The 55,102-nt window shown below is 68.2% G+C and carries 53 protein-coding genes and 2 pseudogenes; 36 read left to right on the top strand and 19 right to left on the bottom strand.

The window, feature by feature from the left end; translation table 11 throughout:
- The first annotated feature begins 287 nt into the window (after nt 1-287).
- Nucleotides 288-2,486, top strand: a complete 2,199-nt coding sequence (locus AC3DEZ_RS18295) for an amylo-alpha-1,6-glucosidase (RefSeq protein WP_488389508.1) — start codon at nt 288-290, stop codon at nt 2,484-2,486.
- Nucleotides 2,487-2,588: 102 nt separating this feature from the next.
- Here the strand turns inward: AC3DEZ_RS18295 and AC3DEZ_RS18290 are convergent, their stop codons facing one another.
- Nucleotides 2,589-2,945 (bottom strand): DUF1428 domain-containing protein, encoded by a 357-nt coding sequence (locus AC3DEZ_RS18290; protein ID WP_488389575.1) that lies wholly within the window; start codon nt 2,943-2,945, stop codon nt 2,589-2,591.
- A gap of 280 nt (nt 2,946-3,225) precedes the next feature.
- Here AC3DEZ_RS18290 and AC3DEZ_RS18285 point away from each other — a divergent pair, with 280 nt between their 5' ends.
- The 7 genes from AC3DEZ_RS18285 (at nt 3,226) to AC3DEZ_RS18255 (ending at nt 8,342) form a co-directional block, all read left to right on the top strand.
- A complete protein-coding gene (locus AC3DEZ_RS18285; protein WP_488389507.1) occupies nt 3,226-3,933 on the top strand; it encodes a GNAT family N-acetyltransferase in 708 nt (235 codons plus the stop codon).
- Between the two features lie 88 nt (nt 3,934-4,021).
- Nucleotides 4,022-4,642 (top strand): glutathione S-transferase family protein, encoded by a 621-nt coding sequence (locus AC3DEZ_RS18280; protein ID WP_488389506.1) that lies wholly within the window; start codon nt 4,022-4,024, stop codon nt 4,640-4,642.
- 67 nt (nt 4,643-4,709) lie between these two features.
- Nucleotides 4,710-5,249: a hypothetical protein gene (locus tag AC3DEZ_RS18275; RefSeq protein WP_488389505.1), complete on the top strand. Its 540-nt coding sequence runs from the start codon at nt 4,710-4,712 to the stop codon at nt 5,247-5,249.
- An 80-nt stretch (nt 5,250-5,329) separates the two neighbouring features.
- Nucleotides 5,330-5,722: a SpoIIAA family protein gene (locus tag AC3DEZ_RS18270; RefSeq protein ID WP_488389504.1), complete on the top strand. Its 393-nt coding sequence runs from the start codon at nt 5,330-5,332 to the stop codon at nt 5,720-5,722.
- Between the two features lie 249 nt (nt 5,723-5,971).
- The gene (locus AC3DEZ_RS18265; RefSeq protein ID WP_488389503.1) at nt 5,972-6,796 is read left to right on the top strand and encodes an AraC family ligand binding domain-containing protein; all 825 of its coding nucleotides are present in this window, start codon (nt 5,972-5,974) and stop codon (nt 6,794-6,796) included.
- 77 nt (nt 6,797-6,873) lie between these two features.
- A complete protein-coding gene (locus AC3DEZ_RS18260) occupies nt 6,874-7,848 on the top strand; it encodes a DMT family transporter (protein ID WP_447103024.1) in 975 nt (324 codons plus the stop codon).
- Nucleotides 7,849-7,886: 38 nt separating this feature from the next.
- Nucleotides 7,887-8,342, top strand: coding sequence for a nuclear transport factor 2 family protein (locus tag AC3DEZ_RS18255; protein ID WP_447103023.1), 456 nt, complete (start codon nt 7,887-7,889; stop codon nt 8,340-8,342).
- Nucleotides 8,343-8,355: 13 nt separating this feature from the next.
- On the opposite strand, the gene AC3DEZ_RS18250 is transcribed toward AC3DEZ_RS18255, so the two are convergent.
- Together AC3DEZ_RS18250 and AC3DEZ_RS18245 are read right to left on the bottom strand one after the other, a co-directional pair.
- Nucleotides 8,356-8,991: a cation efflux transmembrane domain-containing protein gene (locus AC3DEZ_RS18250; RefSeq protein ID WP_488389502.1), complete on the bottom strand. Its 636-nt coding sequence runs from the start codon at nt 8,989-8,991 to the stop codon at nt 8,356-8,358.
- Nucleotides 8,992-9,048: 57 nt separating this feature from the next.
- Complete coding sequence (locus AC3DEZ_RS18245; protein WP_488389501.1) at nt 9,049-11,745, bottom strand: bifunctional diguanylate cyclase/phosphodiesterase; 2,697 nt, start codon at nt 11,743-11,745, stop codon at nt 9,049-9,051.
- Nucleotides 11,746-12,145: 400 nt separating this feature from the next.
- Here AC3DEZ_RS18245 and AC3DEZ_RS18240 point away from each other — a divergent pair, with 400 nt between their 5' ends.
- The 5 genes from AC3DEZ_RS18240 to AC3DEZ_RS18220 all read left to right on the top strand — a co-directional run bounded on the left by AC3DEZ_RS18240 (nt 12,146) and on the right by AC3DEZ_RS18220 (nt 15,741).
- On the top strand, nt 12,146-12,745 hold the full coding sequence (locus tag AC3DEZ_RS18240) for an OmpA family protein (protein ID WP_488389500.1): 600 nt from the start codon (nt 12,146-12,148) through the stop codon (nt 12,743-12,745).
- A gap of 95 nt (nt 12,746-12,840) precedes the next feature.
- Nucleotides 12,841-13,134 (top strand): MoaD/ThiS family protein, encoded by a 294-nt coding sequence (locus AC3DEZ_RS18235; RefSeq protein ID WP_488389499.1) that lies wholly within the window; start codon nt 12,841-12,843, stop codon nt 13,132-13,134.
- A 1-nt stretch (nt 13,135) separates the two neighbouring features.
- Complete coding sequence (locus tag AC3DEZ_RS18230) at nt 13,136-14,245, top strand: WD40/YVTN/BNR-like repeat-containing protein (protein ID WP_488389498.1); 1,110 nt, start codon at nt 13,136-13,138, stop codon at nt 14,243-14,245.
- Nucleotides 14,246-14,417: 172 nt separating this feature from the next.
- The gene (locus tag AC3DEZ_RS18225; protein ID WP_488389497.1) at nt 14,418-15,479 is read left to right on the top strand and encodes a COG3904 family protein; all 1,062 of its coding nucleotides are present in this window, start codon (nt 14,418-14,420) and stop codon (nt 15,477-15,479) included.
- A gap of 31 nt (nt 15,480-15,510) precedes the next feature.
- The gene (locus tag AC3DEZ_RS18220) at nt 15,511-15,741 is read left to right on the top strand and encodes a DUF6500 family protein (protein ID WP_488389496.1); all 231 of its coding nucleotides are present in this window, start codon (nt 15,511-15,513) and stop codon (nt 15,739-15,741) included.
- Between the two features lie 78 nt (nt 15,742-15,819).
- Here the strand turns inward: AC3DEZ_RS18220 and AC3DEZ_RS18215 are convergent, their stop codons facing one another.
- From AC3DEZ_RS18215 to AC3DEZ_RS18205, 3 genes are read right to left on the bottom strand one after another with little or no spacing between them, the layout of a single operon-like run.
- Nucleotides 15,820-16,038 (bottom strand): RNA-binding S4 domain-containing protein, encoded by a 219-nt coding sequence (locus AC3DEZ_RS18215; RefSeq protein ID WP_488389495.1) that lies wholly within the window; start codon nt 16,036-16,038, stop codon nt 15,820-15,822.
- 35 nt (nt 16,039-16,073) lie between these two features.
- The gene (locus AC3DEZ_RS18210; RefSeq protein ID WP_488389494.1) at nt 16,074-16,736 is read right to left on the bottom strand and encodes a serine/threonine protein kinase; all 663 of its coding nucleotides are present in this window, start codon (nt 16,734-16,736) and stop codon (nt 16,074-16,076) included.
- Between the two features lie 6 nt (nt 16,737-16,742).
- Nucleotides 16,743-17,237 carry an RNA polymerase sigma factor gene (locus tag AC3DEZ_RS18205; RefSeq protein ID WP_488389574.1) on the bottom strand — a complete coding sequence of 165 codons (495 nt, stop codon included), beginning with the start codon at nt 17,235-17,237 and terminating at the stop codon, nt 16,743-16,745.
- Between the two features lie 242 nt (nt 17,238-17,479).
- On the opposite strand from AC3DEZ_RS18205, the pseudogene AC3DEZ_RS18200 reads away from it, so the two are divergent.
- A pseudogene (locus tag AC3DEZ_RS18200) lies at nt 17,480-19,238 on the top strand (DEAD/DEAH box helicase); the annotation flags it as partial.
- Between the two features lie 195 nt (nt 19,239-19,433).
- On the opposite strand, the gene AC3DEZ_RS18195 reads toward AC3DEZ_RS18200, so the two are convergent.
- The gene (locus AC3DEZ_RS18195; protein WP_488389493.1) at nt 19,434-19,826 is read right to left on the bottom strand and encodes a hypothetical protein; all 393 of its coding nucleotides are present in this window, start codon (nt 19,824-19,826) and stop codon (nt 19,434-19,436) included.
- 191 nt (nt 19,827-20,017) lie between these two features.
- Between AC3DEZ_RS18195 and ku the strand changes: the two genes are divergently transcribed.
- Nucleotides 20,018-20,938 (top strand): non-homologous end joining protein Ku, encoded by a 921-nt coding sequence (gene ku / locus AC3DEZ_RS18190; protein ID WP_488389492.1) that lies wholly within the window; start codon nt 20,018-20,020, stop codon nt 20,936-20,938.
- Nucleotides 20,939-20,979: 41 nt separating this feature from the next.
- Here the strand turns inward: ku and AC3DEZ_RS18185 are convergent, their stop codons facing one another.
- Nucleotides 20,980-21,180 carry a hypothetical protein gene (locus tag AC3DEZ_RS18185; RefSeq protein ID WP_488389491.1) on the bottom strand — a complete coding sequence of 67 codons (201 nt, stop codon included), beginning with the start codon at nt 21,178-21,180 and terminating at the stop codon, nt 20,980-20,982.
- A 64-nt stretch (nt 21,181-21,244) separates the two neighbouring features.
- Between AC3DEZ_RS18185 and ligD the strand changes: the two genes are divergently transcribed.
- A complete protein-coding gene (gene ligD / locus AC3DEZ_RS18180) occupies nt 21,245-23,842 on the top strand; it encodes a DNA ligase D (RefSeq protein ID WP_488389490.1) in 2,598 nt (865 codons plus the stop codon).
- A 40-nt stretch (nt 23,843-23,882) separates the two neighbouring features.
- On the opposite strand, the gene AC3DEZ_RS18175 is transcribed toward ligD, so the two are convergent.
- The 5 genes from AC3DEZ_RS18175 to AC3DEZ_RS18155 all read right to left on the bottom strand — a co-directional run bounded on the left by AC3DEZ_RS18175 (nt 23,883) and on the right by AC3DEZ_RS18155 (nt 28,969).
- Complete coding sequence (locus AC3DEZ_RS18175) at nt 23,883-24,407, bottom strand: acetamidase/formamidase family protein (protein WP_488389573.1); 525 nt, start codon at nt 24,405-24,407, stop codon at nt 23,883-23,885.
- 371 nt (nt 24,408-24,778) lie between these two features.
- Nucleotides 24,779-26,356, bottom strand: a complete 1,578-nt coding sequence (locus AC3DEZ_RS18170; RefSeq protein WP_488389489.1) for a serine hydrolase domain-containing protein — start codon at nt 26,354-26,356, stop codon at nt 24,779-24,781.
- A gap of 117 nt (nt 26,357-26,473) precedes the next feature.
- Nucleotides 26,474-27,238, bottom strand: coding sequence for a LytR/AlgR family response regulator transcription factor (locus tag AC3DEZ_RS18165; protein ID WP_488389572.1), 765 nt, complete (start codon nt 27,236-27,238; stop codon nt 26,474-26,476).
- Complete coding sequence (locus tag AC3DEZ_RS18160) at nt 27,238-28,326, bottom strand: sensor histidine kinase (protein ID WP_488389488.1); 1,089 nt, start codon at nt 28,324-28,326, stop codon at nt 27,238-27,240. Before AC3DEZ_RS18160 ends, AC3DEZ_RS18165 begins: the two co-directional genes overlap by 1 nt.
- Nucleotides 28,327-28,402: 76 nt before the next feature.
- Complete coding sequence (locus AC3DEZ_RS18155; protein ID WP_488389487.1) at nt 28,403-28,969, bottom strand: YybH family protein; 567 nt, start codon at nt 28,967-28,969, stop codon at nt 28,403-28,405.
- 261 nt (nt 28,970-29,230) lie between these two features.
- On the opposite strand from AC3DEZ_RS18155, the gene AC3DEZ_RS18150 reads away from it, so the two are divergent.
- The 6 genes from AC3DEZ_RS18150 to AC3DEZ_RS18125 all read left to right on the top strand — a co-directional run bounded on the left by AC3DEZ_RS18150 (nt 29,231) and on the right by AC3DEZ_RS18125 (nt 35,463).
- Complete coding sequence (locus tag AC3DEZ_RS18150) at nt 29,231-29,899, top strand: hypothetical protein (RefSeq protein ID WP_488389486.1); 669 nt, start codon at nt 29,231-29,233, stop codon at nt 29,897-29,899.
- A gap of 69 nt (nt 29,900-29,968) precedes the next feature.
- Nucleotides 29,969-30,382, top strand: a complete 414-nt coding sequence (locus AC3DEZ_RS18145) for an MliC family protein (protein ID WP_488389485.1) — start codon at nt 29,969-29,971, stop codon at nt 30,380-30,382.
- 217 nt (nt 30,383-30,599) lie between these two features.
- Nucleotides 30,600-33,017, top strand: coding sequence for a putative bifunctional diguanylate cyclase/phosphodiesterase (locus tag AC3DEZ_RS18140; RefSeq protein WP_488389484.1), 2,418 nt, complete (start codon nt 30,600-30,602; stop codon nt 33,015-33,017).
- A 39-nt stretch (nt 33,018-33,056) separates the two neighbouring features.
- Nucleotides 33,057-33,776, top strand: coding sequence for a pseudouridine synthase (locus tag AC3DEZ_RS18135; RefSeq protein ID WP_488389483.1), 720 nt, complete (start codon nt 33,057-33,059; stop codon nt 33,774-33,776).
- 4 nt (nt 33,777-33,780) lie between these two features.
- A complete protein-coding gene (locus AC3DEZ_RS18130) occupies nt 33,781-34,941 on the top strand; it encodes an AAA family ATPase (RefSeq protein ID WP_488389482.1) in 1,161 nt (386 codons plus the stop codon).
- 99 nt (nt 34,942-35,040) lie between these two features.
- Nucleotides 35,041-35,463, top strand: a complete 423-nt coding sequence (locus AC3DEZ_RS18125) for a universal stress protein (protein ID WP_488389481.1) — start codon at nt 35,041-35,043, stop codon at nt 35,461-35,463.
- Between the two features lie 198 nt (nt 35,464-35,661).
- Here AC3DEZ_RS18125 and AC3DEZ_RS18120 read toward each other — a convergent pair whose 3' ends face one another.
- A complete protein-coding gene (locus AC3DEZ_RS18120; protein WP_488389480.1) occupies nt 35,662-36,741 on the bottom strand; it encodes a DUF1176 domain-containing protein in 1,080 nt (359 codons plus the stop codon).
- Between the two features lie 143 nt (nt 36,742-36,884).
- Nucleotides 36,885-37,841, bottom strand: coding sequence for a DMT family transporter (locus AC3DEZ_RS18115; protein WP_488389479.1), 957 nt, complete (start codon nt 37,839-37,841; stop codon nt 36,885-36,887).
- Nucleotides 37,842-37,901: 60 nt separating this feature from the next.
- Here AC3DEZ_RS18115 and AC3DEZ_RS18110 point away from each other — a divergent pair, with 60 nt between their 5' ends.
- From AC3DEZ_RS18110 to AC3DEZ_RS18100, 3 genes are all read left to right on the top strand, one after another.
- Nucleotides 37,902-38,243 (top strand): TfoX/Sxy family protein, encoded by a 342-nt coding sequence (locus AC3DEZ_RS18110; protein WP_488389478.1) that lies wholly within the window; start codon nt 37,902-37,904, stop codon nt 38,241-38,243.
- A gap of 285 nt (nt 38,244-38,528) precedes the next feature.
- Nucleotides 38,529-39,158 carry a Pr6Pr family membrane protein gene (locus AC3DEZ_RS18105; RefSeq protein ID WP_488389477.1) on the top strand — a complete coding sequence of 210 codons (630 nt, stop codon included), beginning with the start codon at nt 38,529-38,531 and terminating at the stop codon, nt 39,156-39,158.
- Nucleotides 39,159-39,480: 322 nt separating this feature from the next.
- Nucleotides 39,481-40,764 (top strand): MFS transporter, encoded by a 1,284-nt coding sequence (locus AC3DEZ_RS18100; RefSeq protein WP_488389476.1) that lies wholly within the window; start codon nt 39,481-39,483, stop codon nt 40,762-40,764.
- Between the two features lie 35 nt (nt 40,765-40,799).
- Here AC3DEZ_RS18100 and AC3DEZ_RS18095 read toward each other — a convergent pair whose 3' ends face one another.
- On the bottom strand, nt 40,800-41,648 hold the full coding sequence (locus AC3DEZ_RS18095) for a DUF72 domain-containing protein (protein ID WP_488389475.1): 849 nt from the start codon (nt 41,646-41,648) through the stop codon (nt 40,800-40,802).
- Between the two features lie 17 nt (nt 41,649-41,665).
- On the bottom strand, nt 41,666-42,091 hold the full coding sequence (locus AC3DEZ_RS18090; protein ID WP_488389474.1) for a VOC family protein: 426 nt from the start codon (nt 42,089-42,091) through the stop codon (nt 41,666-41,668).
- A 143-nt stretch (nt 42,092-42,234) separates the two neighbouring features.
- Between AC3DEZ_RS18090 and AC3DEZ_RS18085 the strand changes: the two genes are divergently transcribed.
- Both AC3DEZ_RS18085 and rraA read left to right on the top strand, forming a co-directional pair.
- Nucleotides 42,235-43,269, top strand: a complete 1,035-nt coding sequence (locus AC3DEZ_RS18085; RefSeq protein ID WP_488389473.1) for a lipid A deacylase LpxR family protein — start codon at nt 42,235-42,237, stop codon at nt 43,267-43,269.
- Between the two features lie 20 nt (nt 43,270-43,289).
- Complete coding sequence (rraA, locus tag AC3DEZ_RS18080; RefSeq protein WP_488389472.1) at nt 43,290-43,766, top strand: ribonuclease E activity regulator RraA; 477 nt, start codon at nt 43,290-43,292, stop codon at nt 43,764-43,766.
- A 146-nt stretch (nt 43,767-43,912) separates the two neighbouring features.
- On the opposite strand, the gene AC3DEZ_RS18075 is transcribed toward rraA, so the two are convergent.
- The gene (locus AC3DEZ_RS18075; protein WP_488389471.1) at nt 43,913-45,721 is read right to left on the bottom strand and encodes a DUF885 domain-containing protein; all 1,809 of its coding nucleotides are present in this window, start codon (nt 45,719-45,721) and stop codon (nt 43,913-43,915) included.
- Nucleotides 45,722-45,843: 122 nt separating this feature from the next.
- On the opposite strand from AC3DEZ_RS18075, the gene AC3DEZ_RS18070 reads away from it, so the two are divergent.
- The 4 genes from AC3DEZ_RS18070 to AC3DEZ_RS18055 all read left to right on the top strand — a co-directional run bounded on the left by AC3DEZ_RS18070 (nt 45,844) and on the right by AC3DEZ_RS18055 (nt 50,495).
- Nucleotides 45,844-46,191, top strand: a complete 348-nt coding sequence (locus AC3DEZ_RS18070) for a GFA family protein (protein WP_488389470.1) — start codon at nt 45,844-45,846, stop codon at nt 46,189-46,191.
- A gap of 1 nt (nt 46,192) precedes the next feature.
- On the top strand, nt 46,193-46,975 hold the full coding sequence (locus AC3DEZ_RS18065; protein ID WP_488389469.1) for a DUF4349 domain-containing protein: 783 nt from the start codon (nt 46,193-46,195) through the stop codon (nt 46,973-46,975).
- Between the two features lie 44 nt (nt 46,976-47,019).
- Nucleotides 47,020-47,904 carry a DUF2785 domain-containing protein gene (locus AC3DEZ_RS18060; protein WP_488389468.1) on the top strand — a complete coding sequence of 295 codons (885 nt, stop codon included), beginning with the start codon at nt 47,020-47,022 and terminating at the stop codon, nt 47,902-47,904.
- Nucleotides 47,905-48,083: 179 nt separating this feature from the next.
- On the top strand, nt 48,084-50,495 hold the full coding sequence (locus tag AC3DEZ_RS18055) for a TonB-dependent receptor plug domain-containing protein (protein ID WP_488389467.1): 2,412 nt from the start codon (nt 48,084-48,086) through the stop codon (nt 50,493-50,495).
- 21 nt (nt 50,496-50,516) lie between these two features.
- Here the strand turns inward: AC3DEZ_RS18055 and AC3DEZ_RS18050 are convergent, their stop codons facing one another.
- Complete coding sequence (locus tag AC3DEZ_RS18050; RefSeq protein WP_447102985.1) at nt 50,517-51,443, bottom strand: LysR substrate-binding domain-containing protein; 927 nt, start codon at nt 51,441-51,443, stop codon at nt 50,517-50,519.
- Between the two features lie 158 nt (nt 51,444-51,601).
- Here AC3DEZ_RS18050 and AC3DEZ_RS18045 point away from each other — a divergent pair, with 158 nt between their 5' ends.
- From AC3DEZ_RS18045 to AC3DEZ_RS18025, 5 genes and pseudogenes are all read left to right on the top strand, one after another.
- Nucleotides 51,602-52,462, top strand: a complete 861-nt coding sequence (locus AC3DEZ_RS18045; protein WP_488389571.1) for a DMT family transporter — start codon at nt 51,602-51,604, stop codon at nt 52,460-52,462.
- Nucleotides 52,459-52,701, top strand: coding sequence for a cyclase (locus AC3DEZ_RS18040; protein WP_488389466.1), 243 nt, complete (start codon nt 52,459-52,461; stop codon nt 52,699-52,701). Before AC3DEZ_RS18045 ends, AC3DEZ_RS18040 begins: the two co-directional genes overlap by 4 nt.
- Before the next feature lie 66 nt (nt 52,702-52,767).
- Nucleotides 52,768-53,598, top strand: coding sequence for an SGNH/GDSL hydrolase family protein (locus tag AC3DEZ_RS18035; protein WP_488389465.1), 831 nt, complete (start codon nt 52,768-52,770; stop codon nt 53,596-53,598).
- A 150-nt stretch (nt 53,599-53,748) separates the two neighbouring features.
- Entirely contained in the window at nt 53,749-54,369 is a 621-nt protein-coding gene (locus tag AC3DEZ_RS18030) for a hypothetical protein (protein ID WP_488389464.1), read from the top strand.
- Nucleotides 54,370-54,604: 235 nt separating this feature from the next.
- Nucleotides 54,605-55,102: pseudogene (locus tag AC3DEZ_RS18025) on the top strand (hypothetical protein); the annotation flags it as partial.

The raw sequence follows: 55,102 nt of genomic DNA, 5'->3' as shown, positions 1-55,102 counted from the left end.
CAAGTTGGGAACCCGAGGCAGCAACACCGGATCCGAGTGCGTCGCGGCCTCGAGCCGCGGTCCGGCGGGCCAGGCGCGGCCAGCGCCGACGCGATGACACGATGACACGATGACACCAGGCAATCGGATGATCGTTCACCAAGGTGCGAGCGGCGTGTCTGCCACAGGGGCGTTCGTTGCAGGTGCAACGATGCTGCACCGCGGTTTTGCCGGAGCATCGTGATCACCTAGTCTGGGGCCAGGCGTTTCTACCGCACCGGACGCGTGTTTCTTCCACGAGGTCATCCATGCGCCATCGGCTGTTCCCGGCGAGGTGTTTCCTGGTCGGGTGTTTCCTGTCATTGCCCGCCCTGTCCGCATTTTCCGCGCAACCGCAATCCGGTGCAGATGCGCTGCCCGTCTGGTCGATCGGACAGCCAAGGGAGAACCGCTACCTCTCCGCGCATGGCCTGCGCGCGTTCGCGGGCGGCTACTCGGAAGACGGGCTGGAGATCTGGACGTTTCCATTGCAGCTTGTCTCCGACTACCGGATCGCCTTCGTGGTCGATGGACGGACGCAAGAGGGCCTGGCGCACCTGACATCGGCGGATGTGGATCCGCTGGGCGTGACCCGCCACTACGCCGGTCCGGGATTCACGGTGCGCGAGCGCATCGAAACGCGCGGCCGACAACCCGGCGTGATCGTCCGCTATCGGGTGGAAGGAAAGCCGATCGATCTGCGCGTGCGTTTCCGTCCTTCGCTCAACCTGATGTGGCCGGCTGCGGTGGGCGGGCAGGAACTGTCCTGGGACACGCAGGCGAAGGGCTTCCTGATCAGCGAACCCCGCAAGCGGTTCCGCGCGCTGGTGTCCTCGCCGCAGGCGGCCGCGCATTCCGAACCGAACAATGATCGGCGTGGCAGCGAATTCGGTCTGCCGCTGTTCCTGCAACTGGTGCCGCAGGCCTGCGGGGCGCAACGTTGCGCCGAACTGGTGTTCGCGGGCCAGAGCGAGCAGGACGAGGAGGTGCACGCCACCGTGGCCGCGTTGCGGCAGGCGACGAAGGCGGATGACGCCGCGCGCTTCCAGCCCGCCGGGCAACTGCGCATCACCACGCCGGACGCCGATGCCAACCGCGCGCTGCAATGGGCGCAGATCGCGCTGGAACAGGCCTGGACCTGCAACGTGCGGCTGGGATGCGGACTGGTGGCCGGCTACGGACCCTCGCATGGCGCGCGAAGGCCGCAATATGCGTGGTATTTCGCCGGTGACGGTCTGGTCGGTACGCGCGCGCTGATTCACGAAGGACGTTTCGAGCGCGCCGCGGAGGAACTCGCCTTCATCCTGCGCTACCAGCATCCGGACAACGGGATGATCTGGCACGAGATGTCGCAGAGCGCCGGCTTCCTCGACTGGGCTGGCGACTATCCGTACATGTATGTGCATGTCGACATCGCCTTCGATTTCATCGCCGTGCTGGCCGAATACCTGCGGGCCAGCGGCGACGAGGCGTTCGTGCGCCGGCATTGGCCCGCCATCCTCAAGGCGTATCGCTATTGCGTGTCGACGCTGGATCCCGGCGACGGCCTGCCGCGCGTACCGGCCGACAAGATGAGCGCGAACGAGCAGGATCGTCTCACTGACGAACTGACCCTGTCGGCGGCCTGGGTCGAAGCGGCCTCGGCGATGGCGCGGTTGGCGGAAGCGCAGGGAGACGCGGCGCTGGCGCGCGATGCGGCCGATGCGGCCGGACGCGCGCGTGAAAGCCTGCGCGCGCGATATCGCGACGAGGCCGGGCAACGCTGGATCAGTGGCTTCACCCACGCCGGCAAGGCCGGGGAAAGCACCTCGCCGGCGGATCTGGCGGCCATCCGTTCCGGAGCGGCGACCGACGCGGAAGCCGAGGCCACGCTGCGCCAACTCTCCGGGCCGGCGTATCTCAGCGGGTGGGGGCTGCGCAGCCGCCCGGACACGGCCGCCGACTACGATCCGGAAGCCTATTCGCGGGGCAGCGTATGGGGATTGGGCACCGCGATGGCGGCGGAAACCCTGTGGCGGGCGGGCCGTGCGGAACAGGCCGCGACCCTGTGGCGCAGCCTGGTGTCCTGGGCGGGCACGGACTCACCCGGCCACATGCACGAAGTCATGCGCGGTGATCGGCCGGAACCGCAGCGTGAATCCGTGCCCGAACAGACCTGGTCCTCGGCGGCGTTCCTGTCCGCGGCCATCCACGGCATGCTCGGGCTGGATGTGGAGGCGCGGGCGAAGCGGCTGCGGTTCGCACCGCAACCGCCGATGGGCTGGGATCACCTGAGGGTGGAGAACATCCGGGTGGGCGATGGCCGCGTCGATCTGCGCTGGCGCAACCTCGCGAATCACGCCGAACTGGAGGTCGAAAACCGCGGGTCGCCGTTTCTCCTGATCTGGACGCAAGCACGGGGCGAGGGCGCTCCCGTCGTGATCGAGCGGCGCATTGCGCCCGGACACACCCGGCTGGGCGTGCCCTGAGCGGGCACGCCGATGGAAGCGCCGGCCGGCTGTCGCCGAGGGGTTGGCGGGTGCGGGAGCGTTGGAGCAAGCGCCGCTCCACGTCTCTCTAGAGGGAGCGGCTTACTTTTTCAGATCCACCACGGGCGCGAAGCCGCCGAAGATCATCCGCTTGCCGTCGAAGGGCATGGGATTGGCGGCCTCCATGCGCGGATCCTCCATCATCTTCTTCATGCCGATGTCGCGCGTCGCCTTGTCCGGCCACTCGATCCAGGAGAACACCACGGTCTCCTCGTCGGTGGTTTTCACCGCGCGGCGGAAATCGGTGACCTGGCCATCGGGTACGTCGTCGCCCCAGCATTCGACGACACGGATGGCGCCGAGCTCCATGAAAATCGGATCGAACTCGCTGGCGTGGGCAATGAACTTCTCCTTGTTGGCGTTGGGCACGGCGATGAGGAAACCGTCGATGTAGGACATGGTGGAACTCCTGTGGTCGGGATGGATTGAAAGGTCCGGAACACCGGCCTTCCCCTGATTGACGAACGGGGGGTACGGAAATCGACACGGGCCCGAAGCCCTGTTCAGGCAGATCCTTCCGGGCGGCCGGCGCAGGTTCAGGCAATTGGCCGCCGCTGCCGCCGAAGCCGGTGTCGTCCTCGACGGGTACGGCGTCCAGCGCGACATCGTCGGTTTCCGTGCGGCTAACATGGCGAAGTCGGCGTTGCGTCAGTGTGTATCGCCGCGAACCCACAACCGCATGACGATGAACGCCGAAACATCCGAAGCACGCGTCCACGACGCCCTCGACAACCCGTTCTGGTCCTCGCTGCAGAGCCTGCATGGCGACATCGCGCTGCGGGCGGGCGGCGTGAGCCGCTATCCGGCGGCGTATGCGCCCTTCCTGGGCGTGGCTTCCGCGCACGACGACGTGGCCGCCGGACTGGACGCGCTGGTCGCGCCCGGCGAGTCGGTCTACCTGATCGGCGTCGCGCCGGAACCACCCGCGGGGTGGCGGCTGGAAGCATTCCGCCCGTTGGCGCAGATGACCCGTGAGGCGCCGCTGCCCGTGGCCGAGGGTCCGGAGATCCTGCCGCTGGGCGAAGCGCACCGCGCCGACGTGCTGGCGTTGACCGCGCTGGTGTATCCGCATTACTTCCGCGAACGCACGATGGACATGGGCCGCTACTTCGGCATCTACCAGGAAGGCCGCCTGGCCGCGATGATCGGCGAGCGCCTGGGCACCGGCGAATGCCGCGAGATGAGCGCCATCTGCACCCACCCGGATTTCAATGGGCGCGGCCATGCCGGTCGGCTCACCGCCATGCTCACCAACGACACCCTGGCGCGTGGCGCGTTGCCGTTCCTGCATGTGAGCCATGAGAATCCGCGTGCGCTGCACTTGTACGAGCGACTGGGATTCCGGCACCGGCGCGACATCGGGTTCTGGTCGCTGCGCCGGGTCTGACGCGCACCCGTGAACCCACCCATTGAAAACTTCTCCGCGGCATCCCAACTCCATGGATTCGTCGTTTTCTCCGGCACGCGGGGTGTCCATGCAACTGCTCTACCAGACCCATTCACCCTTCGCGCGCAAGGCGCTGGTGTTCGCCCACGAGGCCGGCGTGGCGGCGCGGCTGGAGGTGATCCACCATGAGACCAGTCCGGTGCTGCGCAACGAGCATGTGTTCCGACGGAATCCGCTCGGCAAGGTGCCGGTGCTGCTGCGGCCCGATCAGCCGGCGATTTTCGATTCGGACGTCATCTGCGCCTATCTGGACACGTTGCATGACGGTCCGCGCCTGATCCCGGCCGACGGCGAAGCCCGCTGGCAGGCGCTGAAAGTGCAGGCGGTGGCGCAGGGCCTGTGCGAGGCCGGCATCGCGGTGCGCTGGGAGACGGTGCGCCGTCCCGAGCCGCTGCGGTATCCGCCGCTGCGCGACGGCTACATCGACAAACTGACCGCCAGCTACGACTGGCTGGAGCGGGAACTGGACGTCGACGCGCCGTTGCACGTGGGCCACATCGCGGTCGCCACCGCGCTGGACTGGCTGGCGTTCCGCGAACTGTCGCCGTTCCGGCCGGGGCGTCCGCGCCTGGCCGCCTGGTTCGACGCCTTCGTCCAAAGGCCGTCGATGCGGGCCACGCCGCTGTCCGGCGACACCCGCGACGCCTGAGCCGGGCGTTGTCATGTTCCTGTCACTTCATCGCAGCAGGATCTTCACGAAACCGTAAAGCGCGCCCATGCCGGACGCGCCGGGCATGGGCGGACGCATGAAGATCAAGGCATGGGTGCTGGCGGGACTGGCGATGGCGTGGATGCCGGCGGCGTTCGCGCAACAGGCGCCGCAGACCCCGCACGTCAACATCGAGCAGCGGCTCACCCCCGAACAGATGCGGGCCACCGGCCTGGATCAGCTCACGCCGGCGCAACTGGAACTGCTCAACCGGCTGCTGGGCGAACAGGTCGAGGCCCGCGCGCAGGAGCGCGCCGAGGTCATCGCCCGCAGCCAGCCGCCGGCGCGTCCACGCGACGAGGGCTCCCTCATCGGCCTGAATGACGAGCCCATCCACGCGCGCCTGAAGGGCACGGTGGCCGGTTGGGAGCCGGGCACCGTGTTCGAACTGGACAATGGCCAGCAGTGGAAGGTGCTGAAGGGCAAGATGAAGCTGTCGCGGCCGCTGGAGTCTCCCGAGATCGTGGTGGTGCCGGGCGTGGCCGGACGCTGGTTCCTGCAGGTCGAGGAGGACACGCCGAAGGCGCGTGTCTATCGCATCGACTGAACCCGCGCGTCGCGGACATTGACGCGCCGCCGACATCCACGCGCGGACGATGGCTCCCGAGCAACCGCCGGAGTCCGCGCATGATCGAAGGCATCCCCGCACCGCCGCACGTGGCGGCATTCCGTTTCAATGGCCAACTCAGCGGCGAGGACTACGACCACTGCATCGCCGAGATAGAAGTACGGCTGCACGAGTACCGGCGCATCGGTCTCTTCACCGATCTCGCCGGCATGACCGGCCTCAGCGCCGAGGCGATGGCCAAGGACCTGCGCTACGCGGTGCAGAAGCTGGGCGAGTATTCGCGCTTCGCGCGCGCGGCCGTGGTGACCGACAAGCAGTGGCTGGGCAGGATCTCCGAGTTCGCGGGCCACCTGCTGCCGGCCACGGAAGTGCGCGCCTTCGAACCGGCCGAGGCCGATCAGGCGCTGGCGTGGGCGGCGGAAGTCACGCCCGAAAGCAACGACCCGGCTTGAACGGACGCGGCCGCGCTCATCCCAGCAGGGCGCCCAGGCTGGCGCTCACGGCCGCGCCGAGCAGCAGGAAACCCAGCATCGCGAGCCAATGCAGCGAGCGGGTGTAGAAGGTTTTCATCGAATCTCCCTGCGCCGGACCCGGTGGGTCTGTCCCGGCCTTTCCATGGCCCCTGTACGCGCACCAACGCCGCGCGGGGACGGCGCCGGCCAAGGGCGGCGAGGATGGCCGACCAGTGGCATGATGGGCCGATGCAAGGCGTGCCGGAACAATTCGAATCCACCCGCGACGCGGCGCAGTTCCGGCATCCGCCGCATCGGCCGGGCGTGGAGCTGTACCGCGCGCACATCGTCCGGCACGCGTTCGATCCGCATACCCACGAGGCATTCGGGTTGGGCGCCATCGAATCCGGGGCGGAGCGCTTCCGTTATGCCGGCGCGGACCACCTTGCGTCGGCTGGCTCGCTGGTGCTGATGAATCCCGAGACGCTGCACACCGGACGCGCGGAAACCGAGGACGGCTGGCGCTACCGGATGATCTATCTGGATCGCGCGGCGCTGGAGGAGGCGACCGGCGAAACCGGCTGGTGGTTCGACGACGCCGTGCGCCAGGATGCCGCCCGCGCCGCGCGGGTCACCGTGCTGCTGGACGCGCTCTGGGGGACCACCGAACCGCTGGCCTTCGATGGCCTGTTGTTGCAGTTGCTGGACACGCTGCGCGATCACGCGCGGATTGGGCGGCCTGCCGCGGTGGAGCCGGCGGTGCGCTTTTCCGGCGTCATCGATTACCTGCATGCGCACCTGGGCGAGCGGGTGAGTCTGGAATCGCTTGCCGCCGTCGCCGGCCTCAGTCCGTTCCACTTCCTGCGCCGCTTCCGCGACCAGTACCACGTCACCCCGCAGCAGATGCTGATGGCGCTGCGCGTGCATGATGCCAAGCGCCGACTGGGCGCGGGAGAGGCGCCCGCCGATGTGGCCGCCGCCACCGGCATGGCCGACCAGGCCCACCTGACCCGCGCCTTCGCCCGCCGCTACGGCGTCACCCCGGCGCGCTACCAGCGCCAGGTGCGGGGCTGAGCCGCCGCAATCTGGTGCAAGACATGATCGGAAACGCCACCTAGAGTCTGGTGTTTTCCGGAAGGACGAACACGACGATGTGGGTGGGAACGCTTTACGCGCTGGCGGCCGGATTGATGTGGGGCCTGGTGTTCGTGGGCCCGCTGTTGTTGCCGGAGTATCCCCCCGCGCTGCAATCGGTCGGACGCTATCTGGCGTTCGGCCTGATTGCCCTGCCGCTGGCCGCCTTCGATCGCGCCGAACTGCGCCGGCTGCGCGCGGCCGACTGGCGCGAGGCGCTGAAGCTGGCGGCGATCGGCAACCTGCTCTACTACTTCTGTCTGGCCAGCGCCATCCAGCGCGCCGGCGCGCCGGTGCCGACCATGATCATCGGCACCCTGCCGGTGGTGATCGCGATCAGCGCCAACCTGCGCAACGGCCATCGCGACGGGCACCTGCCGTGGCGCAAGCTGGCGCCGTCTCTGCTGCTGATCGCGCTGGGCATCGCCTGCGTCAACCAGGTGGAACTGCAGGCGCTGCGCGATGATCCGCAGGCCGACCCGTGGCGCTATGCCAGCGGCGCGCTGCTGGCGTTGATCGCGGTGGCCTGCTGGACCTGGTATCCGCTGCGCAACGCGGACTGGCTGCGCGCGCATCCGGATCGCAGCCCGCGCGCCTGGGCGACCGCGCAGGGCGTGGCGATCCTGCCGCTGGCGCTGCTGGGCTACGCGCTGCTGTGGGGCGTGATGAAGCTGCGTGGCGCGGACTTTCCGATGCCGCTGGGACCGCGCCCGGAGTTCTTCATCGCCCTGATGGTGGCGATCGGCCTGTTCGCGTCATGGCTGGGCACACTGTGCTGGAACCAGGCCAGCCAGCGGCTACCGACCGCGCTGGTCGGGCAGCTGATCGTGTTTGAAACCCTGGCCGCGCTGGCCTACGCCTTCATGCTGCGCGGGCAGATGCCGCAGCCGCTGACCCTGCTGGGCATCGGCCTGCTGATCGGCGGCGTGCTGTGGGCGGTGCGGGTCAAGCCCGAGCCGGTCATCCGCATGGAGGAAGGGCACGGCCTGTAGCGTTACCATCGACGCCAATCCAGGCGGAGGATGGCGCGATGCGGCGGATGGCGTGGGGCAGGGCTGGCGTGTTGTGGGGGCTGCTGGCGATGGCGGTGTGCGCGCAGGCCGGCGAGGCCGAAGACCGGCGCGACATCCTGGCGGTGGAAGCCGCATTGTGCCGGGCCTTCGAGGACGCCGACACCAAGGTGCTGGAGCGCCATCTGGATCCGGGATTCACCCTCGTCGATTCGCGCGGCGTGGTCACTGACCGCGCGGCCAATCTGGCCGAAGTGGCGAGCCGGGAGCCGCGCTACCGGGTATTCCGCAATCAGGACCAGCAGATCCGGTTGCATGGCGACGCGGCGATCGTCATCGGTGTGACCCACATCGAAGGGGACGCGCAGGGGCAGGCATTCGTCGCCGACTTCCGCTTCACCGACACCTGGATCCGGTATCCCGACGGCTGGAAGCTGGCGGCCAGTCACGCCAGCCGGTTGCCGGCGTCGCCCTGACGCCAGCGAGTTTTCAGGCGTGTCCCGGCGCGGTGTCGCGCCATGCCGACCATGCGCCGGACAGCACCCGCCACGCCGAGCGCAGGAACAGCAGCAACAGCGCCGCGCCCACCAGCAGGTCCGGCCAGCCGGCGCCGAACAGCCAGACGCCGGCAGCCGCGACCAGCACCGCCAGGCCTTCATACACGTCGTTGCGCGAGCATTCCCAGGCAGAGGCGAGATTCACGTCGCCGGAACGGTAGGGCGTCAGCAGTCGCAGGCAGATCAGGTTGGCGCCCAGGTTGAGCAGGCCGACCACGCCGATCGTCTCGAACAGCGGCACCGCCGGATGGGCCAGCCGCCAGCCGATCTGGATCGCCACCGCCACGGCGGCGGCCAGGATCAACAATCCCTTGAACAACGCGACCTGGGCCTTGGCCCGGGCGCTGGCGCCGACCACCATCAGGCTCAACGCGTAGGTGGCGGCGTCGCCCAGGTTGTCCAGGCTGCCCGAGAGCAACGAAGTGGAGCGGCTGTACCACGCGGCCGCGATCATCATCAGGAAGGTGGCGAGGTTGATCGCCAGCACGATCGACAGCACCCGCCGCTGGCGCGCCTCCAGCGCGGCGACGTCGATCGTCTTGCCACAGCCACAGCAGGAATCGGACATCTCGGGGGACACCTGGAAGAAGCGCGGGAAACCGGGGGAATTGTAGCGCCGCCGCGATCAAGCCGCCTGACGCTGGCGCTGGAACAGCACCCGCTCCGGCCGGTGCAGCGCCATGCCCTGGCCGAAATCGACCCCCAGTCCGGTCAGGGTGGCGATCATGCCGGCGTTGCCCACCCATTCGGCGACCACGCTCAGGCCGCGCTGGTGGCCGATCTGGGCGATGGCGCTGACGATGGTCCGGCTCATCGCATCGGTTTCCAGATCGCGGATGAAACTGCCGTCGATCTTGATCACGTCCACCGGCAGGTTCTTGAGGTAGCCGAACGAGGACATTCCCGCGCCGAAATCATCCAGCGCGATCCGGCAGCCGGCCTTGCGCAGGCGTTCGATCACCTGCACCACCTTGAGCAGGTTGCGCACCGCCACCGTCTCCGTGATCTCGAAGCAAAGCTTGGAAGGCGGAACGCGGTATTCGGCGATCAGGCCCAGGATGAAGTCGGCCAGGTCCTCGTCTTCGATGCTGGCGCCGGACAGGTTGATCGCGCATTGCTGCAGCGGGCGGCCATCCGCGTGCAGCTGGCCGAAGTGGGTGAGCGCGGCGCGGATCACCCAGCGGTCCACCATCGGCATCAGGCCGTAGCGCTCGGCCGCCGGCAGGAATGCGCCCGGCATGACGATGCGGCCGTCCTCGTCGCGCAGGCGCAACAGCAGTTCCACCCGCGCGCCGTCCTCGCGGCGCCCGTCCAGCGGCACGATCTCCTGGTAGTCCAGCAGCAGGCGCTGTTCCTCCATCGCCCAGCGCAACCGGTTGGCCCATTCCATTTCGCCGTAGCGGCGGGTGGCCTCGTCGTCGTCGCTGTAGACATGGATGCGGTTGCGGCCGTTTTCCTTGGCCACGTAACAGGCGGTGTCGGCCCAGGACAGCAGGTCCTTCAGGGTGGGATTGTCCTGGTCCACCACCACCACGCCGATGCTGGCGCTGACGGTGTAGGTGCGTTCCTGCCAGACGAACATCTGCGATTCGATGCCGGTGCGCAGGCGCTCGGCCAGGGTGCGCGCGCTGGCGGTATCGACGTCGAAGGCGAGCAGGCCGAATTCGTCGCCGCCCAGCCGTGCCAGCAGATCGTCGCCGCGCAGTTGCATCCGCATCGCCAGCGCCAGTTGCGCCAGCAACTGATCACCGGCGGTGTGGCCGGACACATCGTTGATCAGCTTGAACTGGTCGAGATCGATGTACAGCAACGCGCAGGAGCGTCCGCCGCGGCGACGCTCGGCGAGCGCCTGTTCGATCCGCCGCTCGAATTCGCGCCGGTTGCATAGTTCGGTCAGGGCGTCATGGGTGGCCTGGTAGCTGAGCCGTTCGGTCAGCTCGCGCTGTTCGGAAATGTCGGTGGCGACCATCAGCAGGCGGGGTTCGTCTTCCATCTCGACCCGCGCGATCGACGCGTTCGCCCAGAATTCCCCACCCAGACCGATCAGCAGTGCTTCCACGTTGCCCCAGTAGTCGCCGGTCCGCGCCGGCTGGCGCACCCGCTCGCGGAAGGCGGGATCGGCGAACAGCGCGGTCAGCGGCACGCCCGCCGAGACCACGTCGCCCAACCGCTGCCGCGCGGCCTGGTTGGCATACAGGATGCGACCGTCGCCATCGGACAACAGCACCAGCGCGGGCAGCAGTTCGTTGAGCGCGCGGAACTGGGCCTCGCTTTGCCGGTACAGCGAGCTCATCTCGTGGCCTAGCACGATCGCGCGCTGGCGGGTGGTCGCCAGCGACCACAGCAGCGCGGCCAGCAACAGACTGATCACCGGGCCGGCGGTGAGGATCACCTGCAGGCGTTCGCTGTCCGGCGCGACCGGGCGCGGCCACAGGCGAAGTTCCCAGCGGCGGCCACCGAATTCGAGCTGCTCGCGGTAGAGGCGCGCACCGGCTTCCGCGCGATCGGCGGAGTCGAAGAACGGCCCGGTGCCGGTTGCGTCCAGATCGCGGATGCTGGCCTGGAAGGTGTCCAGCACCGGGCCGCGCAAGGCGTCCCGCACCAGCGGTTCCAGGCGCAGGCTCACCGCCAGCGCGCCGATTGCGCGCGCGCGCCGCGCCGCCATGCCGACTGGTTCCGGGCCGTCGGAGTACACCGGCAGGCGCACCGTCACGCCCAGCCGCTGACGGTTGCCGGGCAGGGATTGGCGCAGGACGAATGGCGCGGACAGCACCACGCTGTTGCTGTCGCGCGCGCGTTCCAGCGCCAGCAGATTCTCGTGCTGGCTGGCGATGTTCAGCCCCAGCAGCACCTCGTTGCCGCGGAACGGGGTGATGAACTGGTAGCGATAGGCCGACTGGCCATCTGCGCCACCGTCGATGCGCTGGGCGAAGGCCGTCGCGACGCGCGCCGGGCCGATGCGCTGGCGCTGGAGGTTCTCGGTGACCTGGGTGAAGCGGATCTGATCCATCCGATCGTTGGCCAGGAACACGGTCTGCATGGCCCGCAGTTCCGACGCCACGGTCTGCAGCGGCGCGCGCAACTGGCGGACGGCGGCCTGGGCGAGCGCCTTGCGCTGCGTATCGGCGCGTTGGTTGAGATCGCGCCATTCGCCCATGGCCAACCAGGCGGTGAAGGCCAGTCCCGCCAGCAGTACGGCCAATGCCCAGCGCCAGGGGCCGGCGCCGCGCCGTGCATGTTCCGCAGGCGCGTGCACCGTCGCCGACGACGGGCGGGACGACGATGCGATCACGGCATCCACCTGTCCATCGGAATGACGCATGCGCCAGGACACCCGGCCATCCGCGCACGCGCGAAGCCAGTGTGGAGCGGGTGGATGCGGCTGTCGACCCCGGGCCGGCGGTTTCCCCGATGGCAGGCCGTTCGGCTGGGCCCCATGGGGTCTCCCTCAACGGACACGTCTGGAGTGGGGTATCGGCTCGCGCGATCGCTTCTTGAGCGGATTGCGGGAGGGCTGATGCAGCTTGCCCGGTTCACCGGTGTGATGACAGGGTGAAAGCGGCCACGGGCTGCTGCGATGCAGCGAAACTGAATTCTGCGTTCGGCATTTTCACCTCGCGGATGAAGCACGGGAAGGGACATTCACGCGGCAGCGAATTCCACAACGAACGAGCCCCACGCGAGCGCTGCCGCAGCGGGATACCAAGCTAGGAGATTTACCCATGGCAAGCGGACCTTCCCGCACCATCCTTCTCGCCGCCGGCATGGCGGTCATGACCCTCACCGGCTGCTCCAACTACATCAAGCGCGACGAGTTCGAGAGCACCATCGCCGAACTGCGCGCGACCGATCAGCGCCTCCAGCAGCAGCTCGACGCGCTGTCGCAGAAGCACGATGCGCTGGTCACCCGGCTCGCAGGTCGCACCCGTGTGGAGACCGGCGCGCACTTCGCCACCGGCGATGCGGTGCTGCCCGATCAGGACAAGCCGCTGCTGGACGATTTCGCCCGCGTGGTCCGCGAAAGCCACAGCGAGGCCGTGATCACGGTCGAGGGCTTCGCCGACCCGGCCGGTTCCACCGCCTTCAACAAGCGCCTGGGCCAGCGCCGCGCCGATGCCGTGCGCGATTACCTGGTGACCAGTGGCGGTCTCAACGGCGCCAACGTGCGCGCGGTGAGCTACGGCGAGGACCGCAACCGCCAGGTCCGTTCCGGCGCCACCGGCGAAGCCGGCCGCGACAACCGCCGCGTCGCCCTGGTCGTCGATTACGCCGGCCCGATGGCCGCCCCGGCCGCGCAGCCGACCGCTTCCGCCACCCCGTAACCGGCGGGCTCGACCGCCTTCCTCGCGGCGCTGCGCCATGCGGCGCCGCGGGCAGGGCGCTATCCTCCGCGGCTGTCTGGGTGCAGGAACCTGCTATGGCCAGGGTCGTGCTGGCGCCGGCGCTGACGCGCTGGTTGCCACCAACCGAAGGACATCCCGGCGGCGAGCTGTGCATGCAGCTGGCCGGTGGCAGCGTGGGCGAACTGCTGCAGGCGGTGTTCGCGCGGCATCCCGTGTTGCGTGGCTACGTGCTCGACGAGCATGGCGCGGTGCGCCACCACGTCGCGATCTTCGTCGATGGCCAAAGCCTGCGCGACAAACGCGACCTGGCCCAGGCGGTGGGCGAGGATGCCGAACTCTATGTGATGCAGGCGCTGTCGGGAGGCTGACATGTCGGAACGATTGCTGGTGTCTTCGCGCAAGGGACTGTTCGTGCTGGAGCGCGCCAAGCGTGCCGAAGGCGAGTGGCGGATCGCCGATACGGCCTTTCTCGGCGACAACGTCGCCCTGGCCCTGGCCGATCCACGCGACGGCAATTGGTATGCCGCGCTGGATCTGGGCCATTTCGGCGCCAAGCTGCATCGCTCCACCGATCAGGGGCGACATTGGGAAGAAGCCGGCGTGCCGGCCTATGCCGAAGGCGATCAGGTGATCCCGGGCGACGGCAAGCCCGCGCAAGCGGCTGCGCTGCGCCTGATCTGGTCGCTGGAAGCCGGCGGCGCCGACGAGCCGGGTCGATTGTGGGCGGGCACCATCCCCGGCGGTCTGTTCCGATCCGATGACCACGGAAGCTCCTGGCAACTCGTGCGCGGCCTGTGGGATCGCCCCGAGCGGCACCAGTGGTTCGGCGGCGGCTACGATCATCCGGGCATCCACTCCGTCTGCGTCGATCCGCGCGATCCGCGTTGCCTGCGGGTGGCGATTTCCAGCGGAGGCGTCTGGCGCAGCGATGACGCCGGCGAGAACTGGACGCAGACCGCGCAGGGCATGATCGCCCGCTACATGCCCGAAGGACAGCAGGGCGATCCCAACATCCAGGACGTGCACCGGATGGTGCAGGCGCGGAGTGCGCCGGATGTCTTCTGGGCCCAGCACCACAATGGCGTGTTCCGCAGCGCCGCCGGCGGCGGCGACTGGCACGAGATCACCGACGTGCCGCCTTCGGTGTTCGGTTTCGCGGTGGCGGTCCATCCGCGCGATGCGGATACCGCGTGGTTCGTGCCGGCGATGAAGGACGAAAAACGCTATCCGGTCGATGCGCAACTGGTGGTCGCGCGGACCCGCGACGGCGGACGCAGCTTCGAGACGCTGCACCGCGGCCTGCCGGAAACGCAGGCCTACGATCTGGTCTATCGCCATGGCCTGGCCGTGGATGACAGTGGCGACCGGCTCGCGTTCGGCTCGACCACCGGCGGCCTGTGGACCAGTGACGACCAGGGCGATCGCTGGCAACCGCTGGCCGCGAGGCTGCCCCCCATCCACGCGCTGACCTTCGCCTGACTCCGTGCGGGAAACCGCATGGCGCTTCACCCGCAGGCGGTGGCGCGACGCGCGGGACCGCGTGGCCGGCCTGAACCGGTCGAGGCCGCATTCACCGGTGATTCGGCCCCCGGTGGGCACCGGGCCCTAGACTAGCGGTCCGTTCCCTGACGATTCCGCCATCTCCGTGTCCATGCGTCCCGCTTCCGTGTTGTCCTGGTGTGTGTTCACTGGCGCCGTCCTGCTGGCCGGCTGCCGCGCCGAGCCGCCGGCCCCGCCGGCGCCGGAAAAGCCCCGCACCGAGACCACCGCCAGCAGCGAGGACAACGGCGCGATAAGCGCCGGCCCGGTCAAGCCGGCGCCGCGCAAGATCGACCTGGCGCGCACCACCGACTGGCCGGAGGCGCCCCTGACCGCCGGCGTCACCTGGATCAGCTGCGAACTCGACTATGCCGAACACGGCGACGGCACGGTGGTGGACAAGCTCGACTTCCAGACCCTGGTCGACGCGGTGAAGCCGTGTCAGGCGGCGGGCGTGATGCGGGTGCGCTACACCGGCAAGATCAACGCCGAGTTCACCGCGCTGATGGAGCGCATGTCCAACGTCGCCAACCGGCTGGCGATCGAGAAGCGCGTGCTGGACATCGATTCCAGCGGCGGCCGGGTCGAGGACGGCATCCGCGCCGGCGACATCATCGGCGCTTCGCACTGGACGCTGTGGGTGCGCGATGGCGCGATCTGCCACAGTTCCTGCCTGCTGATCCTCGCCGCCGGCGACAACCGGGTGATCGCCGGCAAGGTCGGCATCCACCGGATGATGCGGATCAATTCCGGCGCCAACTCGCGCGCGGAGCTGGCCGAGGAACTGCGCCAGGTCTATGGCCAGCTCAAGGACTATCTGGAGCGCAACGGCGCCGCGGTGACGGTGGCCGATCTGATGATGACCGTGCCCAACCGCAAGCTGCGCCTGCTCACCGCCACCGAGCTGGAGGAGTACGGATTGCAGGGCACCAACGCGGCGCAGGACGATCTGGATCGGATCCAGCTGACCCGCAAGTGCGGCGAGGAATTCGTGCGCCGCAAGGACGACTTCATGCTGGCGTTCGATCGCCAGTGCGGACAGACGGAGACCGCGCTGGAGGACATCAACACCTGCGGCCTGGAACTGCGCAAGAGTTTCGGTTTCCCCGACGGCACCTGCCCGATGGAAAGCCCGATGGCCGAGTTCGACCGCGACGCCTCCGGCGTGCTCTAAGGTCGCGGTGTTCCGGACGGGGAGGAATCGCGTGAGGGTGGAGCTCCGGCGGAAATTCATCGAAGTGTGCGATCGGAAGATCGCGCAGAAGGGCACGGACGTGGGCCTGTCGTTCTACGCCTTCTTCGCCAATCGCAACGACGATCCCGAGCGGCTCATGGAAGCCGCGGAGTGGTGGATACGCACCCATCGGCTGGATCACTTCGAGAAAGCGGTGAAGATCCGGGCGATGGTCGCGGCGATGGATTCACCAGCGGACTGAGGTGGAGAGGCTGGGCGGAGGGACCGGGCCGGCGCGGCGCGGTGGCTCCGCTCGCCATGCGGCGTCGGCACCGTCCGGTCAGATCGCGCGGACGTGGATTTCGACGTCGTCGAGGGCGACGACCTGCCCATCCCGGATCTTGCAGGTCTTGCGCAGTTCGACCGTGCCGTCCACCCGCACCGCGCCGGAGGCGACCAGCGCCTTGCCGGCGCCGCCGCTGTCGACCACGCCGACCAGCTTGAGCAGTTGGTTGAGTTCGACGTGGTCGCGGTCGAGTTCGAAATCGAAGGTCTGCATCGCGCCAGTTTAGTCGCAATCCCGGCCGTCCCGCCTCACTCGCGTTCGAAGCGGGACAGTTCGTCCAGCACCCGCTGGCTGCGCTGGATGCTGGTGCCGCCCAGGACGTCCTGGAAGCACTCGTCCGAGCCGGCGTTCCGGCGGCGCCGACGATGGATCCAGGCGGTGGCGATCAGGCCGGGGATGCCGATGGCCAGGCACACCGCCAGCATGCCGGGCGCGGCCGGGGTCAGGTTGCCGCCGACCACCGCGCCCAGCGCGATGACGAAGGGCAGCCACAGCAACCACCAGGACAGGCCGGCGATCATCCCGTTGAAGATGTAGAAGCGACGCAGCCGGGCCAGGTGGCGCTGGATGGTGAGTACCGGCGCGGAGTAGTCGATCTGGCTGATCAGACCGAGGGTGATGCCGGCCAGCGCGGTGGTCGCCACGCCATAGGCGTGCACGATGATCCCCGAGACCAGCAGCACCGGCAGTTCGCGGTGCGGGGTCCAGCAGCTCACTCCGAGCACGATCATCGCCACGCCGAACGCGATCTGGATCAGCTGCCCCCAGAACAGCGGGCGCAGGCTGTGGCGCGCCTTCTCCAGGCGGCCTTCGCGGAACAGGTGCAGGCTGAGTTGATCCTGCCGGGTCATGCGGCGTTCCAGCGCCTGCCATGCGGCCTTCAGTTCGTCGGTTTCCATGAGCGTGTCCATGTGGGGTCAGAGTTCGTTGCGGATGCGTTGCTTGAGCCGGCTGATCTTGGTGGCGACGTTGGTTTCGCTGATACCGAGGATTTCGCTCATCTCGCGACAGCCGCGGTCTTCCAGGTAGAGCAGCAGGAGCGCGCGATCGAGCGGCGCCTGTGCGTGGATGAAGCGGTGCAGGGCACGCACCTGCTGCTCGACGTGCGGATCCGAGGAGTGCGGGTCGGCGATGTCGTGCAGTTGCTCGTCCAGCGGCACCGCGTGGCGATGGCGCTGGCTGTTGCCGCGCACGAACGAGATCGCGACGTTCAATGCGATCCGGTACATCCAGGTGGAGAACGTGCGCGCCGGGTCGAAGCGTGGATAGGCCTGCCAGAGCTGGCTGGCGATCTCCTGCGCAAGCTCGGCGCGATCGTCGGGATTGCGGCAATAGGTGCCGGCCACCTTGAAGACGATGCCCCGGTGGCGTTCCAGTTGTTCCGCGAACCCTTGCCGCGCGTGTTCCGCCATGTCTGCGACGCGTTCCATTTTCCGTCCGTGCCGATTGTGCGTGTCGGAAGGGTGGTTCGCGGCGGCGGCGGAAAAATCACAGGGCGTGCCGCGTGGGGGCGGAAACGGCCAGAACCCCCGCCAAATCAAGGGTTTGCCTGAATGGCGGGAGGGGGCGGATGTGACGGTGGCAGGACAGGAGGGGGGCGAAAAGCGCACAATAGGCCGCTTGCGTGCGCACTCCGCGACGCCCGGAGTCCTCCATGTCCCCCGAATCTTCCCCGTCCCCCCTGCTTTTCGCCGATCTCGGCCTGTCCGCGCCGGTCATGGCCGCCGTCACCGAGGTGGGCTACGAATCACCGTCGCCGATCCAGGCCGCCACCATTCCGGCGATGCTGGCCGGCCGCGACGTGCTGGGCCAGGCCCAGACCGGCACCGGCAAGACCGCCGCGTTCGCGCTGCCGCTGCTGTCCACCATCGATCTGTCGGCGGGCAAGCCGCAGGCGCTGGTGCTGGCGCCGACCCGCGAACTGGCGATCCAGGTGGCCGAGGCGTTCCAGCGCTATGCCGCGAAGATGCCCGGCTTCCACGTGCTGCCGATCTACGGCGGGCAGAGCTACTACCCGCAGCTGCAGGCGCTCAAGCGCGGCGTGCATGTGGTGGTGGGCACGCCGGGCCGCGTCATCGATCATCTGGAACGCGGTTCGCTGGATCTGTCCGGCCTGACCACCCTGGTGCTGGACGAAGCCGATGAAATGCTGCGGATGGGCTTCATCGACGATGTCGAGACGGTCCTGAAGAAGACCCCGGAGTCGCGCCGGGTGGCGCTGTTCTCGGCGACCATGCCGCCGGCGATCCGGCGCATCGCCCAGACCTACCTGAAGGACCCGGTCGAAGTCACCATCGCGGCCAAGACCACCACCTCGGCCAATATCCGCCAGCGCTACTGGTTCGTCAGCGGCCTGCACAAGCTGGACGCGCTCACCCGCATCCTGGAAGCCGAGCCGTTCGACGGCATGATCATCTTCGCCCGCACCAAGGCGGCGACCGAGGAACTGGCCGGCAAACTGCAGGCGCGCGGCCTGGCCGCCGCCGCCATCAACGGCGACATGCAGCAGGCCCAGCGCGAGAAGACCATCCAGCAGTTGAAGGACGGCAAGCTGGACGTGCTGGTGGCCACCGACGTGGCCGCGCGTGGCCTGGACGTGGAGCGCATCAGCCACGTGCTGAATTACGACATCCCGTACGACACCGAAAGCTACGTGCACCGGATTGGCCGCACCGGCCGCGCCGGTCGCAGCGGCGAGGCGATCCTGTTCGTCACCCCGCGCGAGAAAGGCATGCTGCGTGCCATCGAGCGCGCCACCCGCCAGCCGATCCAGGAAATGCAGCTGCCGAGCGTCGACGCGGTCAACGACCGCCGTGTGCAGAAGTTCCTCGGCCGGATCACCGATACGCTGGCGGCCAACACCACCGGCGAGTTCCGCGGCCTGATCGAAGCCTACGAGCGCGAACACAACGTGCCGGCGATCGAGATCGCCGCGGCGCTGGCGCGGCTGCTGCAGGGCGACACGCCGCTGCTGCTGCCGGCCGATCAACGCCGCGAAGCCCGGCCGTCCAGCGAACGGCCGGTGCGCGAGGAGCGTCCCGCGCGCGAGCGTCCCGCACGCGGCGAACGTCCCGTGCGCGAGGAGCGTCCTTCGCGTTCGCGTGACAATGCCTTCGTGCCCGCCGATGCCCAGGAGGGCGCGCCGCGCATCGAGCGTCCGCGCTTCGACAAGCCGCCGCGCGCCGAACCCGAGGTCGGCATGGAGACCTTCCGCATCGAGGTGGGCCACATGCACGGCGTCAAGCCGGCGAACATCGTCGGCGCGATCGCCAACGAGGCGGGCCTGGAAGCCCGCTACATCGGCCGCATCGACATCCACGACGATCATTCGGTGCTGGACCTGCCCGAAGGCATGCCTTCGGAGATCCTGTCGCACCTGAAAAAGGTATGGGTGTCCGGCCAGCAACTGCGCATTCAGCGCATGGGTGACGACACCGGCCATGCGCCGCCGCGTCGCCAGCGTCCGGAAGGGCGCCCGCCGGGCAAGGGCAAGCTGGGCGGTGGTTTCGCGAAGAAGGCGCGCGACGGAGACGCTCCGAAGCCGCACCGCAAGGGAAAACCGGCGCCGCGCCGCGACTGAGCGTCGCGGCATCGGCGGCGGGACGCTTTCAGGTGTAGGGCTGGCCCAGCGGGGCCTGGGGCCGCGCTTCCGAGGCGTGCGCCTGGCGGTCGTCCCCGAGCGGGGCGCCCATGCGCCGCCAGACCTGCCGCAGCAGGTTTTCCATGTGGCGCCAGTCGAGCCGATCGAAATGGTCGAAGCGTTCCTCGTACCGGCGTTCCAGCGTGTGCAGCAGTCCGTTCAGCGGCACCTGGTGGTATTGCAGGTAGCTGTCGTAGGCGAACAACAGGCTGGGTTCGTAGCGGGTGAATGCGGTACCCGGTTCATAGAAGGCATGCGCCGGAATATCCGTGCGCCACTCCTCCAGTTCGGCCTTCACGTCCACCACCTCGCACTTGCCGGCAACGGCCTGTCGCGGGGGATATCGATGGATGCTGCCCATGCATGACCTCCTTTCTGACGGGAGCGCCCATCATGTCCGTCAGGCTCGTCACGAATGTAAACGCTGCATGGAGAAAGCATTAAGCCTTGACCCATGTCGCGTTTCTGCGGGGCTCCTGAGAGGGCTGCCGTTCACTTGTCCATCATCGCGCAGGCACTAACAAGGAACGGACACCGCCACGAGGACGCGCCATGGCACGCCCCATCTGGACAGGCACGCTTTCCTTCGGCCTGTTGAACGTCCCGGTCTCGCTGATGTCCGGCGAGCGCAAGGTCGATCTGCATTTCCGCATGCTGGATTCACGCGACCGCAAGCCGATCCGGTTCGAGCGGGTCAATGCCGAAACCGGCGAGGAAGTGCCCTGGAAGGACATCGTCAAGGCCTATGAGTACGACAAGGGCAACTACGTGGTGGTGGAGGAGGAGGACATCCGCGCCGCCGCGCCGGAGAGCCACGAGACGGTGGAGGTTGAGGCTTTCATCGAGCGCGACGCGATCGACCCGCGCTACTTCGAGAAACCCTATGTGCTGGTACCGGGCAAGAAGGCCGAGAAGGGCTACGTGCTGCTGCGCCGCACGCTGGAATCCACCGATCGCATCGGCATCGCGCGGGTGGTGATCCGCACCCGCGAATACCTGTCGGCGGTGATGCCGCTGGGCGATGCCCTGGTGCTGATCCTGCTGCGCTATCCGCAGGAACTGGTGGAGCCGGACGAATACAAGCTGCCGTCGGGAAGCGCGGCTTCCTACCGGATCTCCGGCAAGGAACAGGAGATGGCCGAGCAACTGGTGGAATCGATGTCGGGCACGTGGACGCCCGACGACTACCACGACGAATTCCGCGCGCGACTGCAGGCGATCATCCGCAAGCGGATCAAGTCGAAGGGTGCGACCGCGCGCGTCGAGGAACCGGAACGCGAGGAGGAGGCGGCCACCAACGTGGTCGACTTCATGGCCCTGCTGCAGAAGAGCCTGAAGGAAAAGAAGCGCACGCCGGCGAAGAAATCCGCGGCGAAGAAGACACCCCGCAAAGCCGCGAGCAAGACCGCGCGCAAGGCCGCCAAGGCAACCGGCAAGCGCGCGACCAGGAAATCCGCCACGCGCAAGCGTTGAGCATCACCCGCGGCAGGCACCGCCGCGGGGCGCCACGTCGCTCAGCCGCGTTCACCCTCCACCGACGCCTGCAGGGCGGCGGCGAGACCGGCATCGCCGGAAACCAGCTCGGTCCAGCGCAGTTCGACGCCGCGTCGGCGTCCTTTTTCGGTCAGTTTCAGTCCGACCGGATCGATCACCAGGGTGTAGGTGACGTCGTTGAGGAGCAACTCGCGGCGCAGGGGCTTGTCCAGAGGAGTCATCTTCATACATCCCGTTGACGGAATCCCGACCATAGTGGACCCCGTGTGATGATCAGGTTCACCGATGAGTCTGGTGGAATACGAGCGCAAACGGCGTTTCGGGCGCACCCGCGAACCGGCGCCGGGAAAGACCGCGCGGGCCAGGGCGCGTCCGATCTTCGTGGTCCAGCTGCATCACGCCAGCCATCGCCACTACGACTTCCGGCTGCAGGTGGGCGATGCGCTCAAGAGCTGGGCGGTGCCGAAAGGGCCGAGCCTGGATCCCGGCGTCAAGCGATTGGCCGCGGAGGTCGAGGATCATCCGATCGGGTATGCGGATTTCCAGGGCGAGATTCCGGAAGGCGAGTATGGCGCCGGCCATGTGGCCCTGTTCGATCGTGGATTGTGGGCGACGTCGGAGGACCCGGAGACTCAATTGGCGAAGGGCCACCTGCGCTTCGAGCTGTTCGGCGGGAAGCTCAAGGGCGGTTGGCATCTGGTGCGCACGCAGCGTGCGTCGGCCCGGCCGCAATGGTTGCTGTTCAAGGATGACGACGCCTACGCCGCGCCGCGCGAGGCAGACGACATGCTGGACGACGTGCCACGGCCCACCGCCGGCGCGAGCCATCGCCGCGCTGCGGGGGCGGGCAAGGTGAAGGCGGCCCGCCGGGCGGCGAAGAAGGGGGCGGGCAAACCACGAAAACAGACTCCCTCGCGGACCGCGGCATCCCGCCGCGAAGCATGGCGGACGCGGGCGCTGGCGCTGTCCGGCGCGCGCCGCGCGCGCCTGGCCGATGCACCGTTCAAACCGCAACTGGCGACCCTGGGCAGCGCGCCGCCGGTGGGTGACGACTGGCTGCACGAGGCCAAATGGGATGGCTATCGACTGCTGACCGTCGTACATGACGGCGAAGTGCGCATCTGGTCGCGCAACGCGCTGGAGTGGACTGCCAGGGTGCCCGAGATCGTGGACGCGTTGGCGCAGCTGGGACTGGAGCAGGCTGCGTTCGACGGGGAGCTGATCGCCGGCGGGGGTACGCAGCCCGACTTCAGCGTTTTGCAGGCCACGCTTTCCGGCGAGAAGAACGCGCCGCTGTCCTACCTCCTGTTCGATCTGCTGCATCTGGAAGGCGCGGACATCAGCCGCGCCGCGCAGATCGATCGCAAGCATCTGCTCGAAGCCGTGCTGAAGAAGGCGAAGCCGCCACTGGCCTACAGTCCGCATGTGGAGGGGCATGGCGACCTCGCCTTCGCCGCCGCCGCCGAACGTCATCTGGAAGGCATCATTTCCAAGCGCGCCGGCGCGCCGTACCGTCCGGGGCGCGGCGACGACTGGCGCAAGACCAAGCGGCGGGAAAGCGACGAGTTCGCGGTGGTCGGCATGACGATGCCCCGGGGCGGTCGCACCGGATTCGGCTCGCTGCTGCTGGCGCGTCCGGACGGACGCGGCGGCTGGTCGTTCGCCGGGCGGGTGGGCACCGGCTTCAACCAGGCGATGCTGACGGAACTGGGGGAAACATTGGGGCGACGCGCGCGGGCGACACCGACCGTGGACCTTCCCGAAGGGCTGGATACCGATCTGCGCGGTGCGCGCTGGTTCCCGCCGAAGGTGGTGGTGGAAGTGTTCTATCGTGGTGTCGGCACCCAGGGACTGCTGCGGCAGCCATCGCTGAAAGGACTGCGGCCGGACAAGACCGCGGCCGACCTGCGTACGCCGGATCGGGGCGCAACGGAACGGAGCACGCGCATGACCAGGGCCAAGAGCAACAAGACGGCAGCGGTTCGGCGCGGTCGAACCGCCGCTTCGGTGGACGAGATCGAACTGACCCATCCCGGACGGGTGGTCTATCCGGATATCGGCGCCACCAAGCAGGACGTGGCCGATTACTACGACACGGTGATGGAGTGGCTGTTGCCGGAAATCAGTGGACGACCGCTGTCGATCATCCGCTGCCCGCAGGGCTCGACCCGGCCATGCTTCTTCCAGAAACACCTGGCCGCGGGCATGCAATGCGTCGACAGCGTCCCGCTGAAGGAGGAGAGCGGCCAGACCGGGGACTATCTGGTGGTACGTGACGCGCGCGCGGTGCGCGAGCTCGTGCAGTTCAACGCGCTGGAATTCCATCCCTGGGGTGCGCAGGCGGATGATCCGGAACGGGCCGATCGGGTGGTGTTCGATCTGGATCCGGGTGTGGACCTGCCCTGGGCGGAAATCGTGGCCGCCGCGCGGCAGATGCGCGGACTGCTGGAGGACGCGGGCCTGCAATCGTTCGTGCGCACGTCCGGCGGCAAGGGCCTGCACGTGGTGGTACCGCTGAATCCCGGGTGCGAATGGGAACTGGTGAAACCCTTCGCGCACGCATTCGCCGAGTCGATGGCGCGGATGGATCCGCTGAAGTTCCTCGCCACCTCCAGCAAGCGCCTGCGCAAGGGCCGCATCTTCATCGACTACCTGCGCAACGGGCGCGGCGCGACCAGCGTGGCCTCGTTCTCGCTGCGCGCGCGGCCGGGTGCGCCGGTGGCGATGCCGCTGCGCTGGGACGAGCTGGGGCGGGTGAAATCCGGAAACGCGTTCGACATCGCATCGACCCCCGCGCGTCTGCGGCGGCTCAAGCAGCATCCCTGGGCCGGCATCGAACGGATCCGGCAGAATCTGGCGCGGCGGGTGCCCGACGGGGATTGAAAACACGCCGACCGCGCCGACCGCGCCGCCTGCTTCCGCGTCATGTGCGCGGGGACGAGGGACGCAGTGTGGCGAGCCGGGATTTGTCCAGCATCGCCGCCACGCCCGCATTGCGGCCGGCCAGGGTGATGATCCGGTATTCCACCGCCGCGCCCAGCAACTGGCTGGCGCCGGACAGGGTGAGCCCGTAGTCCTGTTGCAGCCACTGGATCAGCCCCTGGGTGGCGGCGCGCACCGCTTCGTCCAGCGAGCCGGCCTGGCCGATCGCCATCAGCCGGGTCGCCGACTCCACCCGCGGCGTCGCCAGCGCGCGCGCCTTGATCAACGCCACGCCGAATTCCACGTCCATCGAGGTTTCCAGTGCGTACTGCGAGGTCTCGCCGTCGCCCTGCGCGGCGTGCGCATCGCCGAGATAGAGCAGGGCGCCGGGTTGCGACACCGGCAGGTAGATCGTCGTGCCCTCGACGATCTGGTTGAAATCCATGTTGCCGCCGAAGCGTCCGCTGTCGCCGGTCGACATCGGCGGCGAACCGAAGCCGGGCGCGACCGCGATGCCGCCGAGCATCGGTCGCAAGGGAATCGTCAGACTCCGCGGGAATCTTCCGGAGAAGATGCGGCGAGTGGGCGTGAACGTCGCAGGCTCTTTCGGCCTTGAGTGGGAGAAGCCCTTGAAGCGGAGACGGGAGGATTGGCTTGCCCGGAGCGAATCCCACTCAGTCCCCTTTTCCAAAGGGGGAGGAAAAAAGCGGGAGGGGCGGATGTTTCCGGCATCGCGGGAACCGGAAAAGCTGCCCTCTTTGAAAAAAGGGGGCGGGCGCCTGCGAAAGTAGGTGACGGGGGATTTGCCTTTGGAGTGGAGGATTCGCCTCCCGACTGTCGAATGGCCGGTCAATCCCGTTTCCCTTTTTCAAAGGGGAAGCAAAGCCGGGGTGCGAATCAATCCGACGGCACGCGCCGGTAGTAGGTCCGTGCATCGCCCAGTGACAGGGTCAGTGCGCTGACTTTGCCTGCGGCGTCGCGATGGAAGGTGTAGCCGGTGGAAAACACGGTGGGGGCGATGAAGCGGTTGGGTGCCAGCGCGCGCAGCGCGCCGGTCTCGTCCGGCAGGATCACCGACAATCCTTTTCCGTCGAAACGGATGTCCAACTCGTCCGCGCCGTCGTCGAAGGCATCCGCCAGCGCGCCGCGCAGGTCCTCCGCCATGCGGGTATCGCGGATGTAACGGCCCGCATGGTCGGCCAATCGCGCGCTGTCGGCGTCCAGCGAAACGGTACGCACGAGCGGATTGACGTTGCGCCCGAGGGCGTCGGACAGCGCGTTGCGGATTTCGCCGCGCAGCGCCCAGCCGTTCTCGCCATTGGTCAGGATGACGAAGCCGTCGCCGGTTTCCAGATAGCCCTCGATCCAGGCGTGGTAGCTGTCGTTGGAACCACCATGGTGGAACACCCGCTGATCGCCGCCGCCTTCCAGCCGGGGACCCAGGCCGAAATTGCCCGGCGCGACCTCGGTCATCATCTGGATCGCCAGCGCGCGCGGCAGGTAGTCATCGCGGCCCTGGTAGCTGCGGATGAGAGCGCCGACGAATGCGCCCAGATCGTTCGCGCTGGTCCACAGCCCCGCCGGAGCCTGCTGCGGGAAGATCTGCCAGCCGCGCGGCAGCGCGACCGTCTTTCCCTCCGCATCGTGGGCGAAAGCGACGTTGGCGCGCGCGGCCTCCGCCGGATCCCGGAAGGTGCTGCGCGCCATGCGCAGCGGCGCGAACACCTGCGCGCGCGCGGTGGCTTCCAGCGGCTGGCCGGTGACGTCCTCGATCATCACCTGCTCGATCACGGTGCCGCCGCCGGAATAGTCGACGATCCGGCCGGGCCGGTGCCGCAGCCGGATCGCCGGCGTGCGCGCGGGCGCCTGCCCTTCCAGCGTCTGCAGCAGGGTGGGCGTGGCCTCGCCCGGCAGGTAGTCGGGAAAGCCATGCACGTTGAGGCCGGCGGTGTGCGACATCAGCATGCGCAGGTTCACCGGCGCGGCGTCCTGTCCCGCCGGCAGCCGCCAGGAACGCAGATACCGGTTCACGTCGCTGTCCAGATCCAGGCGACCCTCCGCGACCAGCCGCAGCGAGGTCGATGCGGTCACGACCTTGCTGATCGAACCGACATTGAACAGCGTGTCGGCGTCCACGGCGTCGTCGCCATCCGCGCGCAACCGGCCATAGCCCGCGGCGGCCACGACCCGGCCATCGCGGATGAGCGCGATCGCCACGCCGGGGACATGGTGATGGGCCATGCGTTCGCGCAGCGACCAGCGGGGAAGCGGCTCACCACCCTCCAGCAGGTTGGGTCGCAGGCCATCGGCCAATGCCGTCAGCGGATCCGCTGACGGCCCGGCGACGTCGGCCGGGGTGTCCGCATGGACGGGAAGCGCCAGGGAAAGCAGCAACGCCAGCCCGGACACGACAAGCAGGAGCCGGCGTTCAACGCGCGGCCGTGGGCGGGAAGCGGACAGGCGGGAGGTGTGCATGCGCTCGGATTCCGGTGAGGAAGTCCGACTGTAGAAGCTGACGCCGGCCCGCGGTGCGCCGTTGCGCCCGGCCGTGCGCTGGCCGCGCCGCGACGTGCCGGCGCGGGTCAGCGCGGGTCAGCGCGCGGGCTGGAGTTGCGCCAGCAGCGCGTCGATGTAGGTGCGGCTGGCGCGCAGCGGCGTGCCGTCGCGCAGCCGCAGCAGTGCGTCGCGGTTCGGCAGCGATTGCAGTTCGGCCACGCAGTCGACGCGCACGATCGCCGAGCGGTGCACGCGCAGGAAGCGTTGCGGATCCAGCCGTTCGGCCAGGCGCTGCAGCGATTCGCGCAACAGGTGGCCCTGGCCGCGGACATGCAGCACCGCATAGTCGCCGTCGGCCTGGATCCATTCGACCTCGTCGGCTTCGACGAAGGCCAGGCGACGACCGATCCGCACCGAGAACCGGCGCACCGGCCCGGCCGCATCATCACCATTCGCCGGATCGCGCTCCGGTTCCGGCGTGGTCGCCGCGCCCAGCCGGCGCCACTGGTGGAACTGGCGGGCCCGGGTCAGCGCATCGACGAAACGTTCGTCGTCGATCGGCTTGAGCAGGTAGTCGATCGCCTTGAGTTCGAAGGCGCGCAGGGCGAAGCGATCATGGGCGGTCAGCAGGATGCTCAACGGCCGCTGTTCCGCGGGCAGCGCGGCCAGCATCGACAGCCCGTCCAGGGTCGGCATCTGCACGTCGACGAACGCCAGATCCACCGGTTGTCCGCGCAGGCCTTCCAGCGCGGCCTGGCCATCGGCGTATTCGCCCGCCAGCACGATGTCCGGATACGCCGCGAGGCGCGCGATCACGCCGCGCCTGGCGAGCGGTTCGTCGTCGACCACCGCCACCCGCATCACGCGGCCTCGCGGGCGATGGCGTGGCGGGCCGCCGCCACCCGGAAGGGCAGATCGAGCGTGACGCGATAGCCGTCCCCGTCGGCGCGAGGGCCGGCATGGAAATGATGATCGCCGGGATACAGCCGCGCCAGCCGCTCGGCCACGTTGCGCTGGCCGACCGCCTCCGCGCGCGCCGGGGCATCGGACGCGATTGCCCCGAGGTCGTTGTCCAGTTGCAGCAGCAGGCGATCGTCGCGGCGGGCGATGCGTATTTCCAGTTGACCGGCATTCGCGCGCGGCGCGATGCCGTGGCGGATCGCGTTTTCCACCAGCGGTTGCAGCAGCAGGTAGGGCAGGGCCGCATGCAGCAGTTCGGCATCGATGCGCCAGACCACCTGCAGGCGTTCGCCCAGCCGCGCCTTCTCGATTTCCAGGTAGGCGTCGGTCAGCGCGATTTCCTCGGCCACGCTGACCTCGTGATGACGATCGTCGGCGAGGGTCGCGCGCAGGAATTCGGCCAGCTGGCTGATCATGCGGCGTGCGTCGCGACCGCGATCCTCCGCCACCAGGGTGGAGATGGCGTTGAGCGTGTTGAACAGGAAGTGCGGGTGCAACTGGTAGCGCAGTGCGCGCAACTCAGCGTCGCGCGCGAGCAGGTGCGCCTGTTCGCGCTGCTGTTTCTCGTGCTTGAGTTCCACGTAGTAGGCGATGACCGCGTGCATCGCGCAGAACGCGATGAGCGCCAGCCAGCAGCTTTCCAGGCCGTTGAACAGATCCGCGACGCGGAAGTCCGCCGGCCGCGACCAGCCGGCGATCTGGCCCATGAGATCGCCGAGCAGGTTGTTGAACACCGACATCGCATACGTCGCCAGCAGCAGCGCGCCGCCGGTCAGCGGGATCGGAAGGCGCCGTCGCCACAGGCCGCGCTGCAATGCCACCAGCGGCGGCAGCCAGGCCAGGAAGGCCAGCAGGTAGAGCGTCCGGTAGGCGGTGGCATGGCCGTGGCCGAGCGCCGGCAGCGCCATCACCACCAGACACAGGCCGATGGGCAGGCCGGCCAGCAACGGCAGCCAGAACGGCGGTTCTGCGGAAACGGGGCGGGTCATGGACGGGGCATCGGTCATGCGGAAGGGACCGGGGAGCGGCGGCGCCATGATGCCACCGCCGCGCGCCGGCCTGGCGTCAGCCGGCGGTCGCGGGCTTCGGCGGCAGGTTCATCGACCAGATCACCGACACGATCCGCCAGCCCTGTTCGGTGCGCACCAGATGCCAGGCTTCGACACCATGGTTGGTTTCGCGCCCGTCCGCATGGAAGGCATAGTCGAACACGACCGAGGCGACATCGCCGTCGCCGTCGATGCGCAGGTTGCGGAACTTCTCCTCGCTCGATTCGGCATCGGCGACGATGCCGTCGATGAAGGACACCGGGTTGTGGCGCGGGTCCGGCTTGACCTTCTGCGCCTGCGGCCGCTTCTCGCGCAGGCGGCGCAGGCTGTCATCGCCGATGGCGCTTTCCCAGGCGACCGTCCCGGGCAGGAACAGGGCGAGGAAGCCGGCCTTGTCGCGCGCGATGATGGCGATGCGGAAACGTTCCACCACCTCGCGGATGGCGGCTTCGTCGGCGGGCGACATCCGCGCCTGGGGGGCCAGCGTCGATGCGGGGGCGGTGGACTGGGCGGACGCGGACAAGGGCGAAGCGGCGAACAGCAAGGGCAGCAGGCAGGCCAGCGGGAAGCGGAGCGATGTCATCGGCGGGTTCCGGTGGATGGGGAGCGCGCATTACACGCGTGGCGGAAATTCCCGGGGAGTGGGACGGGGCGGGATTGCGGCGGGCCGGTATCCGGGCGCGGCGGGCCGGGACGGATGGCCGCCACGGTTCGCGCCCGGCTGGGCGGCGCCGTTGCGACCGGCTACCCTCGCCGCATCGTCGACGGCATCGCGCGGCCATCCCGGGCCGCACCGGGGCGGACATGTCCCGGCAACGGGCGACCGACGGAGGGAAGGACGCGAATGGATTTCCTCAAACTGCTCAAGTCGCTGGAAGAGTTCCTCTACGAGGTCGTCACCTGGCTGGTGTTCTTCCCGCTCACGCTGTGGCGGGTGGCCCGCCACCCGCAGCGGATGGCGCGCTATGCGGAAACCGAATTGGCGGACAAGCTGGAAAAGCAGTTCGACGACGCCCTGAGCCCGCCGCTGTTCCTGATGCTGGCGATCCTGGCCGCGCACGTGCTCGAGATCATCCTGCACCAGCAGGTGCGTGCCACCAGCGAGCTGTCCCGCCAGGTCATGGGCAACGAACAGGCCCTGTTGCTGTATCGCACGCTGAGCTTTGCCTTGTGGCCCCTGCTGATGGCCATCCACTGCCTCCGGCGGCGCGGGCATCGGCTCGATCGCGAGAGCCTGCGACGCCCGTTCTATGCGCAGTGCTACCTGGCGGCGCCGTTCGCGATCACCGTGTCGACGGCGATGCAACTGGTCATCAAGCCGGGCGCGGTATCCACCTGGATTGGCCTGGCGATCGCGGCCACGGCGATGGTCTGGTACCTGTGCGTGCAGGCGCGCTGGCTGCACGAAACCCTGCGGGTTCCGTGGTCGAGCTGCCTGCTGTCGGCCGTCTGGGTACTGCTGGCGGGCGGGGCCATCAACCTGGGCATCGGCGCGTTGCTGGTGCTGGACTGAGGGGCCTTCACTCCGCGCATACGCGCACCGCCTAACCTGCGACGTCGGGCTTGGTCCAGGGAGGTTCCGGTGCGCACAGGATTCCGCTTCCCGTTGTCCGCGTTGACCCTCGCGCTGTTGCTCTCGGCCTGTGGGCCGGACCGGCGCCCCCCGTCGACGGACGATCCGGCCACCCGAAGCGCGCCGGCGCCCGCCGTTCCGGATCCGCCGCCGCCGGTACCGGCCGATGCCGGGGCCACCACCACCTACCTCTACCAGTGCGGGGATTGGGAAGTCACCGCCAGTTTCCACGGCGACGGCGACGCCGGCATCAGCTTCAATGGCCGGGTACTGAAACTGCCGCGGCAGGCGGGCGGCACCGGCGCGCGTTACGCCGACGCCGCCGGCAATCTGTTCTGGGTGGTCAGCGAGGGCGAGGCCCTGCTGAGCCTGCAGGGACAGGCCGACCGCCGCTGCACCCGGCCGCCGCCGGCGTTCCGGTGAATGGCGCCGGCGGGCCCACGGGCCGTGCCCGCCGGGGGGCGGTTAAAGTCCGGCCGGCGGCCGCCGATGTCATGGCGTCCACGCCGCCGTTGCCGGGGGACGGTGCCGGGGCTTCGCGTCCCGGCACGGGCGACGGGGCATGGCCGGGGGCGAACTTGCGTGCCGTAATGGGGGAACGTAAGGTCGGGACAGGCATCGTAGGGGAAGCGATGTGGGGATGGAGCGTTCGCGCGCGAATCACGAAACGGCCAGGGATGGCAGCGGCAAGGGCCTGCCCGCACGGGTGGCCGCGATCATCCTGTTCGCCGCGCTGGGTGCGTTGCTGACCGCGACGGTACTGGAAATCCAGGCCGGCGCCACCGCCTACATCGTGGGCGAAAGTCATTGGTCCAAGGCCCAGCAGACCGCCGTGTCGGCGCTGTACCGCTATGTTTCGCACGGCGATCCGGCGGACATGGCGCGCGTGCGCCAGGCCTTGCGGGTGCCGTTGGGGGATCGTTCCGGCCGCCAGGCGCTGGACCGCCGGCCGATCGACCTCGCCGCCGCGCGCCGGGGGTTTCTCGAAGGCGGCAATGCGCCGGCGGACATCGATCGTCTGATCCGGATGTACCGCCTGTTCGCGCACGCGCCGTACTTCCGGGAATCGGTGCATCTCTGGAAACAGGCGGAAGTGGACATCCTGCACCTGCAGGCCCTGACCGACGACATCGAGCACCGCCGGAGCGGCGGGCGGATGGACGAAGCCGAAATCCTCCGCCACCAGCGCACGCTGCTGGAGATGGATGCCCGCCTGCGGGTGGCAGAGCTGGCGTTCTCGCAGTCGCTGGTGGAGGGCGCGCGCTTCCTGCGCCGCGCGCTGACCGCATTGGCCGTGCTCGCGTTCTTCGCGCTGGCGGCGTACGCACTGGCGGTCATGCGCCGCACCCTGCGCCGCATCCACCGAACCGAGACCGAGTTCCGCGCCGCCTTCCACCAGGCGGCGGTGGGCATGCTCAAACTGGATCGCGAAGGCCGCATCACCCAGGCCAACGAAGCGCTCGCCCAGATCCTGTCGCATCCGCTGGACGATCTGCGGCGCGGGCACCTGAAGGATCTGCTGCATCCGGAGGATCTCCATCTCGACGCCGAAGCGCGGCTCGACTGGACGCGGATGATCGAGCCGGGCGAACGGCGGCTGCGTCGCCGCGACGGCAGCAGCCGCTGGGTTCGCTGGAGCGCCTCGATCATCACCGGCGGCGACCGCGAGGGGGAACGCATCTTCGCGGTGGTCGAGGACGTGTCCGAAGCACGCGAACTGGCCAGCGAGATTGCCCACCAGGCCAGCCATGACGATCTCACCGGCCTGATCAACCGCCGTGAAATCGAGCGGCGCCTGGGCCAGATCACCCTGGCCGTGCAACGCCAGCCGGCGCACCACGCGCTGTGCTTCGTCGATCTGGATCAGCTCAAGCTGGTCAACGACACCTGCGGCCACGCCGCCGGCGACCGCTTCCTGCGCCAGTTCGCGCACGCGCTGTCCTCGCAGCTGCGCGGCGAGGACTGGGTGGGGCGACTGGGGGGCGACGAATTCGCGATCTTCCTGGCGCATGCATCGCTGGAGGACGCCGAGCGGGTCGCGCAGCGGATCCATGCCCGATTGGCGCAATCGGCCTTCCACTGGAACGATCGCAAGTTCGGTCTCGGCTGCAGCATCGGCGTGGTCGAGATCAATTCCGAAACCAGCGACGCCGACTGGCTGCTGCGCGCGGCCGACACCGCGTGCTACCTGGCCAAGGAGGAAGGCCGCAACCGGATCCGGTGTTACCGCGAAACCGACGAAGCGTTCGCCCGGCGGCAGACCGAACTGGACTGGGTGGCACACGTCCAGCTGGCGATCGCCGAGGATCGCCTGTTGCTGTACGCCCAGCGGATCAAGCCGTTGCGTGGCGAGGAGCGCCTGCAATACGAGGTGCTGGTGCGGATGGTCGATCACGGAGGCCAGATCCATGGCCCCGGTTACTTCCTGCCGCCGCTGGAACGCTACGGCCAGGCCATGATGCTCGACCGCCACGTGCTGGCGGCGACGCTGGATCTGATCAGCCGCGATACCCGCCACCTGCTCAGCCTGGACCTGTGCCACGTCAACGTGTCCGCGCAGTCCATCGCCGATCCGCTGTTCCGCCAGTTCGCCGCCGAGCAGCTCGATCGCCATCCGGGCGTGGCCAACAAACTCTGCTTCGAAATCACCGAGACCGCGGTCATCGGCAATCTGACCGACGCCTGCCTGTTCATCGAGGCGATGCGCGCGCGCGGTTGCCGCATCGCGCTGGACGACTTCGGCAGTGGCCTGTCCTCGTTCGCCTATCTCAAGAGCCTGGACGTGGACATCCTGAAGATCGACGGTGCCTTCATCCGCGACCTGGGTCGCGACAATGTCGACCTCGCCCTGGTCCGCTCGATGGGGCAGGTCGGTCGGGCGCTGGGCAAGCGCACCATCGCCGAATGGGTGGAGAACGAGGCCGCGATGGCGCGTCTGGCGGAAGTGGGCATCGACTACGCCCAGGGTTACGCCATCCACGCGCCGGCGCCGTTGGCGGGCCTTATCCGCGAATGGAAGGCGACCCGGCCCGATCCGATCGGGGCGATGTCCGGCTGAACGCTGTGGCCGGGGCGGGGAATCGTCGATAATTCCCGCATGACCACCCGCCTCAACAAGCACATCGCCGAAACCGGCTTCTGTTCCCGCCGCGAGGCCGACCGGCTGATCGCCGAGCGCCGCGTCACCGTCAACGGCCAGCCAGCGGGCGTGGGCGCGGTCGTCGGCGAGGGCGACGAGGTCCGCGTGGACGGCCAGCCGGTGAAGGCGCGCGCCGTGAAGGCGGGCAAGCGCAGGCACGTCTACATCGCGCTGAACAAGCCGGTCGGCGTCACCTGCACCACGGAGGGTTCGGTGAAGGGGAATATCGTCGACTTCGTCGGCCACGAACAGCGCATCTTTCCGATCGGCCGCCTGGACAAGGATTCCGAGGGCCTGATCCTGATGACCAGCAACGGCGACATCGTCAACCAGATCCTGCGCGCCGAGAACCGCCACGAGAAGGAATACCTGGTGGCGGTCAACAAGCCGGTCACCGACGAGTTCCTGCGCGGCATGGCGCGCGGCGTGCGCATCCACGGGCAGATGACCCTGCCGTGCCGGACCAGCCGGATCGCCAAGTTCGGTTTCCGCATCATCCTCACCCAGGGGCTGAACCGGCAGATCCGCCTGATGTCGGCGGAGTTCGGCTACCGGGTCACCCAGCTGCGCCGGGTGCGCATCGACAACCTGAAGCTGGGCGCGCTCAAGCCCGGCCAGTGGCGCAACCTGACCGACGCCGAACTGCGCGGGCTGCTGCCGCAGCACCAGGACTGGTAACGCCGTGCTGCGCACGCTGGCCATCGGCAACTACCGTTCGCTGCGCGAACTGGAGATGCCGCTGGCGCGGCTCAACCTGATCACCGGCGCCAACGGCAGCGGCAAGTCCAACCTCTACCGCGCGCTGCGGTTGCTCGCCGAGACCGCGCAGGGCGGGGTGGTGCGCGCGCTGGCGCGGGAAGGCGGCCTGCCTTCGGTGCTGTGGGCGGGACCGGAACAGTTCAGCGCCGGCATGCGCCGGGGCGAGGTGCCGGTGCAGGGCGGCCCCCGGCAGGCGCCGGTGTCGCTGCGGCTGGGATTCGCCGGCGAGGATTTCGGCTACGCCATCGATCTCGGCCTGCCGGTTCCGTCGATGTCGGCCTTCGCGCTGGATCCGGAAATCAAGCGCGAGGTGATCTGGAGCGGACCGTTCCTGCGCGAGGCCAACGCGCTGGTCGATCGGCGCGGACCGATGGCGCGGATCCGCGAGGGCCGCGCATGGCGGGTCGTGGCCGAGCATCTGACCCCGTTCGAAAGCCTGTTCACCCAGATCGCCGACCCGGTCAACGCGCCGGAGGTGCTGGACCTGCGCGAGCGGATTCGCGGCTGGCGCTTCTACGATCATTTCCGCACCGACGCGGAAGCGCCGGCGCGGCTGCCGCAGCTGGGCACCCGCACGCCGGTGCTGAGTCACGATGGCCACGATCTGGCGGCGGCCTGGCAGACCATCCGCGAGATCGGCGATCACGTGGCGCTGGATGCCGCGGTCGACGACGCCTTTCCCGGCGCGAAGGTGGAGGTCGATGTCCGCGACGGACGATTCCAGCTGGTGTTCGCCCAGCATGGCCTGTTGCGGCCGCTGTCGGCGGCGGAACTGTCCGACGGCACCTTGCGCTACCTGCTGTGGATCGCCGCCCTGCATACCCCGCGGGCGCCGCCGCTGATGGTGCTCAACGAACCGGAGACCAGCCTGCACCCGGATCTGCTGCCGGCGCTGGCGCGCTTGATCGCGCAGGCGGCGCAACGCTGCCAGGTCTGGGTGGTGTCGCACGCTTCCCGCCTGATCGCCGCGCTGGAGGAGAGCGGGGATTGCCACACGGTCCAGCTTGAGAAGGCGTTGGGCCAGACCGGCGTGGCCGGGCAGGGCCTGCTGGACCGGCCCGCCTGGCACTGGCCCGAACGCTGAGGGCATCCACCGCTTGATCGCGATCAAGGTCGCGCGCGGGGGGACCCGATAACTTGGATGGGCCGGGATCCCACCGGTGTCTTTCCAAGGAGCCGTGCGATGAAGATTCTGTTGGCCGTCGATGAAAGCGAGACCGCGTTGCAGGTGGTCAAGCATGCCGCGCAGTTGGCCAAGCAGCTGTCGGCGCCGCCGTCGATCGCCCTGGTCTACGTCAACCTGCCGCTGCCCAAGGCGGTGGCCAAGGAACTGGGCGTGGATGGCTCGGAAGCCTATTACGCCGACACCGCCGCGGCGGTACTGCGCAAGGTGCGCGCGGCGATGAAGCGCGCGCGCCTGCCATTTACCGAGCATCGCGCGGTCGGACCGGTGGCCGAGACCCTGATCCGGCTGGCCAAGGCCGATCGCGCCGATCTGATCCTGATGGGCAGCCATGGCCGCGGCACTCTGAAGAACCTGCTGCTGGGTTCCGTCGCCACCAAGGTCATCGCCATCAGCCCGGTGCCGGTGATGGTGGTGCGCTGAGGGTTGCGCGGGAGCGGTGCGTGACGATCGGGCGTTCGTTCTGTTCGTGTGTGTGATAGCGCGTTGCAGCGGTTTTCCGATTGGTGGCTCGGAAGAGCAAATCCCCGGCCACCTGCCGCGCGGGTGCCCGCCCCCTTTTGAAAAAGGGGGCTATCGAATGCGAAGGCGGCTGTCGTGGGGGCGCCACGGGTTTCGCGCCTAAGGCGAGCCTGCGCTGCGCCATAGCGCCGGCCAGTCGCCGGGATCGCCGCCACGGCAATCGCCCAGGTGGTTCCAGTGAGCCAGTTGGAAGTCGCGGCCGTCGAATACCCAGCTGGCGCTCTCGCCGCAATCGGCCATGCCGCGGCCCTTGGCCATGTGGTACAGGGTCGAGTCGTCGTTGTTGTAGCCGGCATTGGTGAAGGCGTCCCATGTGGTCCGGCGGCCTTCGTCCGGTGCCGGGGCCGTCGGCATGGGCAGGACCAGCCGGCGTGCATCGGCGGGGCGAACGATCGGGGTGCGGAACGCCAGGTGGGTCGACTGGTAGGCGCCGCGCCAGCATTCGATCAGGACCAGCGCTTCCCGCGGTGTCAGCGACACGGCGATGTCGAAGGCGTTGTCGGCGTGGTCGCCCTCCATCGCCACATGGCATTCCTCTTTCTCCAGCAGCGCCGATTGCGCCTGCCGCACCGCGCCGATCAGGCGCTCCCGCGTGTCGTCGTCCAGCGGCGGCAGGGCCGGCGCCGGTTTCACCGTGGGCGGCAACGCGGGCGCGGCGGGTACCTGCAAGGCTGGCTTGCCGCCACCGCGCAGCAACGCGGTGACGTTGTCGAGCCGGCCCTGGGTTTCGTCGATGAGCAGCAGGCTCGCGCTCAACCCGTCCAACGGCACGCCGCGCTGGCGTTCGCCATCGCCGAAAGACAGTTCATGACCGTTGCGCAGGGTCTTCAGCAAGGTGCGCACGTGCTCGGGATTCTGGCTGTCCAGCGTCTGCACGCCGTCCTGCTCGGGCGACAGCGTCCAGTGGCGCGCATCCAGCGCCAATGGCCTGCCATCGACGCGCAGTGTGGCGACGTCGATCGGCACGCCGGATTCCAGCGTCAGCGACAGCGCGCCCGCCGGGCCGGCTTCGGCGATCAGGCGGAGCATCAGCGGCGAGATTTCATTGGCCCCGCGCGCCTCGCAACGGGCGGTGTTGTCGCAGGCGACCACCCAGTCCTTGAACTGGCGGTAGACAGGCGTGGCCGCGCAGGCGTCGGCCGATGCGCACAGCAGGATCAGGGGGAGAAGACGGCGCATGTTCGGGGTTTCCTGGAGGGCATGGCATCCCGGAGCACGATGGCGCGGCTCCGGAAATGAAAAACGGGACGAGCAATCTGCATCCGGCGCGGCGAGGGTTCAACTCACTTTGAACCGCGCCGTTCGCGTCGCCGATCCTCCACTCAATCCACCAGGTTCTTGGCCTCGGAAGTCCCCAGCACTTCCGGGTGATGCACCGCGCCGGTGGCCTTGCGCCGCTCCAGCAGCGGATGCAGGAACACGGCGGCGAGGATGATCGCCACGCCCAGGTAGAACAGCGGGGTCAGCTCGCGCTGTTCGCCCAGCAGCAGGATGGCCAGGACGATGGCGTAGATCGGCTCCAGGTTGGTCACCAGCTGCACGCCGTAGGCGGTCAGGTGGCGCAGCGCCACCAGCGACAGCGCGAACGGCAGCAGCGTGCACAGCAGCGACAGGGCGACCAGGTAGGCGCCGTCGCGCAGGCCGGGCACCACCAGAAGATCGCCGGCGAAGGCGGGGAACAGCAGCGGCATCAGCGGCGCCAGCGCGGTCAGCAGCAGGGTGCCCGCGCCGAGTTCCAGCGCGGTGACGGTGAGTGGATCCGCATGTTCGACCAGGCGCTTGTTGAGCGATCCGAACAGCGCCACGAACAGCGCCGACACCGCGCCCACCGCCACGCCCATGCGCATGCCATCCGGCACGCCGCCGACCACCAGCGCCACCCCCGGCAGCACGGCCACGCCGAAGGCGAGTTCGCGCGCCGAAAACGGACGCCGCGCCAGCCACGGTTCCAGCACCGAGGTGAACGCCGGCGCCAGGGCGATGCAGGTCGCCGCCACCGAGGCGTTGGCCAGCTTGATGGCGCCGTAGAAGGTCAGCCAGTGCAGCGCCACCAGCGCGCCGATGCCGGCATAGGCCAGCATCAACCGGGGCGACATCGCCCGCAGTCCGCGCCAGACGCGTGGCAGCAGCGCCAGCGCGATCACCACCAGCAGCATCCGCCACCACACCAGCGGCAGCGCCGGCAGCGTGATCAGCTTGCCGAGGATGGCGGTGAAGCCCCACAGCAGCACGCAGAAGTGGATTTGCAGCTGTGCTTTGGCGCGTGGGGTCATCGGCATGCGCGTATTGTGGCCGAAGCGTTGCACACTGGCGATGTCCGCCGGGCACGGAACCCCGCCATGCCGATCCATCCCGAATTCGCCGATCATCTGCGGGAACTGCTGGCCGATGTCGGCCCGATCCGCCTGCGCCCGATGTTCGGTGGGTTGGGGGTGTATCGGGATGACTGCATGTTCGGCCTGGTGATGGACGACACCCTGTACCTCAAGACCGATCCGGCGAGCGTCGACGCGTTCCGCGACGCCGGCGGCGAACCCTTCCTGTACCGACCGGTGCGAGCGGGCCATGTGCCCGGTTACTGGACGCCGCCGGCCGACGCGCTGGAGTCGGCGGCCGCGATGCGGCCGTGGGCGCAGCGGGCGCTTGAAGCCGCGCTGCGGCGACCTGCCCGACGGCGCTGATCCCACCGGCCAGCCCCATTGGCCAGCCCCACCGGCCAGCCGGCCCCGCCGACATCAGGTGCGAACAACTGCACCGCTCCCTCCCCCGCCGGCGGGGGAGGGCTGGGGTGGGGGCAACACCGAAGCCGGCGCGGTCCCATCACCGCCGAAAGCTGTCCGCAGCCTTGTCCCACAAGACGGACAGGCCTGTGCCCATCCCGCCTTTTCCCGCGAGCGGACGACAGATCGCGCAGTTCCACCGCGATCCATGGCAGGCTGTCGTCCGTCTCCCATGCCGCTTCATCGATGGAATCTGGCCTGACCCTGAAAGGACGCGTGTTGGCCGCCATCGTCGCGGCCGTCTCGGCGGCGTCCGTGATGCTGCAGTATCTGCTGCTGCTGGAACTGACCCGTGACAACGTCGGCGTGGCGCTGGGCATGCTGCGGTTCCTCAGCTACTTCACCATCCTCAGCAATCTGGGCGTGGTGGCGGTGTGCGTGACCGCGCTGCGTGGCGCGGGCGGTTTCTTCTCGCGGCCGCGCGTGCGTGGCGCGATCGCGCTGTACATCGGGGTGACCGGGCTGATCTACCTGTTGATCCTGCGCCACCTGTGGCAGCCGCAGGGACTGCAATGGTGGGCCGACACCGGACTGCACTACGCCACCCCGCTGCTGTACGTCGCCTGGTGGCTGCTGGCCGTGCCGCATGGCCGCTTGAACCTGCGCGACGCGGTGGCCTGGCTGCTGTTCCCGCTGCTGTACCTGGCCTGGGTGCTGTTGCGTGGCGCCTGGCTGGGCGAGTACCCGTATCCCTTCATCGATGCCGGTCAGTTGGGCTACGCCCGCACCGCGATCAACGCCATCGGCGTGTTGCTGGTGTTCCTGCTGCTGGGAGGCATCCTGCTGGCGCTGGATCGCAGGCTGGCGCGACGCTAGCGCCAGCCGTACCCCGCCCATGCGCCTGCAGGAGCGACGTCAGTCGCGACCGTGTCGCTCCCGGGTGGCGAAGGGTGGGGAACAGGCGGGCGGCAAAAAGCTCGCGACTGACGTCGCTCCCACAAGGTAGGGCGTCGCGCATTTTCGTCGTTGTGGGAGCGACGTCAGTCGCGATGCTCCTGGCTTTGGAGGGAATCGCCCGAAAGGCCGCGATTGAGGTCGCGTCTGCAGGAGAAGCGTCGCGTGTCCGGGCCCGGGAGCGGTGGACGACGGGCCGCCGGGCATGCCATGTTCGCCGCCTCCGGCGAACGCGGATCCGCGCATGACCTCCCTCGAAGGACAGCATCACCGGCCTTTCAACCGCCAGGATGGCAAGACGCTGGGTCTGGCGGCGCTGGGCGGCGCGCTGGAGTTCTACGATTTCGTGGTGTTCGTGTTCTTCACCCGCATCCTGGGAGAACTGTTCTTCCCACCAGGCACCGAGCCGTGGCTGGCGCAGTTGCAGGTCTACGGCATATTCGCCGCCGGCTATCTGGCGCGCCCTTTGGGCGGCATCGTGATGGCGCATTTCGGCGATCGCGGCGGGCGCAAGCGCATGTTCACCCTGAGCGTGCTGCTGATGGCGGTGCCGACCCTGCTGATCGGCCTGCTGCCGACCTACGCGCAGATCGGCTTGCTGGCGCCGCTGCTGTTGTTGCTGCTGCGCATCGTGCAGGGCATCGCGGTGGGCGGCGAAGTGCCGGGCGCCTGGGTGTTCGTGGCCGAACACGTGCCGCCGCGACATGTGGGTTTCGCCTGCGCCAGCCTGACCGCCGGACTCACCGCCGGCATCCTCATCGGTTCGCTGCTGGCGGCGTGGATCAACACCGCGCTGACGCCGGCGCAGGTCACAGGCGGCGGGTGGCGGCTCCCATTCCTGCTCGGCGGCGCGTTCGGGCTGTTCGCGGTGTTCCTGCGCCGCTGGCTGCAGGAAACGCCGGTGTTCGTGGAGATGCGCGCGCGCCGGCAGTTGGCGGAGGGCCTGCCGGTGCGGCAGGCATTGTCCGGGCATGCGGGCGCGGTGCTGCGTTCGATGCTGGCGTCATGGCTGTTGACCGCCGCGATCGTGGTCGGCGTGCTGCTCACCCCCAACCTGGTGCAGTCCTCGTTCGGACTGCCGCCGGCATTGGCCTTCCAGGGCGGCAGCGTGGCGACGGCGGCGCTGATCTTCGGTTGCCTGGTGGCGGGCTGGGCGGTGGATCGGTTCGGCGCGCCGGCCACCCTGCTGGTCGGATCGCTTGCGCTGGCGGCGGCGATCTACGCGCTGTACCTGCCGCTGGCTGGTGGCGACGCTTCCGGTTTCATCGCCCGCTATGCGTTGGTCGGTTTCTGCATCGGCGTGGTCGGCGCGGTGCCGGCGCTGATGATCGCGGCGTTTCCGCCAGCGGTGCGTTTTTCCGGCGTGTCGTTCTCCTACAACGTCGCCTATGCGCTGTTCGGCGCGCTCACGCCGCCCCTGGTGGCCTACCTGTCCACCCATCTGGGCAAGACCGCGCCGGCGCACTACGTGGCCTTCGCCAGTGGCGTCGGCGTACTGGTGGCGCTGCTGTCGATGCGGCGTGGTTGATGGTCCTTGCAGGAACGACGTGAGTCGCGACCCGGTCAGGTTTCCGGTCGCGACTCACGTCGCTCCTGCAACCGCTCGATCAACGCCATCGCGGCGGCGGGATTGCGTTCCTTGGCGGCGCTGATGAAGTAGACGAACACGTCGCGGACCGCCTTGCCCGCAGCTGGAGCTTCCACATGCGGCAGCTCGGCGGGGTCGCCGCCTTCGGCCCATTGCCGGGCGCGCTGTGCCCAGGCATCCAGTTCCGCCTCCGGGTAGCCGTTGGCGATCCCGCTGCGGGTGCCCATCAGCCGCGCGTAGACGAAATCGGCGGTGATGTCGGCGAAGCGTGGATAGTCCTCCGAATCGGTGAATACCGTCGCCATGCGGTGGCGGCGGGCGAGGGCGAGAAAATCGGGCGTGATGAAAGCGGGATCGCGCACGTCCAGCACGTGGCGCAGGCGACGTCCGGCCACCTCGCCTGGCAACAGGCCGAGGAACGCGGCGAAATCATCGGTCTCGAGCTTGCGCCCGGCCTCGAACTGCCACACCAGCGGACCGAGCTTGTCCTTGAGCTCGACGATGCCGCCGATGAAGTCTTCGACCTGCACCCGCGCCTTCGCCAGCACCCGCGACTGCACGATGCGCTTGGGCGCCTTGGCCGAGAACAGGAAACCGTCGGGCGTCTCGTCGCGCCATTTGGCGTAGGTCGCCGGCTGTTGCGCGCCGTAGTAGGTGCCGTTGATCTCGATGGCGGTGACATGCCGGCTGGCGAACTCCAACTCGCGCCGCTGGACCAGCCCGGCGGGATAGAAATTGTTGCGCCAGGGGGCGAACACCCAGCCGCCGATGCCGACCCGGATGGCCGGATGCGCCTGTCGGGCGCCGGAAAACAGATCAGTCATGCGGGCAGCGGGTCCGGTCAGGTCTTCCAGGGATCATAGCTGCCGAACCACCACAGATGACCCTCCGGGTCCTTGCATGCATAGCCGCGTCCGCCGTAGTCCTGATCCGCCAGTTCGATGACGATTTCGGCGCCGGCGGCCTTGGCGCGGGCGTAGTGGGCGTCGGCGTTGCTGACGATCACGCAGGGGCTCTGGGTCTCGCGTCCGCCGACCTCGCCGGGCTGGGCGATGTGCCGGCCCCACTCGCCGCCGCCTGACGCGGAGCCGAGCATGATCATGCCGTTGCCGAAGGTCAGCTGGGCGTGATGGACGGTGCTCCCGTCGGCATGAACCGCCTGCCGCTCGAAACCGAAGGCCTCGCACAACCAGTCGATGGCCGCGGGAGCGTCGCGATAGCGCAGGCAGGGGATGAGGGTCGACGTGGTCGAGGCAGCCAGGCTCATGCGGAATCTCCGGAACAAGGGGCAATCGGCAGAATAGTCCGTACCGTGGACCATCCTGTGAACGCGCCCGCTTTGCGCTATCGTGGCGCCGTCCCGGACGCCCCCACCCATCGCCCGGTCTCCCTCCCGTACCGGAACTCCCCATGCGCTCGACAGGACCTCTCCTGCTGGCCGTGCTGGCACTGTGCAGCTTCCCCGCCGCCGCCCGCGACTACTGCAACGAATCCACCGACCTTCCGCCGACGGTCAACTTCCGGGTCGACAACGACCTGTTCGGCCACCAGGACCAGGGCTACAGCAACGGCGTGATGCTCACGCTGGTCTCGCCCAACCTCAAGGACTACACCGACGACCCCTGTCTTCCGCGGCTGGCGCGCTGGATCAACCGCCATCTGGCGGCGGTGACGCCGGAAGGTTTCGAGCAGCAGAACATGGTGGTCAGTTTCGCCCACGGCATCTTCACTCCCACCGACTCGGCCCGTCGCGACGTGATTCCCGATGACCGGCCTTACGCCGGCGTGCTCCTCGCCAGCCTGGGCTACAACGCCCGCAATGGCGATCACCTGCGCACGACCCAACTGCAGTTCGGCATCGTCGGTCCCTCCGCGCTCGGCAAGCAGGTGCAGAACGAAGTCCACAAGATCACCGGCGGCGAGAAGTTCGAGGGCTGGGACAACCAGCTGCGCGACGAGCCGGTGTTCCGGATCGTGCACGAACGCATGCGCCGGTTCGCGCCCGAACAGGAAGGCATCTGGAGCTGGGACGCGGTCAGTCACTACGGCGGCACGCTCGGCACGCTGACGACCTACGCCAACGCCGGTGGCGAAGTGCGGTTCGGTCGCTACCTGCCCAACGATTTCGGCAGCACGCCGCTGCGGCCCGCCGGCGAGAACACCGCGCCGACCGGAAACCGGATTCCGCCGGACGTGCTGGGCTTCCACATGTTCCTGACCACCGATGCGCGCTGGGTGCTGCGCGACATCACCCTGGACGGAAACACCTTCAAGGACAGCCACAGCGTGGACAAGCGGGCCTTCGTCGGCGAGTACGGCTACGGCCTGGCTTTCATGTACGGGCGCTGGAAGTTCGCGCTGGCGCGTTACCACAGCACCCGCGAGTTCGACGGCCAGAAGGAACGTCCGGTGTTCGGCAGCTTCACCATCAGCCGCACCTTCTGAGCGCCCCCCGGGAGACAGCCATGGACTGGACCACGCCGGATCTCTGCGACGCCCACCCCGACGCGCAGGTCGTCGAACCGCTGTTCCGCGGATTCGGCGGCCGGGTGGCTTTCCATGGCCCCATCGCCACCGTGCGCTGCCACGAGGACAACTCGCGGGTGCGCGAACTGGCCGGCACGCCCGGCCTGGGCCGGGTGATGGTGGTCGATGGCGGCGGGTCGCTGCGTCGCGCGCTGCTGGGCGATCAGATCGCGGCGAACGCGGCGCGCAACGGCTGGGCGGGCTTCCTGATCCACGGCGCGGTGCGCGATGTGGAAGTGCTGGCGCAGCTGGACCTGGGCGTACAGGCGCTGGCCGCGCATCCGATGAAGACCGAGAAGCGCGGCCTGGGCGAAGTGGATGTGCCGGTGACGTTCGCCGGCGTCGATTTCCATCCCGGCCATTGGCTGTATGCGGATGCCAACGGCGTGATCGCCGGCGCGCGGAAGTTGGTGTAAATCCGCGCAGGCGTCCTTTGTGGGAGCGACGCAAGTCGCGATGCCTTGAAATGAAGGGTTCGCGACTTGCGTCGCTCCCACAGGCATGATCGTCGGCCTCCCGGCAGAAAAAAGCGGGAGGAAAAATCCCTCCCGCCCGGCATCGATCACTGGATCGGTTCGTCCAGCATCAGCTCGCGCACGAAGCGCACCGGCGGCGCGCCGTAGGACAACACCTGGTCGTGGTAGGCCTTGGCGTTGAACTTGTCGCCCAGCTTGGCTTCCATCGCCTTGCGCAGATCGAAATGTTCCTGCGCACCGACGAAATAGGTCGGCAGCTGCGCCGAGCTGAGCTGCGCGCGGGTCCACTTGCCGGCGGCCTCGCGCTCCTGCTGGAAGGTCTGCCGGACCATCAGGTCCATCGCCTGTTCGCGGCTCCAGCCGTCCACGTGCACGCCCTGATCGAGGATGGCGTTGCCGATGGTGCGCAGATAGAACTTCAGTTGCACCAGGCGGAACAGCGGATCGCTGTCCAGGTAGCCGGCGTCGGCCATCATCCGCTCGGTGTAGACCGCCCAGCCCTCGGCGAACAGGCCCGAGCGCAGCACCGCGCGCAGGGTCGAGGGGAACTTGGCCGAATGCCAGCCTTCCAGATAGTGGCCCGGCGTGCCTTCGTGGATGCTCAGCAGATGGATCATCCGGCTGTTGTATTCGCGCAGGAACGAATCGACCTGCGCCTGGTTCCAGTCTTCCGGAATCGGCGAGATGGCGTAGAAGGTCTTGAGGTTCTTGTCCAGCGGCCCCGGCGAATCGCAATACGCCACCGCCACGCCGCGCTGGAACTCGGGCATCGGGATGATGTCGACCGGCGCGTCGGGCAGGGTCACCAGATCCTTGGCGCGGACGAAGTCGGTGGCCGACTTCAGCGCCGCCTCGGCGTCGGGCACGACCTTGTCGCGGGCCGGACGTTCGGCGTAGGCCAGTTCCAGCGCCGCCTCGATCGCCTTCTGCTGCTGCTCGTCGCCCGGGTTGTCGGTGAGCGCGGGCGCGCCCGGCTTGTCCTTCAGCACCTGCTGCGCGATTGCGTACATCTCGCCGCGCACGCGCTTGAGCTCACCCTCGGCGCGCTGCTTGATGTCCGCGCGCGACAGCGAGGAGAGCAAGGCGAACTTGAGTTTCTGGTCGTAGATCTTCTCGCCGACGCGGAAATCGCCCTTGGCGTTGGGCACCAGGGTCTTGTCCAGCCACTGCTGGTGTTCCTCCACCGCCTTCTTCAGGGTCTCGGTGGCCGCGGCCAGGCGTTGCTGGTCGGCTTCCGGCAGTTCCTTCGCATGCGGGGCGATGAAGCTGTCGACGATGCTGAGGATGCCGGCGTTCTGCCTGGCGACCGTCTCGGCATGGATCTTCGGCACCCGCGCCGGATCCAGGTTGGCGCGCGCCTGCGCCAGCAGGGTGGGGATTTTCTCCATGCGCGCAGTGGCCGACTTCAGGCGATCCGGTATCGGCGCGAATTCGCGCGCCATCAGGTTGTAGAGCGCGCCGCCGGCGAGGCCGCTGTAGACCTGCGGATCCCAGGCCCAGGCCTGCAGGGTCTCGTTGGTCCAGGCGTCGTACTCCAGCTGATTGCGCAGGATGGCTGCATCCACCTGGTTCTCCCGGGACAGTTTCGAGACGTCCAGCGCGCCCAGTTCGGCCAGCATCTTGCGGCTGAAGTCCAGGCTCTTCCGTCGGCCCTCGGCGCTCAGATCGTCGACTTCGCCGTCGTAGCGGTGCTCGCCGATCTGGGTGGCGCTGACCGGCGACAGCTGCAGCCAGCCTTCGAGCGCACGCTTGGACAGATCGCCGAAACGGGCGTCGGCCTGCGCATCGGAGGCCGCGGTGGCCGCGGGTGGGGCGCCGCCGGGGGCGGGCGCATCGGTCTTCTGGCAGGCGGCCAGGCTGGTCAGCAGGGCAAGGGCAAGCAGGCTGTGGCGCATCGATGTTCTCGCGGCAGTGCACAAAGGATTGACCCGACACATTAGCGGTTGGGGCGCCCCGCCGCATCTGCCATTCGATTACCCTTGTCGCCTCTACGGCCGGAAGCGGGAGCGAACGAAAGATGAAGCACCAGGGAAGCTGCCATTGCGGCCGTATCGCCTTCGAGGTGGAAGGCGACATCGCCGAGGTCTACGACTGCAACTGTTCGATGTGCCGCCGGCGCGGAGGACTGCTCTGGTTCGGTCCCCGGTCCGCGTTCCAGCTGACCAGCGCCGAAGACGACGTGGGCACCTATACCTTCAACAAGCACGCCATCCGGCATCACTTCTGCGCCAACTGCGGCATCGCCGTCTACGGCGAGGGCGACAACCCGAAGAGCGGGCCGATGATCGCGATCAATGTGCGCTGCCTGCCCGATGTGGATCTGGCGGCGCTGAAGGTGGTTCCCATCGACGGCGCGAGTTTCTGACATGGGCGGGATTCATGGCGCGTGGCGCCTGGGCGCCGCGGCCGCGCTGGCGCTGCTGTTCGCGGCGGGCTGTGCCCGGCACGAGGGAGGCGCGGCGGCCACGGCGGGTTCGGTCCGCAACCCGGCCGGCGGCCTGCTGGCCTATGAACACGATGTGGAGATCATGCTGGAGGCGAAGACGATTCCCGAACGCCTCAAGGCCAGCCAGCAGGCCTGCGGCAGCAGCAAGTTCGGCCAGTGCAGCGTGCTGGGGGTCAGCCAGCAGGGAGGCGACCATCCGCGCGCCAGTCTGACCGTGCGCATCGTGCCGGATGGCGTGGAGCCGTTCATCGCGCAAGCGGCGCAGGGCGCTGACATCGGCAGCCGCAACACTCGCGCCGAGGATCTCGCCCAAGCGGTCGGCGACAACGACCTGCTGCAGGATCGGCTCACCCGCGAGCGCGATCGCCTGCTGGAGTTCCAGCAGCGCCGTGATCTGGCGGTGGCCGACATGATCGCGCTGTCGCAGCAGTTGGCCCAGGTCGAGGCGCAGTTGCAGGCCGCGCGGCAGGAAGGCGCCCAGCACCGGCATCGCATCGACACCCAGCGCGTCACCCTGGAGTTCATGCCGCCCGGCGGGCAGAGCGGGCGTGGCGAGATCCGGCAGGCATTGCGCGATTTCACCGCCACCCTGGCCACCGGCACGGCCTGGACGATCCGGGCGGTGGCGTTCCTGATTCCGGTCGGACTGGTGCTGTGGATGCTGATCAGCCTGGTACGGCGCTGGCGGCGCAGGAAAGCCTGACGGATCCCTCGCTTCGCCTTCCAATCATTCACGGAGAACCGGACATGTGGCATCGCATCGCGTTGACGGCAGCTTTCCTCATGTCCGCGCCGGCCTGGGCCGGCTGTCCGCCGGAGGGTACCGACCAGGTATCGTTGCGCCTGCTGAAAGAGCAGAAGTTCGTGGTGGAGGACGCGGCGGCGCGCGACGCGCTCGCGATCGGTCTGGTCGACTGCCTTTCCGATCCGGATCCCGAGGTGCGCGACGGTATCGCCTACGAGGCGATCACCACGTGGCTGCGCGGCGAACAGTTGGCAGAACCGGTGCGCCGGCAGCTGCTGGAGCGGCTGTACGCGCGGCTGGACGGCAAGGATCCCGAGGGCTTCACCCATCCGTTCGCGGCGCTGATGCTGTCCGAGGTCGCGCGCACGGATCGCCTCCAGCCCTGGCTGAGCGCGGAGGAGCGGGCCGACATGGTCAAGCGCGCGACCCGCTATCTGGCTTCGGTGAACGACTATCGCGGCTACGACGCGAAGGAAGGCTGGCGCCACGGGGTGGCGCATGGTGCCGACTGGCTGCTGCAACTGGCATCGAACGAGCAGGTGAACCGCGATCAGATCGAGCACATCCTGGCCGCGCTCACGGTCCAGATCGTGCCCGAACAGGCGCATGCCTACGTGTTCGGCGAACCCGGACGGCTGGCAAGGCCGGTGATTTTCATCGCCCGCCGTGGCCTGCTCGGCGATGCGGAATGGCAGGCGTGGTTTACCGGCCTGCCGCAGCGCCTGGGCAACCAGGAGCAGGCCTACCGCGACGTCGCGTGGCTGGCTCGCCGCCACGATCTGATCGCCTTCCTGGGCAGTCTCTATCTGGAAGCGGATCAATCCGCCGAACCGAAGGTGCAAGCGCTCAAGCCGGCGGTGGTGGCCGGCATCAAGGCGGTGCCGTGAAGGCCATGTGAGTTCGCCAAGCCCGTCGCGTTCGGATTGTGAGCGCGGCGATGCAGGCGCGGTAGCGCGAGTTACGTTCGCGCGCTGTAAACGGTTTTGTCTCTGGTCGCTCACGCGGACCCGGGCGTAGATTCGGGCAAGCGCGCAATGCGCTTCCATACGCCAACCGGGGATCGCCTGTGCAATGCAACCGTCTGTCCTTCTTCGTGCGTTTCTCCCTGGTGTTGATGGCGGCGGCGCAGGGCGTCGCCGCGCAGGAAACCACCGCGCAGGAGCAGGCGCCGCCGGATTCCGGACAGGCCGAGGCGACCACGCTGGATCAGGTCACCGTGCTCGGCTCGCGCCGGGTGGTGCGCAGTTCGGATGCCCAGTCGCCGGTGCCGGTCGACGTGATCCCGATGGCGCAGGCGGCCGAGCAGGGCGCCCAGTTCGATCTCGCCCAGACCCTGCAGTACACCGCGCCGTCCCTGATTTCGACACGGCAGACCGGCGCGGATGGCGCCGACCTGATCGATGGCGCGGCGTTGCGCGGACTGGGTTCGGATCAGACGCTGGTGCTGGTCAACGGCAAGCGCCGGCATACGGTGTCGCTGGTGAACATCTATGGCGCCCGCGATCGCGGCAACACCGGCACGGATCTGAATTCACTGCCCATGCTGGCGATCGACCGGGTCGAAGTACTGCGCGATGGCGCGGCCGCGCAATATGGTTCCGACGCGATCGCCGGAGTGATGAACATCGCCCTGAAGCGACGTCCGGGCTGCGAGGCGATCGCCGGTTGGGGCCAATACTCGCGCGGCGATGGCGAGAACTGGATCGCCTCGGCCTATTGCGGCCTGGCGCTGTCCAACGGCGGCCATTTCGCTGTGACCGGCGAATGGCAGGACCGGGATCGTTCCAACCGCGCCACCGCCGAAAATCCGCTGCGCATCATCGGCGACAGCCAGGTCAAGAACAAAACCCTCTACCTCAACGGTGATCTGCCGCTGACCGAATCGGCCGAGTTCTATTTCACCGCCGGCATGCAGGATCGCGATGCCTCCTCCGCCGCGTTCGCGCGCGAGGGCATCGGTTCGGAGGACATCCCGTCGCGCAATTCGGCGGCGATGTACCCGGATGGCTTCGTGCCCTTCATCAACGGCGACCTGCAGGACCGCTACAGCATCGCCGGCCTGCGTGGCGACATCGGCCAATGGCACTGGGACGTGTCGCATACCTACGGTTACAACGAACTTCGCTACACCATCGACCACACGCTCAACGCGTCCATCGCCAACCAGGATCTGCTCAACGGCGGCGCCGGCATCAGTCCCAGCCGTTTCGACGCCGGTGGTTTCTCGTTCAAGCAGAAGACCATCAACGCGGACGTGTCGCGCTACTTCGACACCGTCCTGCATGGCCTGAACCTGGCCTTCGGCGCCGAACACCGGCGCGAGGACTACCGCATCCGCGCCGGTGAGCCGGGTTCCTACCTCGACGTGGACGGCGCGGGCGAGGGCGGCAATCCGGGCAGCCAGGGATTCCCGGGGTTCCAGCCCGGCGACGTGACCGACAAGCATCGTGACAGCTGGGCGGCGTACGCCGACATGGAAATCGACTTCACCGATCGCTTCATGCTGGGCCTGGCGGCGCGCTACGAGGACTACAGCGATTTCGGCAATGCGCTCAACGGCAAGCTGGCGGCGGCGTTCCGGGTGAGCGACGCATTCCTGCTGCGCGGGTCGGTGAGCACCGGTTTCCGCGCACCCTCGCTGCAGCAGAAATATTTCTCATCCACCATCACCGATTTCATCAGCGGCGAGCCGGTGGATGTGGTGATCGCGCCCAACGGCGGCGCGCTCGCCAACCTGGCCGGCATTCCCGCGCTCAAGGAGGAAACCTCGCGTGGCGGCACCCTGGGTTTCACCTGGTCGCCGACCGCCGCGGTGTCGATGACCCTGGATGCCTATCGCATCGAGATCGATGACCGGGTGGTGCTGAGCGGCGAGTTCGATACCAGCGACCCGGTCATCGGCGCCGCGCTGGAAGCGCTGGACGTGGGCCTGGCGCGGTTCTTCTTCAATTCGGTGGACACCCGCACTACCGGCGTGGACCTGACCCTGTCGTGGGAAGCGCAGGCGGGCGCGGGCAAACTGAGCACCTACCTGGCCGCCAACTACAGCAAGACCGAGGTGACCCAGGTGCACACGCCGCCTTCGCTGGCCGGTCGCGAGGACGTGCTGCTGTCGCCACGGGATCGCCTGTTCGTGGAGAACGGCGCGCCGCGCAACAAGGCGGTGCTGGGATTCGACTACGCGCTGGATCGCTGGGACTTCGGGATGAAGATCATCCACTTTGGCTCGCAGGTCCTGGGCACGTTCTCCGGCCCGCCGGTGCCGGACCAGCACTACAAGGCCAGGACATCGGCGGATCTCAGCATCACCTACAGCTTCACCGACAACGCCAAACTGACCATCGGCGGCGCCAATCTCCTCGACGTGTTCCCGACCCGGCAGGATCCCGACGAGACGGACAACGGCCACATCTACGAGAGCGTGCAGTTCGGCCTCAACGGCGCGTCCTACTTCGCGCGCTTCTGGTATCGCTTCTGATCCCGGGCCGGCGGGAGGCGCTCAACGGCCCAGCAGTCCGGCCGGAATCGGCGGCAGCGGGGTGCGTTCGTCTTCCGCCTCGGCTTTCAGCCAGTCGATGAAGGCCAGCGCCGCCGGCCGCGGCGCCTTGTGCGAGGGATGCACCACGTAATAGGCGAAGCGCGCCTTCAGCGCCGGGCCGGGCAGGCGGATGAGTTCGTAGCGTTGCAGGTAGGGTAGCGCGATCACCTTGCGCGCCAGCGCCGCGCCCACGCCGTAGACGCTGGCGCGCATGACGTCGGTGCTGTCGCTGAAGCTGTGCATCTCCGGCAGGCGCAGGCCGCGCACGCCCGCCGCGCGGAACCAGTCGCGCCAGCCTTGCAGGGCCAGGTCGGTGACCAGCGGAAGACGCGCGATGTCGCGCGGCGTCTTCACCGCCTCGACGCCGGGCAGGCCCGGCGAGGCGACCGGGAACAGTTCGTCGTCCATCAGGTGATGCGCGGTCAGACCCTGCCACTGGCCCGGACCGTGGCGGATGCCCAGGTCGGGGCCACCCTCGTCGAAGCGGGTGAGCGCGATGCCGGTATCCAGTTGCAGGCGGATGTGCGGATGCAGGGCGGTGAAGCGCGGCAGCCGCGGCACCAGCCAGCAATAGGCCAGCGAGTGCAGGGTGGTCACCCGCAGCACCGAGACGCCATCGGCGTGGCGCAGGTTGGCGGCGACCCCTTCGATGTCGGTGAGGGCGGCGGTGGCCGCGTCCGCCAGTTGGCGGCCTTCCTGGGTCAGCTTGACCCCGCGCGCATGGCGTTGGAACAGGGCCACGCCCAGCAGGGATTCGAGCTTGCGGATGTGGTGGCTGACCGCGCTGGCGGTCAGATGCAGCTCTTCCGCGGCATGGGCGAAATTCTGGTGCCGGGCGGCGGCGGCGAACACGCCGAGGGCCGGCAGGAGGGCGGGGCGCAGGTTCATGGGGAGACATCAATCAGATTTGAGGCTCGCCCACATAATATGCGCTTGCGGGTCCAGCAGGACGGCCCAGAATGGCCGAGACACAAAACAGGTGAACGGCGATGGCGGGCAACGGCGCGGCGGCGGACGCGGGCAAGGCGGGTTCCCTGGGAGACGGCATGACACATGACTGGCGTACCCCGATCGAACTGCTGGTGCTGGGCGCCATCTGGGGCAGCTCGTTCCTGTTCATGCGGATCGCGGCCGAGCCTTTCGGCGCGTTCGCACTGGTGGACATCCGGCTGACCCTGGGCGCGTTGATCCTGCTGCCGTTCCTGTGGCGAGACCGCGCCGTGTTCACCCGCGCGATGTGGCCGAAGCTGGCGATCATCGGGCTGATCAATTCGGCCATTCCGTTCCTGCTGTTCGCGTGGGCGGCGCAGCGTTCGCCGGCCGCCATCGGCGCGATCTGCAACGCGATGACGGTGCTGTTCGCCGCGCTGATCGGCTTCCTGTTCTTCGGCGAAAAGATTGGTGCCCGCCGCGCCATCGCGCTACTGGTCGGATTCGGCGGCGTGGTGCTGCTGGCGACGAGCAAGGCAGGTGGCATCAGCGTCGGCATGGCGGTGATCGCCGGTTCGACCGCGGCGCTGCTGTACGGCGTGGGCGTCAACCTGGTCCGTCGCCACCTTGGCGGCATTCCGCCAGCCGCCGCGGCCGCCGCCACGCTCGGCTGCTCGGCGTTGCTGCTGGCGCCGTTCGCCGCCACTCATTGGCCGACGAACGCCATCTCGCCGCTGGCCTGGGGCAGCGCGATTGCGATCGGCGTGCTCTGCACCGGCTATGCCTTCCTGCTGTACTACCGCCTGATCCAGCGCATCGGCGCCGCCCGCGCGGCGACCGTGACCTACCTGGTACCGCTGTTCGGCGCGGCGTTCGCCTGGCTGTTCCTGGGCGAGCCGGTGACCCCGGCGATGCTGGCCGCCGGCCTGCTGATCCTGGGCAGTGTCGCCTTCAGCCAGCGGGCGCCCAAGCCATGAACGACATCGCGACGGCCGCGCAGAAGCGGGTGGTGTTCGATTTCGAGATCGACTTCAGCAATGGCGGCGGCCTGCAGGGGCAGGACTTCCGTTTGGACTTGCACGGCGACGACATCGAGGACGCCGCGCTGGCCGACTACATCGTGCGTGACCTGCGCCTGTTGATGGTCGGTGCGGTGCGCATCCGCAACAAGCGCATCATCCGGGAAGCGCACAAGCGATCCGACGGCGACGCCTGACGACGGCCTGACGGTCCCGGCCGGGCCGACGTACACTGCCGGCAGGTTCGGTTTCCGGGACGTGCGATGAAACGTTGGCTGGCTGGGGGATGGACGGCACTCGCGCTTGCTTCGCTGGCGCAGGTGCCGGTGAATGCGCAGGATGGGAAGGAAACGACCGCGCGGGCGACCGCTTCATCGGTCGTGGCGCCAACCGCGCCCTTGAACCCGGAACAGGTCGCCTCGGTCCCGCTCAAACAGGCGCTGACCGACTGGCCGCAGCTGGCGCGCTACCGCGAGGACAACGCGGCGCTGCCGCCGCCGGCGCCCGCCGAACCGAGGGTGGTGTTCTACGGCGACTCGATCACCGATGGCTGGGGACGTGTGGACGGCACGGCGTTCTTTCCCGGCAAGCCCTACGTCAATCGCGGCATCTCCGGGCAGACCACCGCGCAGATGCTGGTGCGGTTCCGCCAGGATGTGATCGCCCTGAAACCGGCCGCGGTCGTCATCCTCGCCGGCACCAACGACATCGCCGGCAACACCGGCCCGGCCACGTTGCCGATGATCGAGGACAACCTGCGCTCGATGGACGAGCTGGCGCGGGCCAACGGCATCCGCGTGGTGCTGGCCTCGGTGCTGCCGGTCAATGAGTATCCATGGCGGCCCGGGCTGCATCCGGCCGATCAGGTCCGCCGCCTGAACGCATGGCTGCGCGACTACGCGCGGGACAGTGGTGCGAGCTATCTCGACTATCACGGCGTGATGAGCAATGCCGGCGGCGGCCTGGATCCGGTTCTGGCGGCCGATGGCGTGCATCCCACACCGGCCGGCTACGAAGTGATGGCGCCACTGGCGCAGCGCGCCATCGAACAGGCGTTGATGCACGGTCCCGGTGGGCAGACGCCGGTGAAGTAGCCGCGCTGCCGGGGGCGAGGACATCGTCGCTGACGCATTTACGCATCCGTCCCAATGGCGTGTTTTGTCACTCCGGGTTTTCAATGTGCGTTGCATGCCAACGGCTGACGCACTAGCGTCGTCCGGCACGGAGTTCAGGACCCCCCTTCCATGGCACGACGCCTTTCTTTCCGCATCGCCCGCATCGCATTGCTTGTCCTCACCCTGACCGGATGCCAGAGCACCATGTCTTCTTCCATCTCGACGGATGGCTTTCCCTCTCGATTGCCGGACGGCTGGCACACCAACGTCGGCGCCGAGTGGCCGCTGAAGTTCCAGGGTCACTACTTTCGCGCTGTCTGCTATAGCACCTATGGGTGCCGGGTCCACTATGGTCGTTACTACCCTGGCGATCATCCCGACGATGTCCTCCAGATACCGTCCAGTTCCGTAAACAACTACCCGGACAATCTCCGTGCGAGTTGGGGGCCCTTTCCCAACTTCCCGCCCCCGGCGAAGGTGACCTGGCGCTCCCGGGATGGCACGGCGCATGAGGCTGACATCGACATCGGCGAGATATTCAAGGACCAGCTGATTCGCCACCACGTGGCCCGCGAAGATGCCAGCGAACCAGCGACCGATGGAACGCCGGAAATCATCCTGGAAGTCAACGACCGCACCATCCATGTCTATATGCGGGCGACCATCTGGACCAAAAAAGAACAGATTCCCGGCAATCGCTACAGCGAGTCTCGGGACGACCTCATCCAGGTCTTCAGTCAAACCTACTAAGCCAGGAGGCACCGCATGGGGTCCATTCCCCGTTCTCCCCGGGATGGGGGCGTCAGCTACTCCCCGGCCGATGCGCACGACCTGGACAGCGACCGTCAGGCCGAGGCGGCCCTGACGCAGATGCGCATGTCGGTCCGGTGGCGTTCCCCGTGTCACTTCGAGCTTTCAATGTGCGTTGCATGCGAACGGCCGACGCACTAGCGTCGTCCGGCACGGAGTTCAGGACCCCCCTTCCATGGCACGACGCCTTTCTTTCCGCATCGCCCGCATCGCATTGCTTGTCCTCACCCTGACCGGATGCCAGAGCACCATGTCTTCTTCCATCTCGACGGATGGCTTTCCCTCTCGATTGCCGGACGGCTGGCACACCAACGTCGGCGCCGAGTGGCCGCTGAAGTTCCAGGGTCACTACTTTCGCGCTGTCTGCTATAGCACCTATGGGTGCCGGGTCCACTATGGTCGTTACTACCCTGGCGATCATCCCGACGATGTCCTCCAGATACCGTCCAGTTCCGTAAACAACTACCCGGACAATCTCCGTGCGAGTTGGGGGCCCTTTCCCAACTTCCCGCCCCCGGCGAAGGTGACCTGGCGCTCCCGGGATGGCACGGCGCATGAGGCTGACATCGACATCGGCGAGATATTCAAGGACCAGCTGATTCGCCACCACGTGGCCCGCGAAGATGCCAGCGAACCAGCGACCGATGGAACGCCGGAAATCATCCTGGAAGTC

It is taken from the genome of Pseudoxanthomonas sp. 134C1 (genome assembly GCF_057773065.1).
Note: the sequence above shows the minus strand (reverse complement) of the source record. Positions and strands in the feature narration are given on the sequence as shown.

Coding starts and splice junctions, on each gene's coding strand:
- AC3DEZ_RS18295 (WP_488389508.1), top strand. CDS start 288: ATGCGCCATCGGCTGTTCCCGGCGAGGTGTTTCCTGGTCGGGTGTTTC.
- AC3DEZ_RS18290 (WP_488389575.1), bottom strand. CDS start 2,945: ATGTCCTACATCGACGGTTTCCTCATCGCCGTGCCCAACGCCAACAAG.
- AC3DEZ_RS18285 (WP_488389507.1), top strand. CDS start 3,226: ATGACGATGAACGCCGAAACATCCGAAGCACGCGTCCACGACGCCCTC.
- AC3DEZ_RS18280 (WP_488389506.1), top strand. CDS start 4,022: ATGCAACTGCTCTACCAGACCCATTCACCCTTCGCGCGCAAGGCGCTG.
- AC3DEZ_RS18275 (WP_488389505.1), top strand. CDS start 4,710: ATGCCGGACGCGCCGGGCATGGGCGGACGCATGAAGATCAAGGCATGG.
- AC3DEZ_RS18270 (WP_488389504.1), top strand. CDS start 5,330: ATGATCGAAGGCATCCCCGCACCGCCGCACGTGGCGGCATTCCGTTTC.
- AC3DEZ_RS18265 (WP_488389503.1), top strand. CDS start 5,972: ATGCAAGGCGTGCCGGAACAATTCGAATCCACCCGCGACGCGGCGCAG.
- AC3DEZ_RS18260 (WP_447103024.1), top strand. CDS start 6,874: ATGTGGGTGGGAACGCTTTACGCGCTGGCGGCCGGATTGATGTGGGGC.
- AC3DEZ_RS18255 (WP_447103023.1), top strand. CDS start 7,887: ATGCGGCGGATGGCGTGGGGCAGGGCTGGCGTGTTGTGGGGGCTGCTG.
- AC3DEZ_RS18250 (WP_488389502.1), bottom strand. CDS start 8,991: ATGTCCGATTCCTGCTGTGGCTGTGGCAAGACGATCGACGTCGCCGCG.
- AC3DEZ_RS18245 (WP_488389501.1), bottom strand. CDS start 11,745: ATGCGTCATTCCGATGGACAGGTGGATGCCGTGATCGCATCGTCGTCC.
- AC3DEZ_RS18240 (WP_488389500.1), top strand. CDS start 12,146: ATGGCAAGCGGACCTTCCCGCACCATCCTTCTCGCCGCCGGCATGGCG.
- AC3DEZ_RS18235 (WP_488389499.1), top strand. CDS start 12,841: ATGGCCAGGGTCGTGCTGGCGCCGGCGCTGACGCGCTGGTTGCCACCA.
- AC3DEZ_RS18230 (WP_488389498.1), top strand. CDS start 13,136: ATGTCGGAACGATTGCTGGTGTCTTCGCGCAAGGGACTGTTCGTGCTG.
- AC3DEZ_RS18225 (WP_488389497.1), top strand. CDS start 14,418: ATGCGTCCCGCTTCCGTGTTGTCCTGGTGTGTGTTCACTGGCGCCGTC.
- AC3DEZ_RS18215 (WP_488389495.1), bottom strand. CDS start 16,038: ATGCAGACCTTCGATTTCGAACTCGACCGCGACCACGTCGAACTCAAC.
- AC3DEZ_RS18210 (WP_488389494.1), bottom strand. CDS start 16,736: ATGGACACGCTCATGGAAACCGACGAACTGAAGGCCGCATGGCAGGCG.
- AC3DEZ_RS18205 (WP_488389574.1), bottom strand. CDS start 17,237: ATGGCGGAACACGCGCGGCAAGGGTTCGCGGAACAACTGGAACGCCAC.
- AC3DEZ_RS18195 (WP_488389493.1), bottom strand. CDS start 19,826: ATGGGCAGCATCCATCGATATCCCCCGCGACAGGCCGTTGCCGGCAAG.
- ku (WP_488389492.1), top strand. CDS start 20,018: ATGGCACGCCCCATCTGGACAGGCACGCTTTCCTTCGGCCTGTTGAAC.
- AC3DEZ_RS18185 (WP_488389491.1), bottom strand. CDS start 21,180: ATGACTCCTCTGGACAAGCCCCTGCGCCGCGAGTTGCTCCTCAACGAC.
- ligD (WP_488389490.1), top strand. CDS start 21,245: ATGAGTCTGGTGGAATACGAGCGCAAACGGCGTTTCGGGCGCACCCGC.
- AC3DEZ_RS18175 (WP_488389573.1), bottom strand. CDS start 24,407: ATGCTCGGCGGCATCGCGGTCGCGCCCGGCTTCGGTTCGCCGCCGATG.
- AC3DEZ_RS18170 (WP_488389489.1), bottom strand. CDS start 26,356: ATGCACACCTCCCGCCTGTCCGCTTCCCGCCCACGGCCGCGCGTTGAA.
- AC3DEZ_RS18165 (WP_488389572.1), bottom strand. CDS start 27,238: ATGCGGGTGGCGGTGGTCGACGACGAACCGCTCGCCAGGCGCGGCGTG.
- AC3DEZ_RS18160 (WP_488389488.1), bottom strand. CDS start 28,326: ATGACCCGCCCCGTTTCCGCAGAACCGCCGTTCTGGCTGCCGTTGCTG.
- AC3DEZ_RS18155 (WP_488389487.1), bottom strand. CDS start 28,969: ATGACATCGCTCCGCTTCCCGCTGGCCTGCCTGCTGCCCTTGCTGTTC.
- AC3DEZ_RS18150 (WP_488389486.1), top strand. CDS start 29,231: ATGGATTTCCTCAAACTGCTCAAGTCGCTGGAAGAGTTCCTCTACGAG.
- AC3DEZ_RS18140 (WP_488389484.1), top strand. CDS start 30,600: ATGGAGCGTTCGCGCGCGAATCACGAAACGGCCAGGGATGGCAGCGGC.
- AC3DEZ_RS18135 (WP_488389483.1), top strand. CDS start 33,057: ATGACCACCCGCCTCAACAAGCACATCGCCGAAACCGGCTTCTGTTCC.
- AC3DEZ_RS18125 (WP_488389481.1), top strand. CDS start 35,041: ATGAAGATTCTGTTGGCCGTCGATGAAAGCGAGACCGCGTTGCAGGTG.
- AC3DEZ_RS18120 (WP_488389480.1), bottom strand. CDS start 36,741: ATGCGCCGTCTTCTCCCCCTGATCCTGCTGTGCGCATCGGCCGACGCC.
- AC3DEZ_RS18115 (WP_488389479.1), bottom strand. CDS start 37,841: ATGCCGATGACCCCACGCGCCAAAGCACAGCTGCAAATCCACTTCTGC.
- AC3DEZ_RS18110 (WP_488389478.1), top strand. CDS start 37,902: ATGCCGATCCATCCCGAATTCGCCGATCATCTGCGGGAACTGCTGGCC.
- AC3DEZ_RS18105 (WP_488389477.1), top strand. CDS start 38,529: ATGGAATCTGGCCTGACCCTGAAAGGACGCGTGTTGGCCGCCATCGTC.
- AC3DEZ_RS18100 (WP_488389476.1), top strand. CDS start 39,481: ATGACCTCCCTCGAAGGACAGCATCACCGGCCTTTCAACCGCCAGGAT.
- AC3DEZ_RS18095 (WP_488389475.1), bottom strand. CDS start 41,648: ATGACTGATCTGTTTTCCGGCGCCCGACAGGCGCATCCGGCCATCCGG.
- AC3DEZ_RS18090 (WP_488389474.1), bottom strand. CDS start 42,091: ATGAGCCTGGCTGCCTCGACCACGTCGACCCTCATCCCCTGCCTGCGC.
- AC3DEZ_RS18085 (WP_488389473.1), top strand. CDS start 42,235: ATGCGCTCGACAGGACCTCTCCTGCTGGCCGTGCTGGCACTGTGCAGC.
- rraA (WP_488389472.1), top strand. CDS start 43,290: ATGGACTGGACCACGCCGGATCTCTGCGACGCCCACCCCGACGCGCAG.
- AC3DEZ_RS18075 (WP_488389471.1), bottom strand. CDS start 45,721: ATGCGCCACAGCCTGCTTGCCCTTGCCCTGCTGACCAGCCTGGCCGCC.
- AC3DEZ_RS18070 (WP_488389470.1), top strand. CDS start 45,844: ATGAAGCACCAGGGAAGCTGCCATTGCGGCCGTATCGCCTTCGAGGTG.
- AC3DEZ_RS18065 (WP_488389469.1), top strand. CDS start 46,193: ATGGGCGGGATTCATGGCGCGTGGCGCCTGGGCGCCGCGGCCGCGCTG.
- AC3DEZ_RS18060 (WP_488389468.1), top strand. CDS start 47,020: ATGTGGCATCGCATCGCGTTGACGGCAGCTTTCCTCATGTCCGCGCCG.
- AC3DEZ_RS18050 (WP_447102985.1), bottom strand. CDS start 51,443: ATGAACCTGCGCCCCGCCCTCCTGCCGGCCCTCGGCGTGTTCGCCGCC.
- AC3DEZ_RS18045 (WP_488389571.1), top strand. CDS start 51,602: ATGACACATGACTGGCGTACCCCGATCGAACTGCTGGTGCTGGGCGCC.
- AC3DEZ_RS18040 (WP_488389466.1), top strand. CDS start 52,459: ATGAACGACATCGCGACGGCCGCGCAGAAGCGGGTGGTGTTCGATTTC.
- AC3DEZ_RS18035 (WP_488389465.1), top strand. CDS start 52,768: ATGAAACGTTGGCTGGCTGGGGGATGGACGGCACTCGCGCTTGCTTCG.
- AC3DEZ_RS18030 (WP_488389464.1), top strand. CDS start 53,749: ATGGCACGACGCCTTTCTTTCCGCATCGCCCGCATCGCATTGCTTGTC.